We start from the raw sequence: 57,496 nt of genomic DNA on the forward strand, positions 1-57,496 counted from the left end.
CTCGATGTTTTCCTGAATTTACCGATGGTGAGTGTCGCCAGCCGGTCGCTGAAAATGGCGGACCTGGATCTGGAAACCATTACGTAAGCCTACATAGAGGCTTTCCCCGGGAACGAGTCCCGCAGCGGTGGCCCAACGGGCCAAATCGTCCTGTTCAAACCCCAACCACAGATCACCGCAGGCCTCCCTGGCCCAACTCTGGTTGTGGCTACATAACTCTGTCACGAGCAGGCTACCGCCCGGTTGCAGCAGGTTGGCCATATGCTTGAGTGCGTCGGCCGGCGCGGCGAAATGGTGCAACACCATGTTCAACACCACGCAATCGGCCGTAAGGCTTGTGCCATTCAATGCATCGGCCAATTGCAGGCTGACGTTAGCCAGCTGTTCACGTTCACATACCTGGCGCGCCAGTTCGAGCATCGCCGGGCTGTTGTCCAGCGCGGTTACGGTGCCGAAGCGACGGGCCAGTTCCGGCAAAAAAGCACCATCGCCGGGGCCGACTTCAATGGCCGTGGCTGCACCATCGAAGTTCAGTTTGTCGAGCAGGGCCAGCACGCTGTCACGGTACTGCGGCAGGCCTGCGATCAAGTCTTGCTGGGCACGGAATTTTTCCGCCACCCGGGTGAAAAAGTCCTGACTGGCGGCGGCACGTTGGCCGTGAACCTGTTCGATGCGCGCTTGCACGTCGTCAGGCAGTGCCAGGTTGTCGACTTCTTCTAACAATGCAGCGTGCAGCTTGCCGCCGAGCAATTCGGTGTGGGGCAGGGCGCGGCGATAAAAGATCGCGTTGCCTTCGCGGCGCGTCGCCACCAGATCAGCCTGGGCCAGCACCTTGAGGTGGTGACTCATGCCGGACTGACCAATGCCGAAAATCTGCGCCAGCTCCAGCACGCCGAACGAATCGTTGGCCAGCGCGCGCAATACATTCAGGCGCAGCGGATCGCCGCCGGCCTTGCACAGGGCCGCCAGCTCGTCGCAATCGTCATGGCGAATGGAAGGCACGCGTAAGTTCATAGGGCTGGCAGTCTAGAGAGGGGGGCAAATCATCGCAAGGCCAATATCAAAAAGTTTTGATATTGCTCGATAAATGGCACTTCTCCCGAAACGGTTAACTCTACAAACGAACAGCGGAAAGGTTTCACCTACCGAAACCACTGCTATCCATTGGAAAAACGCCTCCGGATGACTATCTGTCATTGCCCCGAGGCGCTCCGGTGAGGGAAAATGCCCTCCTTTTTTCCGTTTCAATCTATTCACACCCAGGAGATCAGCGATGCCTAGCCGTCGTGAGCGTGCCAACGCCATTCGTGCCCTCAGCATGGATGCCGTGCAAAAAGCCAACAGCGGCCATCCCGGTGCCCCTATGGGTATGGCAGATATCGCCGAAGTGCTTTGGCGCGACTACCTCAAGCACAACCCGAGCAATCCATCGTTCGCCGACCGTGACCGCTTCGTGCTGTCCAACGGCCATGGCTCGATGTTGATCTACTCGCTGCTGCACCTGACCGGTTACGACCTGTCGATCGAAGACCTCAAGCAGTTCCGTCAACTGCACAGCCGCACCCCGGGCCACCCTGAATTCGGTTACACCCCGGGCGTTGAAACCACCACCGGCCCGCTGGGTCAGGGCCTGGCCAACGCCGTCGGTTTCGCTCTGGCAGAAAAAGTCCTGGCAGCGCAGTTCAACCGCCCAAACCACAACATCGTTGACCACCACACCTACGTGTTCCTGGGTGATGGCTGCATGATGGAAGGCATTTCCCACGAAGTCGCATCCTTGGCTGGCACTCTGGGTCTGGGCAAGCTGATCGCTTTCTACGATGACAACGGCATCTCCATCGACGGCGAAGTCGAAGGCTGGTTCACCGATGACACGCCGAAGCGTTTCGAAGCCTACAACTGGCAAGTGATCCGCAACGTTGACGGTCACGACCCGGAAGAGATCAAGACCGCCATCGAAACCGCGCGCAAGAGCCCGCTGCCAACGCTGATCTGCTGCAAGACCACCATCGGTTTCGGCTCGCCGAACAAGCAGGGCAAAGAAGACTGCCACGGCGCCCCACTGGGTGATGCGGAAATCGCGCTGACCCGTCAGGCGCTGAACTGGAACCACGGCCCGTTCGAAATCCCGGCCGACATCTATGCCGAGTGGGATGCCAAGGAAAAAGGTCGCGCGGCCGAAGCCGAGTGGGATCAGCGTTTCGCTGCCTACTCCGCTGCATTCCCGACCGAAGCCAACGAGTTGGTACGTCGTCTGAGCGGTGAGCTGCCAGCTGACTTCTCCGAAAAAGCTTCGGCTTACATCGCTGAAGTGGCGGCCAAAGGCGAAACCATCGCCAGCCGTAAAGCCAGCCAGAACACCCTGAACGCGTTCGGTCCATTGCTGCCGGAACTGCTCGGCGGCTCCGCTGACCTGGCCGGTTCCAACCTGACCCTGTGGAAAGGTTGCAAAGGCGTCAGCGCTGAAGATGCCAGCGGCAACTACATGTACTACGGCGTGCGCGAATTCGGCATGACCGCAATCATGAACGGCGTGACCCTGCACGGCGGCCTGGTGCCTTACGGCGCGACCTTCCTGATGTTCATGGAATACGCCCGCAACGCCGTGCGCATGTCCGCGCTGATGAAGAAGCAAGTGATCCACGTCTACACCCACGACTCCATCGGTCTGGGCGAAGACGGCCCGACGCACCAGCCGATCGAACAACTGACCAGCCTGCGTACCACACCGAACCTCGACACCTGGCGTCCAGCCGATGCCGTTGAATCGGCCGTGGCCTGGAAAAACGCTCTGGAGCGTAAGGACGGCCCATCGGCGCTGATCTTCTCGCGTCAGAACCTGCAACACCAGGAACGCGATGCCGGCCAGATTGCCGACATCAGCCGTGGCGGTTACGTGCTGAAGGACTGCGCAGGCGAGCCTGAGCTGATCCTGATCGCCACCGGTTCGGAAGTCGGTCTGGCTGTTCAGGCGTTCGACAAGCTGACCGAACAAGGTCGCAAGGTGCGTGTGGTTTCCATGCCGTGCACCAGCGTTTTCGATGCTCAGGACGCTGGCTACAAACAAGCCGTGCTGCCGTTGCAGGTCAGCGCGCGTATCGCGATCGAAGCGGCACACGCCGACTTCTGGTTCAAGTACGTGGGTCTGGAAGGTCGCGTGATTGGCATGACCACTTACGGCGAATCGGCTCCGGCTTCGGCACTGTTCGAAGAGTTCGGTTTTACCCTGGAAAACATCCTGGGTCAGGCTGAAGAACTGCTGGAAGACTGATCCAGAAAAGATGTCGTCTGAGCTGACGCCTTCGCGAACAAGCTCGCTCCCACATTGGAACGCGTTTCCCTGTGGGAGCGAGCCTGCTCGCGAAAGCGTTGGTGCGGGCAACATCGCACTGCCCGATTCACCACGGTAATCGAGAACCCCATGCCTCAACCGCGTCCCTACAAAGTTGCACTCAACGGCTACGGCCGCATTGGTCGTTGCGTCTTGCGTGCGTTGTTTGAGCGAGGCGAGAAAGCCGGGTTTGAAATTGTCGCGATCAACGATCTGGCGGACATGGCCAGCATCGAATACCTGACACGCTTCGACTCCACTCACGGCCGTTTTCCGGGCGAGGTGCGAGTAGAAGGCGATTGTCTGCATATTAATGGCGACTGCGTGAAGGTCCTGCGCAGTGCCACCCCCGAAGGCATCGATTGGGCGTCGCTGGGCGTCGATCTGGTGCTTGAATGTTCCGGTGCCTACAACACCCGTGAAGACGGCCAGCGTTTTCTCGACGCTGGCGCGCCGCGCGTGTTGTTCTCGCAGCCAATGGCCAGCGAGGCGGATGTCGACGCCACCATCGTTTACGGCGTCAATCAGGATTGCCTGACCGGCGACGAACTGCTGGTGTCCAACGCCTCCTGCACCACCAACTGCGGCGTGCCGCTGTTGCGCTTGCTCGACAAGGCGATCGGCCTCGATTACGTGTCGATCACTACGATTCACTCGGCGATGAACGATCAGCCGGTGATCGACGCCTATCACCATGAAGACCTGCGCCGCACGCGTTCGGCGTTCCAGTCGGTGATCCCGGTGTCCACTGGTCTGGCGCGCGGTATCGAGCGCCTGCTGCCGGAACTTGCCGGGCGAATTCAGGCCAAAGCCGTACGCGTGCCGACGGTCAACGTGTCCTGCCTCGACATCACGATGCAGACCGCCACCGCGACCGATGCCAATGAGGTCAACCGGATCCTGCGCGAAGCCGCCACCAGCGGCCCGCTCAAAGGTCTGCTCGCCTATACCGAGCTGCCGCACGCCAGTTGTGATTTCAACCATGACCCACATTCGGCCATCGTCGATGCCAGTCAGACCCGTGTTTCCGGCCCTAAGCTGGTGAACATCCTGGCCTGGTTCGACAACGAATGGGGTTTTGCCAACCGAATGCTGGACGTAGCAGAACACTATCTGCAAACAGCAACTTCAAAAAAACCGTAGGAAGTGCGACCCATGACCGTGTTGAAGATGTCCGACCTCGATCTGCAAGGTAAGCGCGTATTGATCCGCGAAGACCTCAACGTCCCAGTCAAGGACGGTGTTGTCACCAGCGATGCGCGTATCCTGGCTTCGCTGCCGACCATCAAGCTGGCCCTGGAAAAAGGCGCGGCCGTGATGGTCTGCTCGCACCTTGGCCGTCCGACCGAAGGCGAATTCTCTGCCGAGAACAGCCTCAAGCCTGTCGCTGACTACCTGAGCAAGGCCCTGGGCCGTGAAGTGCCGCTGGTGGCTGATTACCTGGGCGGTGTTGACGTCAAGGCCGGCGACATCGTGCTGTTCGAAAACGTGCGCTTCAACAAGGGCGAGAAAAAGAACGCTGACGAACTGGCCCAGCAATACGCCGCCCTGTGCGACGTGTTCGTGATGGACGCTTTCGGCACCGCTCACCGTGCCGAGGGTTCGACCCATGGCGTGGCCAAGTTCGCCAAAGTCGCTGCCGCAGGTCCGCTGTTGGCCGCTGAACTGGATGCACTGGGCAAAGCCCTTGGCGCACCGGCTCAGCCAATGGCTGCCATTGTTGCCGGCTCCAAGGTCTCGACCAAACTCGACGTGCTGAACAGCCTGAGCCAGATCTGCGATCAACTGATCGTCGGCGGCGGCATCGCCAACACCTTCCTCGCGGCGGCCGGTCACCCGGTTGGCAAGTCGCTGTACGAACCGGATCTGCTCGACACCGCACGCGCCATCGCTGCCAAAGTCAGCGTGCCACTGCCGGTTGACGTAGTGGTTGCCAAGGAATTCGCCGAAACCGCAGAAGCCACCGTCAAGCTGATCGCTGACGTCGCTGCCGACGACATGATTCTGGACATTGGCCCGCAAACCGCAGCCAACTTCGCCGAACTGCTGAAATCGTCGAAAACCATTCTGTGGAACGGCCCGGTCGGCGTGTTTGAATTCGACCAGTTCGGTAACGGCACCAAAGTGCTGGCTCAGGCCATCGCTGAAAGCTCGGCGTTCTCCATCGCCGGCGGCGGCGACACCCTGGCCGCGATCGATAAATATGGCGTGGCTGAGCAAATCTCCTACATTTCCACCGGTGGTGGCGCGTTCCTCGAATTCGTCGAGGGCAAAGTGCTGCCAGCCGTAGAAGTCCTGGAAAGCCGGGCCAAGGCCTGAGGCCGCCCGTTTGGCCAGGCAAAGGAGTGTTTACATGGTCAAGTCGTTAGCACTGTTGTTGCTGACCGGTACGCTGGCGGCCTGCGGGAGTAACCCGAAGGCCGAAGCCACGCCGGCGCCGAGCGAGTCGCAGAAGGGCTGTTATCAGGCCGACTGGCAGGCCGAAACCAACCCGGTGCTGAACAAGCGTTCGGGGCCGGACGGCCTGGACAAATACGAGACGCAAACCCCGGCCAAGGAACATGGTTGTCCTTGACGGGTCTGACTCTTTAACTCAGGGCTGGCGGCGTGCGCCGTCAGTCGAGGAACACGGATGAAAGGCTTGATCGCCATCGCGGCGTTGGCATTGTTGGGCGGTTGCGCGCAGTTGAACCTGTTTCAGTCGTCTGCTCCGGCGGATCACTGGACCACCTGGACCTGCGACAGCCAGGCCAAAGTGCTGTGGCGTTACGCCGATGCCGGCCAGAAGGAAGTCGACGTGCGACTGGGTGGCGGTGATCAGGTCTATCGCCTGAAAGAAGAACCGGGCGCCTCGGGCACGCTGTACAGCGACGGCATGCTGGCATTTCACGTCAAGGGTGAGGAAGGCTTGGTGTACTGGGTCGCCACCAATGACCTGATCGGCCGCGGCTGCAAAGCGCAGTAATTGCAACACCGCAGGCCCAATGTGGAAATAGATCCAACTGTGGGAGCGAGCTTGCTCGCGAAAGCGGTGGATCAGCTTGCATCAATGCTGAATGCCAAGCCGCATTCGCGAGCAAGCTCGCTCCCACAGGGGTTCTGTGTAGCTCTCAGGATTTTGCTTTATCGAATCACCAGACCGGGCCTCAACCCCCGATCTGCAATCACTTGAATAGCCGCCGCCGCTCCGGCAGGCTGGCACGATTAACGACCCTCAACCGGGAGAGACACACACAATGGCACTTATCAGCATGCGCCAGATGTTGGACCACGCAGCCGAATTCGGCTACGGCGTTCCAGCCTTCAACGTCAACAACCTTGAGCAGATGCGCGCCATCATGGAAGCCGCTGACAAGACTGACTCCCCGGTGATCGTTCAGGCTTCGGCCGGCGCTCGCAAATACGCCGGCGCGCCTTTCCTGCGTCACCTGATCCTCGCCGCGATCGAAGAATTCCCGCACATCCCGGTGTGCATGCACCAGGATCACGGCACCAGCCCTGATGTCTGCCAGCGCTCGATCCAACTGGGCTTCAGCTCGGTGATGATGGACGGCTCGCTGGGCGAAGACGGCAAGACCCCGACCGACTACGACTACAACGTCCGCGTTACCCAACAAACCGTAGCCATGGCTCACGCCTGCGGCGTTTCGGTAGAAGGCGAGCTGGGCTGCCTGGGTTCGCTGGAAACCGGCATGGCCGGTGAAGAAGACGGCATCGGCGCTGAAGGCGTTCTGGATCACAGCCAAATGCTGACCGACCCGGAAGAAGCCGCTGACTTCGTCAAGCGCACACAAGTCGATGCCCTGGCCATCGCCATCGGCACCAGCCACGGCGCCTACAAGTTCACCAAGCCACCTACCGGTGACGTTCTGGCGATCGACCGCATCAAGGAAATCCACAAACGCATCCCGAACACCCACCTGGTGATGCACGGTTCCTCGTCGGTGCCACAAGAATGGCTGGCGATCATCAACCAGTACGGCGGCGACATCAAAGAAACCTACGGCGTACCGGTTGAAGAAATCGTCGAAGGCATCAAGTACGGCGTGCGCAAGGTCAACATCGACACCGACCTGCGTCTGGCATCCACCGGTGCGATGCGTCGCCTGATGGCCACCAACCCGAGCGAATTCGACCCGCGTAAATTCTTCGGCGCGACCGTAACCGCGATGCGTGACGTGTGTATCGCTCGTTATGAAGCGTTTGGCACTGCGGGTAATGCTTCGAAGATCAAACCGATCTCGCTGGAAGCGATGTATCAGCGTTATCTGAAGGGTGAGTTGAACGCTAAGGTTAACTGAGCCTGAGCGTTTAACTGCTTTAAAAGAAACCCGCCGTGAGGCGGGTTTTTTGTGGGCGTGATTAAACAAATATTTCCGCTACCTCTTCAAGCGCGGGCATCACTGCTGGAATGACGGTGAGCTCGCAATCCAGAGCGGCAATAACACGTGCATAGGCGTTCATGCCCACAGAAAGGGCGCCTTTCTCTATAGCGATGACTTTGTATCGCGTCACCCTCGCGAGGTCGGCGAGTTGCGCTTGCGTTAGCCCGCGCGCCCTACGCTTTATGCGTAATTGGGCGGCGAGGCGGCTCATTAATAGAACGTGATCCATGTACTGTCTCTGTAACTTTCAAAGTTAAATGTGACGTAAACGCTACATTTGATCGTTATGAGTCCGCTCGCACGCGCCGCGCCTACTTGATCTTCCAGACCCTTTTTCAAGCTGCTTGCGCCGCCTTCTCCACAGTGGCACTTCACAAGGCACAGCTAGCTGAATGGCACCTGTAAAGGAAGTTTGGAAGATTTTCGACGAAAAGTCCGTTATCAGTGACTACTCCTTCAGTTCAACGTGATCCAGCGCCTGATTCACCGCCAGTTCACAGAGCATGACCACTTGCGCAATGCCCAGCGCGGTCTTGCGGTGTGAGGTGCCGAGCATGGCGGCGAAGTTGTTGAGCATTTCGCTGGCTGAACCCAGGGTCTCGCTGGCGTTGGCCAGCAGGGATTCGGTGTTGTACTTCGGGTTGGCGAGGTACATGGGTTCGGGTTTATGCGTACTTGCCATGATGAAGGCGGACGGTTTGAGGTAATGGTCGAGGGCGCGTTCGGCGGCGTCGTTGAGTTTTCTGGAATCAAGAGATTCGTAGGGCGATGCGGGATCTGTTTCTGGCGGGTGTGGCGTTGATTTGATCATGTTTCGTCTCCGGTAAATGGAGCCGACACCGGATCGCTACTAAACGAAGAGGGTGGCAGCTGAACGCAGGTTAGTAGACCGGGGAGACGCGACCGGCGCACCCGAAGGCGCCCTGCGTACAGCTACCATCAAGTGCAGGCTTAGAAATACCTGACTGAACGGATGCACATACGCTTCGCGTAACCACGGGCTACTAAACCCGATCACTGGAAATCAGTGATGCGAATCAAGTTACCGATGGCCCGCCAGGCGCACAAGCCGGCGGATTCTGGCGTAGTGGTAGGCAACGGCGCAAGCTGTTGTAGGCATCCGGAAGTAACTGCTGACAGATCTAAACAGCGCTGTTTAAAAGGCTGGATTTAAAGCAGGTCAACCGAGCATCCAGCGCTTCAACTGAACGAGCAATCCACTGTAAAGCGGTGTCTCCGCACTTGAATCAGCGCAGTGAGTTGGCTGGGGAAGAGGCATCTCTTTCAAGTGATAGCCGGTCAGGGCATGGCGCCCGCCTCCCGTGGCATGAGCGCGGATGGCGCTGAGTGTCGGGTAACCTCTCAAACAGTCCATTTCTCCTTGCCAGCTATCTTTTGCATCGGCGATGTCGGTCATGAACCAAACGTCGGTGTAGGTACTGTCTCGGTGGTAATAAGACCCGGCAATCGGGTAGCTCTGAGCGTTATCTTTCAGCGTGCCCCACAACTGACCGTTGTTTGCGTTTGCATGGGTAATGTCTATGCAAAAGCTGTTGTCGTCGTTGCAGAAGTTTCCGAGTGGACTTGGCATGGGGTGGCTTCTAGGCAATTAAATTGTCAGCCAACGTTATCGGAGTTGGTCAATAGCGCCAACTGTCAGGTCTGTCAGGTTTTTATGCGATTTTTTTATTTCTTTGCATTTTTAAAGTCGGTTTTGACTGCAGCGAGTATGTACCAGCGTGGATTGGCGGGAGGAATGTACAAGAGGTATTGAAAGCCGCAAATTTTTGTTTTTTATCAGGAAAAGTCTAAAGATTGCGGCCTTCGGCGGCTCCCCCATAGTTGAATTATGTAAGTCTCGAAAGAAGCAGCAGTCTTTTTCATTTGCGCTGTTTTTCATGAGCGGATCAAATCTTTACCGTTTGTCGGGACTGTCATTTCTATCAGGTGCGCGGAAGATATTGAATATTCTAAGCTCACCTCGCTACCAATATCGGTAGAGACAAGGAAGAGGATTTAATCATGGCTAACGCACCGACATTACAAGGCGCTGAATTTCGAGCTTCGGAAGGTGGAATTCGAGTCTGGGGAGTGGGCGCTGTTCCGGGTTGGAGAGTTGATTTGCATAAGGCTGGCAGCGGCGAGCTATTGGGCGCAGGTCCCGTAGATGCTAACGGGTACTTTAATTTTGTTGCCAATTACGCCCAGATGCCTAAAGGCAGTTACCCCGTTCAAGTCCGACAAACAAACAATTCTGAAACATCTTATTGGAGTCAAACAGTTCAAGTGTCTGTTTCTTGAGTAAATGCGGTAATGTTTCTAGATAGTTGAAGTCTGCCAGTATTTTTAATTGCATTCTAGACTGCTATCTCAACCCCTCGGGCTAGATGCCGTATGTATTGCTAGTCGATGAGGAGACTACATTCATGCTTTATCGTGTCACGAAGAACCCGTCGAACGGCGGGTTCTTCGCGAGCTGGTTGTATGCGCAGTAGGCGTCTTACAACTATTAGGGGGGGATCTTGCCGACCAGAGTAGCTCCGCTACTGCGGTAAGTGATCGCCGGTCCAAAAAAGCGCTTCTGTACTCATCGCAGGCCTCAGCGAGCGTGTCGACCAGCGATATTGCGGCGTATTTCGATGTTCCACAGCGGTATGCGCCTCAGGTGGTTCCGCAGATCATCGTGCTTGCTCAACTGGCGGTTAATCGGGTGGCTACCTAGAGTTCAAGTGACGAGTTTCGGTGCTACGCGACTGAATTCTCGTGGGAATGGGGCGGTTTTCAGGCAGCGATCACTGGTAGGCCGGATCTGGAAGAGGCCGTATTTGATTTTTGAGTATTGGTAAGACTATTTGTCGTGATCAATATCCAGTTTGGAAAACGTCACTTGGCCCCCTTCACTGGTGTACCCGGTATTGTCCTGCACATATACCCCAGCCTTGAAGTACAACGGCTTGTTTCGCCACGTCGCACTGATCTGTGAATCCCACTGATAACCCGCCGCACTCACACCCAACGCACCGCCGGGGCTCAGGTGTATGAGGTAGTTGAATTCGCGATCCAGTTTGATCCCGGTCGCCAGCGTGATAACGCGACTCTCATCCTCGTCCGGGTGCATTCGCACCTTGATCACCAGGTTGCCGGTTTCGGTTTTTGTCTTGTACTGATACTCAAGTTTGACCATCGGCTTCTGGCTTTCATAAGCATGAATCTGGCCGATGACGATCTTGCCGGAGCTCGGCACTTTGTTCACCGTGACGGTCGCGCGCAATGAATTGTCGGCATCCGGGTAATACCAGTTGCGCAGGGTGCCGTTGCTGTAGGTTTCGCGCAGTTCGGTGCGCGGATAAATGGCGTTTTCGGTTTTTGACCCGGTAACCGGTGACCAGAAGAACAAGGTGCCGGTGTCGGAATGGAAGTACTGATCTTTGAAGCCGTTCACCAGTTTTGAGGTTTCGACGGTGTATGGCGGGCTGCCAACGGGAACGCTGAGGTTCCAGGTTGCGAGGTCGATCATGTCGGTTCTTCCACTCAGTTCATCCTGAACGCGGGTGCCAGAAGCTCTAGCCCGCGCCTTTTCGGGCGGCCTTTATAAGCGTAGAGGGATTTTTTGTTAATGCCCGTTTGGCAGATGATTGACGTCAACATCCTGTCGAAATGCCATCTCTGCCGGTTTCCGGGGGCTTCAGCGGTGACCGTTAGTCGGCAAACTCACGCTTTGGTTAAATGATGGCCTGATGACAGCTTCTGCTTTCCTGGATCCAGTACTAGAGTGAAGGCTCAGTATGTGTGCGGTTTTTATCGGAAACCGACCGAAAGTCCCGACAAGAGAAGCAGCATGGAATGCGCGCAACCCCCGCCAGGTGAAGGCAGCTCTGTCCTTTTGATCGTTGATGATTACCCTGAAAATCTGATCAGCATGCGCGCGTTGCTGCAGCGCCAGGATTGGCACGTCCTCACCGCAGCCTCCGGTTTCGAAGCGCTCAATATTCTGCTCTCCCACGACGTCGATCTGGTGCTGCTGGATGTGCAGATGCCGGGCATGGATGGCTTTGAAGTTGCGCGATTGATGCGTGGCAGCCAGCGCACGCGCCTGACGCCGATTATCTTTCTGACTGCCAACGAGCAATCCCAGGACGCCGTGATCAAAGGCTATGCCAGTGGCGCGGTGGATTACCTGTTCAAGCCGTTCGACCCGCAGATCCTCAAGCCCAAAGTTCAGGCGTTGCTGGAACATCAGCGCAATCGCCGCGCGTTGCAGCGCTTGAGTCATGATCTGGAGTTGGCGCGCGCCTTCAATGCTTCGGTGCTGGATAACGCTGCCGAAGGGATATTGGTGGTGGGCGAGGACGGTTTGATCCGCTTTGCCAACCCGGCGATTTCACGACTGCTCAATGCCCCGGTGAAGGAACTGGAAGGTAAGGAGTTTCTCGACTACCTGCAGAAACCGCACATTCCGCTGTGGGCCGATTCCGAGTTTTATGCCAGCTACAGGCGTGGCGAGACGCTAAGACTCCACGACGCCTTGTTGCGCACCGCGCCCGGCCAGCAAGTGCCGGTGGCGCTGTCCTGCGCCGCGCTGCCCAGCGAGCAACATGCGATGGTGGTGACCGTGCTGGACATGTCGGTGGTTCGACACTTGCACCAGCAACTGGAATTTCAAGCGGTGACCGATCCATTGACCGGGTTGCTCAACCGACGCGGGTTTTACCAGACCGTTGAAAACCTGCTGCTGCGTGGCGAGCGCAGCGACAGCAGTTGGGTGTTGCTGTATCTGGACCTCGATGGCTTCAAACGGGTCAACGATTCGCTAGGCCACGATGCCGGCGATCGGGTGTTGCGCTGGGTTTCCGAGCAATTGAAGGCATGTCTGCGGCCGTTCGACATTCTTGCGCGCATGGGCGGCGATGAATTTACCGCGCTGCTGGATCTGGAGTTTCCCGAGCAAGCGGCGAAGATTGCCGAAAAACTCATCGAACGGGTGTCGATCTGTCAGCAGATTGAAGGGTTGGACATCGCTCTAGGCGCCAGCATCGGCATCGCCACTTACCCGGACTGCGGCTCGGACCTTGACGGGTTGCTGCGTGCCTCCGACATCGCCATGTACGAAGCCAAGCGCGCCGGGCGCCAACAATATCGTTTCTACGATCATGAAATGAACGGCCGGGCGCGTTCGCGATTGATGCTTGAAGAAAGTGTGCGTGCCGCCATCGAGAACCGCGATTTCAACTTGGTGTATCAGCCGCAGGTGGCCATCGACACGGGCCAGATTCGTGGCTTCGAAGCCTTGTTGCGCTGGCAGCACCCGAGCGTTGGCGATGTGCCGCCGGGGTTGTTCTTGCCGTTGCTGGAAGAGGCGCGGCTGATCAGCCGCCTCGGCAGCTGGATTTATCATCGTGGTGCCGGTCAGCGCAAAGCCTGGGAAACCCTGTTTGCCGAAGATCTGGTGCTCGGTGTGAGTTTGAGCAACACCCAGTTCAGCCTGCCGAATCTGGTCACCGAGTTGCGTCAGGTGATGGAACGACATGCCTTGCAGCCTCGGCAACTGGAGGTCGAGGTCACCGAAGAAGCGCTGATGCAGAATCCCGACGAAACCCGCAAACAACTGCGGTTGCTGCGCAATCTGGGCGTGCGGGTGGCGCTGGATGACTTCGGTTCCGGGCCGTGTTCGCTGGCGCATTTGCGTGATCTGGAGCTGGATACCCTCAAGCTTGATCGCCATCTTATTGCGCGGTTGCCGGACTCCAAACGCGACGCCTCGCTGGTCAGTACGGTGATCAGTCTGTGCAAACAATACGGTTTGCTGGTGATTGCCGAGGGGGTGGAAACCATCGAGCAATACCAATGGCTGCAAGCCCATGGCTGCGAATACGTGCAGGGTTTCCTCGTCGCGCGGCCGCTGATGGCCGAGGATGCGGTCAGCTTCGCCGAACCGTTTGACTGGAGCGCGCTGCCCGGTTGAATTCGCTACACTGGCGCACCTTTTCGAACCGTGTCGCCCGTCCATGACTGTGTTGAAGTACCTCCAGGCCTATCCCGCGCAATTGCAGGACCAGGTGCGCCAGCTGATTGCCGAAGGGCGTCTGGGTGAATACTTGAATCAACGCTATTCAGGGCGACACGACGTGCAGAGCGACAAGGCTTTGTACAGCTACGCGCTGGACCTGAAGCAGGAGTACCTGCGCAACGCCCCGGCCATCGACAAGGTGCTGTTCGACAACCGCCTCGACCTGACCCACCGCGCTCTGGGTCTGCACACCACGGTTTCACGGGTGCAGGGCGGCAAGCTCAAGGCCAAGAAAGAGATTCGTATCGCCTCGTTGTTCAAAGACGCCGCGCCGGACTTTCTGAAAATGATCGTGGTGCATGAACTGGCGCACTTCAAAGAGTCGGATCACAACAAGGCGTTCTATAAATTGTGCGAGCACATGCTGCCGGGGTATCACCAGGTCGAGTTTGATCTGCGTGTGTACCTGACGTGGCGCGATATGCAGGCTTAACAGTACGCAACCAGGAAGGTGTGGATGGACGTCAGCAAGACCAAAAGCAGTTTCTACCGCCGCTTGTATGTGGCGTACCTGATCGACAGCGGTCTGGCGCCGAGTGTGCCGACGCTGACCGAAGTGACCGGCATGCCCCGGCGCACGGCGCAGGACACGATTGCCGCGTTGGCGGATCTGGATATCGTCTGTGAATTTGAGCAGGAAGAGGGCGCGCGTAATCACGCCGGGCGCTATCGGATTCGTGAGTGGGGGGCGATTGATCGTGGGTGGATCGAGCGTAATTTGCGGCAGATCAAGGCAGTTCTGGGATATCCCTGAAAAGCCCCTCACCCCAGCCCTCTCCCAGAGGGAGAGGGAGCCGATTGGGGGATATTGGAGAAGTACGCCGACTTGAGCGAATTTCTCTGAATCCATAATCGACTCGGCTTTTCAGGTCGATGTCTGCCGCAAGACAATAAGGTCAGTCCCCTCTCCCTCCGGGAGAGGGCTAGGGTGAGGGGCTGTTCAGGCACGACGCATCCCAATGTGTGGAATGTCATCCTCCAGATACTCTTCACCCGCCACAACAAACCCGTACCGACCGTAATACCCCTGCAAATGCGCCTGCGCCGACAGATAGATCGGCACCTGCGGCCAATGCTTCTCGGCCTGTTTCAGTGCTTGCTCCATCATTTCGTGCCCTAGCCCTTTGCCGCGCCCTTGCGGTGCGGTAATCACGCGGCCGATCACCACGTCACCCCCCTGGGATTCCGGATCCAGCAGGCGCAGGTACGCCATTAACTGGTCATCCTCCCACCCCATCAGATGGTAGGTGTCGCCTTCCAGATCCTGGCCATCGAGGTCCGGATAGGCGCATTTCTGCTCGACGACGAACACGTCCGAGCGCAGCTTCAACAGCGCGTACAGTTGTTCCTTGCCCAGATCACTGTGATGTTTGCAGACCCATTCGATTGTCATTTGCCGATTCCTTGAACGTGTCGCCCGATACTAAGCGCCTGTGGCAAAGATGTCTGTATGGCGTAAGAGTCTGTGACAAAGGTCAAAATGCCATCATTCCTTTCTCGCAGCCTCGGTGACTTTGTGTAATCTGCTGGAGAGCCCTGTGCATTGGCTGCAATGAGCTAATGTTAGGGCCTGGGTTTTGCCGGTAAGGGGCCTTGGGGTTTTGGCTGAAAACATGCTGGGCAACTTGCCCGCTAAGGATTTTCAAGCATGCCGCGTTTGCATCGAGCCTTTGCTTTGATCGGATTGCTCTTGCTGGCTCAGACCGCTGCAGCGGATAAGCTGCGGCTGGTGTTTGATATCTGGCCACCCTTTACCGACGACACGCTGGTCAACGGCGGCCTGGCCACCGACATTGTCAGCACCGCGCTGTCCAGAGCCGGTTACGCCAGCGGTTACGAACAGGTGCCGTGGGCACGGGCGCTGCTTGGCGTGGGTGAGGGCCGTTACGATGTGCTGGTCAACGCCTGGTACAACGACGAGCGGACCAGGCTCGGGCAATTTTCCGGGGAATACCTGCTCAACCGCATCCGCTTTCTCAAGCGCAAAGACACGCCACTCGACTATTCCAATCTGCAGCAACTGCACACCTATCCGATTGCGGTGGTGCGCGGCTACGCCTATTCGGCGCCGTTCGATGCCGACACGGCGTTGCAGAAAGTCCCTGTGCATAACTTCGCCATGGCCGTGCGCATGCTCGCGGCGGATCGGGTCAAGCTGACGCTGGAAGATGAGTATGTGGCGAAGTATTACCTGGCGCGGGAATCCGCCAAGGTGCGCAATTCGGTGGAGTTTTTACCCAAGCCGTTGAGTGAGAACAGCCTGCATATATTGGTGAGCCTGAAGAATCCGCAGCATGAGCAGATTGTCGCGGGGTTTGATAAGGCGATTGCGGCGATGAAGGCGGATGGGAGTTATGACAAGTTGCTTCGCCAGCATGGCATGTGAGGGCTGATCCAGAATTTTTTGTGTGGCTGATGGCCTCTTCGCGAGCAAGCTCGCTCCCACATTGGATTTGTGAACGACACAGAACACATGTGGGAGCGAGCTTGCTCGCGAAGGCGTCCTGTCAGCCAGCGCTGATCTCACTGGTGTCCTTGATAAGGTGCGCCGCCAACGTCCGCAACGGCCCCAACTGCCGACAGATCAACGCCAGTTGCGTCTGCACCAACCGCTGCCCCTCATCGATCTCATCGGCCATCTGCTCCAGCTCATTGGCCAGCGCTTCTTCTTCATCACTCTGAATCGCCACCGGCTGCTTGTTGGCCAGCCCTTGGGCAATTTCATCAATACTCGTTGCCAGTTTCACCCCGGCGCCATCAATCAAATGCTCGCGCACATCCGCCGGCAACTGCGTCTCGCGGTGTGCACCCAGCCCTGACAGATAACTCAACAACGTGTGCGACAGCACCAGAAAGCGGAATCCGACATCGGCTTCCTTACGGAAATGCCCCGGCTCCATGAGCATGTTCGCCAGCGTTGTCGACAGCGCCGCATCGGCGTTGTGCGCGTTGCGGCGGGCCAGCCGATAGGCGAGATCGTCGCTCTTGCCGGCGGCGTATTGCTGCATGATCTGGCGCAGGTAGATGCTGTTGCAGGTCAGAGTGTTGGCCAGCACTTTGTTCAGGCGTCGGCCCTGCCAGTCCGGCAGGAACAGGAACACCGTCAGGCCGGCAATCAGGCTGCCGAGCAAGGTATCGAACAACCGTGGCAGGAACAGTCCGTAACCGTCGCCGACCTGATTGAAGCAGAACAGCACCATGATGGTGATCGCCGCTGTCGCCAGGGTGTAGCGGGTGGTGCGGTTGGTAAAGAACACCACGCCGGCAGCGATGGCGAAACACGACTGCACCAACGGACTCGGGAACAGATCGAACAGCGCCCACGCCACGGTCAGGCCGATGGCGGTGCCGAAAATCCGCTGACCGAGTTTGCGCCGCGTCGCGCCGTAGTTCGGCTGGCAGACGAACAGCGTGGTGAGGATGATCCAGTAACCCTGCGACGGGTGAATCAAATGCACCATGCCGTAACCGATACTCAGCGCCAATGGCAGGCGCAGGGCATGACGGAACAGCAGAGACGTTGGCGTCAGTTGCGTGCGCAGGCGCACCCAGACATCTTTGAGGTTGCGCGGCGAACGGTCGAGCAGGCTGCTGTCGGTCGCGTCGGCCAAGGCGTCGGGGTTGCTCGCGTCGCTGAGCAAACGGTCGAGGGTGCCGAGGTTGGCCGCCAGTGCGCGCAGCGAACGCAACAGTCCGCGCCACGCCGGGTTGCTCTGGATGCGCAGGTGTTCAAGGGAGGCGTCGAGGTCGCTCAGGGCTTCGGCGAAACTCGCGTCATAAATAAATGGCTGGCGCATCTGGATCGATTCGGCCAGAGCGCGGCAGGCCTTGCCTTGCTGGCGCAACAGGCGTTGGCAGCGGAACAGCACGTCGCTGTGGAAGAACGCTTCGGCCAGTGCGTTGTACGGATAGTGCGAAGAACTCGCGCGTTCGTGGATGTCCTGAGCGAGGAAGTACAGCTTCAGGTAACGGCTGACTTTCGAGCCGGGGCGGCCGTTGCCGACGCGGTGCAGGATGATTTCCTTGGCACTGTTCAGCGCCGCCACCACGCGACCGTTTTGCTGGGCCAGTTCCAGCCGCCGGGCTTCGACGTCCATCTGCCGGATCGGCTCGAACAGCGACGATTTCAGCTTCAGGTAAAATCCCAGTTCGCGGAACAGCCGCGCCAGACTCTGCTGCACTGGCTGGTTGGAAAACAGCGCCTGCCACACCACCGAGAGCAAGCCGTACCATGCGGCACCGGCGACTAGCAGCATCGGTTCGTGCCAGAAATCGGTGACCGCACCGCCGCGCTGATCAACGCCGATCATCGTGTAGACCGACAGAATCAACGTCGCCGAGGCAATCGCGCCATAGCGCTCGCCGAGCGCACCGAGCATGGTCAGGCCGAAACTGGCCAGCGCCAAAGCAATGGCAAACACGATGGGGTAGGGGAAGAGTAATTCGACCGACAGCGCGGCGATGCTGAAACACACCAGTGTCACGGCGAGGGCATTGAGGCGGCCCTGCCAACTGTCGTCGGTTTCGGCCAGGGCGCTGGCGATAATCCCCAGGAACAATGGGATCAGCAGGCCCATTTCATCCTGATACCAACACAGCGCCATGCTGCCGGTCAGGGCGATGAACACCCGCACGCTGTAGCTGAATTTATCCAGCGCCCACAGGCGCCGCAAAGACTGACGAAACGAGGTCGAGGACATGAAGTGCGAAGGCCTTCCGAGGCGATGCCGCTAAATTGAGCCAGTAATGACGCCGACGCAATGGCGCCGATCACATCTGACAGCAAAAAGTGTTCCTTTTACATACTCCACAAACCACTGTGGGAGCGAGCTTGCTCGCGAATGCGATGTGTCAGTCACCACAATGTTGACTGAAAGACCGCTTTCGCGAGCAAGCTCGCTCCCACAGGGTTTTGTATTTGGCCTTGAGTTAAGCGTACTGCGCGGCGGCGTAGCCCGAGGCCCAGGCCCACTGGAAGTTGAAACCGCCCAAGTGGCCAGTGACGTCGAGCACTTCACCGATGAAATACAGGCCGGGGCTTTTCAGCGATTCCATGGTCTTGGAGGAGACTTCGCGAGTGTCGACACCGCCGAGGGTCACTTCGGCCGTGCGATAACCCTCAGTCCCCGCGGGCACGACTTTCCAGCTGCCGAGCTTCTCGGCAATTTCCGCCAGTTCCGCGTGGGTGTATTGCTTCATCGGTTTGGACACGAACCAGTTGTCCGCCAGCAGATTGGCCATCTTCTTGGTGAAGATTTCACCGAGCAGGGTTTTCAATTCACTGTTCGGACGCTCGGCCACTTGCTGCTGCAGCCAGTTCGCCGCATCGTGATCCGGCAGCAGGTTGATCTCCACCGTGTCGCCGGATTCCCAGAACGAGGAAATCTGCAAAATCGCCGGGCCACTGAGGCCTCGGTGAGTGAAGAGGATGTTCTCGCGAAAGCTCTGATCGTTGCAGCTGACCAGACAATCCACCGACGTCCCGGACAGCTCGGTGCACAGTTCCTTGAGCTGATCGGTGATGGTGAACGGCACCAGACCGGCGCGAGTCGGCAGCAGTTCATGGCCAAACTGTTTGGCGACCTGATAACCGAAACCGGTAGCGCCCAGCGTCGGGATCGACAAGCCGCCGGTGGCGATCACCAGCGACTGGCATTGAACCTGACCGAGGGTGGTGTCGAGCAAGTAACCGCTTTCGACCTTCTCGATGGTCTGGATCGAGGTGTCCAGATGCAACTCGACGCCGACCTGATCGCACTCGGTCAGGAGCATTTCGAGGATGTCGCTGGATTTGTTATCGCAGAACAACTGGCCGAGTTTCTTCTCGTGGTACGGCACGGCGTGTTTGCCGACCATGCCGATGAAATCCCACTGGGTATAGCGCGCCAGCGCGGATTTGCAGAAGTGTGGGTTCTGCGAGAGGAAATTGCTCGGCTCGGTGTACATGTTGGTGAAATTGCAGCGGCCACCGCCCGACATCAGGATTTTCTTGCCGGCCTTGTTCGCGTGGTCGAGCAGCAACACCTGACGCCCACGCCCGGCGGCGGTCAGTGCACACATCAACCCAGCGGCGCCTGCGCCAATGATCACGACTTCGGTAGAGCGCAAAACGGTGTCCTCACATAATGATCGTTCCCACGCTCTGCGTGGGAACGCCGCCATGGACGCTCTGCGTCCGTTGTTATGTGACGCGGAGCGTCACGGGATGCATTCCCACGCAGAGCGTGGGAACGATCAGGTCAGAGGATGCGTACGCGCAGCGAACGGCCTTTGATCTTGCCGTCGTTCAGACGCTGCAAGGCCTGCATGGCCACGGTGCGGTCAACGGCTACATAAGCCTGGAAGTCAAAAATCGCGATCTTGCCAACCTGTGCACCCGGAATGCCGGCATCGCCAGTCAGTGCACCCAGAATGTCGCCCGGACGAACCTTGTCTTTACGGCCAGCACCGATGCACAGGGTGGTCATCGGCGGTTGCAGCGGGGCGAGGCCCTGGGACTTGAGGTTATCGACCTGATCCCAGTTCAGCGGCGATTTCTGCAGTTGTTCGATGGCTTGCGCGCGGTGCGCTTCGCCCGGTGCAACCAGGCTGATCGCGATGCCTTTCTCGCCAGCGCGACCGGTACGGCCAACGCGGTGAATGTGGATTTCCGAATCGCGGGCGAGTTCGACGTTGATCACCATGTCCAGTGCATCGATGTCCAGACCACGGGCGGCGACGTCGGTGGCAACCAGTACCGACGTACTGCGGTTGGCGAACATCGCCAGCACCTGATCGCGGTCACGCTGTTCCAGATCGCCATGCAGGCCGACGGCGGAAATGCCTTTGGCGGTCAGGTGATCGACGGTTTCCTGCACTTGCTGCTTGGTGAAGCAGAACGCCACGCAGGACGCCGGACGGAAGTGGTGCAGGACTTTGGTCACCACGCTCATACGATCTTCCGGGGAAATCTCGTAGAAACGTTGCTCGATCTGCGTGTCATCGTGGAACGCTTCGGCTTTCACCGTTTGCGGATCACGCATGAACTTCGACGCCAGTTGCTTGATGCCCACCGGGTAAGTGGCAGAGAACAGCAGGGTCTGACGGCGCTCCGGGGTTTTGACGATGATGTCTTCGATGGCGTCGTAGAAGCCCATGTCGAGCATGCGGTCGGCTTCGTCGAGGATCAAAGTGTTCAGGCCGTCGAGGACCAGCGAACCCTTGCGCAGGTGCTGCTGAATACGCCCCGGGGTGCCGACGATGATGTGCGCGCCGTGCTCCAGCGAAGCGATTTGCGGGCCGAACGACACGCCGCCGCACAGGGTCAGGACTTTGATGTTGTCTTCGGCACGGGCCAGACGACGGACTTCCTTGGCAACCTGGTCGGCCAGCTCGCGCGTCGGGCAGATCACCAGTGCCTGGCAACCGAAGTAGCGCGGGTTGATCGGGTTGAGCAGGCCGATGCCGAACGCGGCGGTCTTGCCGCTGCCGGTCTTGGCCTGAGCGATCAGGTCCATCCCCTTGAGGATCACCGGCAAGCTCTGCGCCTGGATCGGCGTCATCTGGGCATAACCGAGGGATTCGAGGTTAGCCAGCATGGCGGCGGACAGCGGCAGAGTATTAAAAGCGGTGGCGATGGTGGTCACGGGACTGGCCTGCAAAACAAAATGTCGCGCAGTGTAGCAGCCCCGTGCCACTTTCTTCGAAAGTTCTGGACGAACAGTGGTTAATGTTCGATGTGTTCTTCCGGGCGTTTGGCGCGGCGGCCGTCTTCCTTCGACAGTTGCGAGAAGATCGTCGCAGCGAGCATGGCCATGATGCCGACGGTGACGAAGGTCAGCTGGAACGCGCCGAGCACGGTCTCCACGCCATCGTTACCGATCTCTGCGGTAAACCCGCCGAGCAACGCGCCGGCGCAGGCAACGCCCAGACTCAATGACAACTGCGCCACCACCGAGAGCAAGCTGTTGCCGCTGCTGGCGCTCGCATCGTCGAGATCGATCAGCGTCACCGTGTTCATCGCGGTGAATTGCAGCGAGTTGATCGCGCCGAGAATCGCCAGCAGACACAGCAACAACCAGTATGGCGTCTGCTCGCTGACCAGGCCCATGCTTGCCAGCATGATCCCCAGTGCCAGGGTGTTGCCGGTGAGCACGATGCGATAACCGAGCCGCTCAATCAGCGGCCGTGCCATCCACTTGGCAAACATCGCCGCCGCCGCCAGTGGCAGCATGCTCATCCCCGCTTGCGACGGTGAATAGCCCAGCGCCACTTGCAGTAGCAACGGCACCAGAAATGGCAATGCGCCGCTGCCCAGGCGGGCGAACAGGTTGCCGAGAATGCCGACGGCAAACGTGCGGGTCTTGAACAGCGATGGCGCGAACAGCGGGTTTTCGATGTGCCCGGCGCGCAACCAGTACGCCGCCAGACACGCCAGACCGGCGAACAGCAGCAACATCACCCGCAGATGCGGCAAGTGCAGTTCGCCAAGGCCTTCCATGGCGATGGTGATCAGGATCATCGCCGCGCCGAACAGCAGGAAACCCAGGCTATCGAAACGCGTGCGCTCGGTGCCGCGCAGGTCGGGAATGAATTTCCACACGGCGTAGCAACCGATCACGCCGACCGGCAGGTTGATCAGGAAGATCCAGTGCCACGTCAGGTACTCGACCATCCAGCCGCCCATGGTCGGGCCGATCAGCGGACCGAGCAGGCCGGGGATGGTGATGAAGCCCATGATCCGCACCAGTTCGGATCGCGGATAGGCGCGCAGTACGACGAGTCGCCCGACCGGTAGCATCAGCGCACCGCCCAGGCCCTGAATCACCCGGGCGCCGACCAGCATGCTCAGACTGCTCGACAAGGCGCAGAGCAGCGAGCCGAAGCTGAACAACAAGATCGCGCCGAAGAAGATTTTCTTGGTGCCGAAACGGTCGGCGATCCAGCCTGAGGCCGGTATCAGCAAGGCCACGGTGAGCATGTAGGCGATGATCACGCCTTGCATGCGCAACGGGTCTTCGGCCAGATCCCGAGCCATGGCCGGCAGGGCGGTGTTGAGGATGGTCCCGTCGAGGGACTGCATGAAGAACGCAATGGCGACGACCCACGGCAACCAGCGTGCGGTGATGGCGTCGAGAGGCGGGCGGTTGGGCATGGAACCTCTTGTCGTTGAAGTTAATGCATATCCATTGTCGAGCGCGGTCAGTGTGGGAGCGAGCTTGCTCGCGAAGAGGCCATTTCATTCAACATCGATGTCGATTGATCTACCGCTTTCGCGAGCAGGCTCGCTCCCACAGGTTTTGCGTTTACAGGGTCAAGGTCAAACGGCTCACCAACGCCCCCGGCAGCAACGCCGACGAGGTATTGCGCTGGCTGTACGTACTCGCAGACAGCAACAACTCACGCTCGGCGGTCAACGCTTCCAGCTGTGAACCGAGCAGGCTGTAGGCGCTGTCGTCGAAGCGCATGGTGCTGACCGGCGCCTGGATCTCGCCGTTCTCGACCCAGAAAGTCGCGAAACGGGTCATGCCGGTCATGCGCGCCGCCGGTTGATCCGAGAAGTTCAGGTACCACAGGTTGCTGATGTACAGCCCGGTACCCAATTGCTTGAGGATCTCTGCTTGCGCCAGATCGCCCGCCGCCATGTTCAACGCACTCGGCATTTCCCCGCCGCCGGCGCCGTTGGCGGTCAGGCCATATTCCGCTGCACTGCGCGAGCCGACCAGTTGATCACCAGCCTTGCCTTCGACGATCAGGCGCAAATCACTGCGCGGATAACCCTCGCCGGAAAACGCCGGGCTCAGCGATTCGCTGACTTTCTCATCCAGCGACAGCAGTGGACTGAACGCCTGATCGCCGACATACAGCTTTTGCAACGGGCTGCTCTTACTGGCGATCGACTGCGCCGAGAAACCGCCCCAGCTCAGCATGCCCATGATTTCTTCCAGCGCCGCCGGTGCCAGATACGCGCGGTACTGCCCCGGCGCCAAGGTGCGCAGCGGTCGGCCGAGAAATTCCAGTTGCTCGCGGGCCTGGCCGAAGCGCTTGGCGAAGCCTTCGCTGCTCCAGTCATGCCCGGCGTAGCTGGCTTTCACTGCTTCACCGTTCTGGTGGAACAGGCTGAAATCGAAGTTGAAGCTGTTGGCCTGATGCCAGCCAAATGCGCCTGAAGAACTGGCGAAACCACGGCTGATCGGGCCGGCGGCATAGAAACCCACCAGATCCAGACCTTCAGCGGCAGCGCAGATTTCATCGACAACCTGTTCGGTGTCCGGCAGCGGATGCTCCTGCACATTTTTGCTCTGCCAGCCGTTGTGGTTGAGCAACAGGTACGGATCCTGCGGCAGCAGCGGCAGGGTTTCGCGCAGTTGTTGCAGGCCTTCGGCGAGGCGTTGCAGATCGCCTTCCTGATCACCGGACAGGGTGACTTGCAGGTCGGCGTGGCGACCGTCGTTGATCAGTTTCAGGACGATATTGGCCTGCTGCACTTGCCCGGCCTGACGCACCTTGGCGTGATTGAAACGCACGAACGCCGAGGATTCGGCGGCATAGCTGAGGGTGAACTGTTCCGGCTCGCGCACGCTGTCGCGCAGCCAATTGACCATGACCTTGAAGGCGTCGGACTGACTCTTCGAAATGCTCATCAGGCGTCTCCCCCAAACACATCAACGTTGCTGAATACGCAGGCCGGCGAAGCGTGGCCGACGCGGATCACCTGGTTCGGTTCGCCCTTGCCGCAGTTCGGCGTGCCCAGCACCTTGACGGTGTTGGCGTCGCCGACGGCGCGCAGGCTTTTCCAGAAGTGCGCGGAAATCGCCCGGTAGTTCGGGTTTTTCACCACACCTTTCAGTTCACCGTTTTCGATCAACTGGCCCCATTCACAGCCGAACTGGAATTTGTTGCGCGCATCGTCGATCGACCATGAGCGGTTGGTGCTCATCAGGATGCCGTGCTCGATGCCTTCGATCAGTTTGTTCAGAGGCTGATCGCCCGGTTCGATATTGAGGTTGGCCATGCGGTCTATCGGCGGGCGGTTCCAGCCGCAGGCGCGGCTGTTGGCAACGCCATCGAGACCGGCGCGGAACTGCGACAGCGCACCGCCCAGCGGGCGCAACAACAGGCCATCGCGGATCAGGAATTGTTTGCTGGCCTTGCTGCCATCGTCATCGTGGCCATAGCTGGCGAGTTCTTCGGGAATGCCCGGGTCGAACGTCACGTTGAGCAGTTTCGAGCCGTATTGCAGGCTGCCGAAGTCGCTGGCTTTGACGAAACTGGTGCCTGCGTAATTGCGTTCATCACCGAGGATGCGGTCGAGTTCCAGCGGGTGGCCGATGGATTCGTGGATTTGCAGCATCATTTGATCAGGCATCAACAGCAGGTCGCGCGGGCCTTGCGGGGTGTTCGGCGCAAGCAGCAGTTGCAGGGCCTGATCGGCGACTTGCGGGCCGGCGCCGATCAAACCGCAGCGGCTGATCACATCAGCGCCGCCCTGTTGGCCGAAATTCTCGCGGCCGAGGCTACGGGTCTGGCTGTCGTTGCCATCGTAAGCGGTGACGTCGAGGCCCGGATAGACGAAGCGCTGCGCTTGGCGCAATTCAGCCCCGGCGCTGCTCAGGTAGATCTGTTCGACGTGGGTAATGCCAATGCTCACTTCCCAATTCACCAGGCGCTCATCCTTTGGCACCGAGGCGGATTCCGCGCCGAGCAGCTCAAAACATTCGCTCAGGGACGGGAAGGCTTGGTCGAGATTGGGTGAAAAGTAATCAGCACGATCGCTGGACACCGGCTGATCGCGCAGGTCGAGCAAGGCGTGCGGTTTGAGGCGGCGGGCTTGCTGCTCGGCGCGTTCGAGGGCGGCTTGCAGACCTTGTTGCGAGAGGTCGTTGGTCGCCGCGTAGGCCTCAACGCCATTGACGCGCACGGTGAGCATCGCGCCTTCGTCGCGTCTCAGGCTCGGCGGCTCGGCGACATTCTTGCGCACCGACAGATATTGCCCGGACTCGCGTACATACCGCAGGGAAAAAAACTCAGCGCCCGTGCGCAAGGCAGCGAAGCGCTGCTTGAGCTGGGGGTGGAAATCGAACATTCGGGAACCTCCTTGTCAGGGGGAAGCGGTAGAGCAGCGGCGGGGAGGGGGTGAAACGGTTGCGCGAGGTCTAGAGTAGGCCTGCGTGGGGGGTAGGATCAAGTGAAGAGGGGGTGTAGGGGGATTTACTGTGTAGCGGGGGAATTTTTGCTGAATGTGAGGGCCCCTTCGCGAGCAAGCTCGCTCCCACATTGGATTCCGGGTGTTCACAAATTTTGTGTTCACTGGAGATCTATTGTGGGAGCGAGCCTGCTCGCGAAGGCCGCGCCTCGGTATTACGTCTTACTGAGCAGCCGGGGTGATATCACGCATCGGCTTGCCCTTCACCGGCGCATCGCCCGCGACGTAGTACGGCGCGGTGCTACGCGGCAGCGGCTGGCGGCCACGGATCTTGTCGGCGATTTTCTCGGCGATCATGATCGTTGGCGCGTTGAGGTTGCCGGTGGTGATGATCGGCATGATCGAGGCATCGACCACACGCAGGCTCTGCATGCCGTGCACGCGACCTTCGCCATCCACTACAGCCATCTCGTCGGAGCCCATCTTGCACGAGCAGGACGGGTGGAACGCGGTTTCGGCGTGCTCGCGGATGAACTTGTCCAGTTGCTCATCGGTTTGCACTTCGATGCCCGGGCTGATTTCGCGGCCACGGAAAGCGTCCAGCGCCGGCTGTTGCATGATTTCACGGGTCAGGCGGATGCCGTCGCGGAATTCCTGCCAGTCTTGCTCGGTGGCCATGTAGTTGAACAGGATGCTCGGGTGCTGGCGCGGGTCTTTCGACTTGGCCTGGATGCGACCACGGCTTGGCGAACGCATGGAACCCATGTGTGCCTGAAAGCCGTGCTCTTTCACACCGTTGCTGCCGTTGTAGTTAATCGCTACCGGCAGGAAGTGGTACTGGATGTTCGGCCATTCGAATTCCGGACGCGAACGGATGAAACCGCCGGCTTCGAACTGGTTGCTGGCGCCGATGCCGGTGCCGTTGAACAGCCACTCGGCACCGATGGCTGGCTGGTTGTACCAGAGCAGCGACGGGTACAGCGAAACCGGCTGAGTGCAAGCGTATTGCAGGTACAGCTCAAGGTGATCCTGCAGGTTTTCACCGACGCCCGGCAGGTCGTGAACGACCGGGATGTCTAGGGATTTCAGCAGTTCGGCAGGGCCGACACCGGAGCGCTGCAGAATCTGCGGCGAAGCGATGGCGCCGGAGCACAGCAGCACTTCTTTGCGCGCTTTGGCTTCAACGCGTTCTTCCGCATCGCCGACCAGGTAACGCACGCCGACCGCACGTTTGCCTTCAAACAGAATCTTGTCGGTCAGGGCGTGGGTGACGATGGTCAGGGTAGAACGCTTTTTAGCGGTGTCGAGATAACCACGGGCGGTGGATGCACGACGGCCGTTCGGCGTCACGGTGCGGTCCATCGGGCCGAAGCCTTCCTGCTGGTAACCGTTGAGGTCTTCGGTGCGCGGGTAACCGGCCTGCACACCGGCTTCGACCATGGCGTGGAACAGCGGGTTGTTGCCCGCCTTCGGCGTGGTCACGCTGACCGGGCCTTCGCCACCGTGGTAGTCGTTCGGGCCGATGTCGCGGGTTTCCGCTTTGCGGAAGTACGGCAGGCAGTCGAGGTACGACCAGTTTTCCAGGCCTGGCAGTTTTGCCCAGCCGTCGTAGTCCATCGCGTTACCACGGATGTAGCACATGCCGTTGATCAGCGAGGAACCGCCGAGGCCTTTGCCGCGACCGCATTCCATGCGGCGACCGTCCATGTGTGGCTCTGGATCGGTTTCGTAGGCCCAGTTGTAGCGACGACCTTGCAGCGGGAATGCCAAGGCAGCGGGCATTTGCGTGCGGAAGTCGAAACGGTAGTCCGGACCGCCAGCTTCAAGCAGCAGAACGGTGACGCCTTCGTCTTCAGTCAGACGGGTCGCCAGGGTGTTACCGGCCGAGCCGGCACCGATGATGATGTAATCGAATTCTTGGGACATTGAATGCACCCTCTTTAGATGTGGTCAGGTCGGGCCTGACGAGTGCTTTGCACTCGAATCGCGAGCGGGCTCACTCCCATAGGAGACACTGTTCCAATGTGGGAGCGAGCCTGCTCGCGAAGACGGCCTCACGAGCAATACAAGACTCGGGTCTTAGAACACCGAGACGTAATCGCCCAGCTCGACCTGTACCGATTTGATGCGGGTGAAGTTGTTCAGCGAGCTGATGCCGTTCTCACGGCCAACACCCGACTGCTTGTAACCGCCGACCGGCATTTTTGCGTCGGACTCGCCCCAGGCGTTGATCCAGCAGATACCGGCTTCCAGTTGATGAATCACGCGGTGTGCGCGGTTCAGGTCTTTGGTGACGATACCGGCGGCCAAACCGAAGTCGGTGTCGTTGGCGCGGCGGATCACTTCTTCTTCGGTCTCGTAGGAGAGGATTGCCATCACTGGGCCAAAGATTTCTTCGCGAACGATGGTCATGTCGTCGGTGCAATCGGTGAACACGGTAGGTGCCACGAATGCGCCTTTGGCGAATTCGCCGTCGGTCAGACGGTCGCCGCCGCACAGGACGCGGGCGCCTTGTTCTTTACCCTTGGCGATGTAGCCGAGCACGCTTTCCATGTGCGCGAAGCTGACCAGCGGGCCGAAGTTGGTGTTTTCGTCTTCCGGGTTGCCGACGCGGATGCGTGCAACGCGCTCAACGATCTTGGCTTCGAAAGCGGCTTTCAGGTGCGCCGGAACGAACACGCGAGTGCCGTTGGTGCAGACCTGACCGGAGCTGTAGAAGTTGGCCATCATCGCGGTGTCGGCAGCGCGATCGAGATCGGCGTCGTCGCAGATGATCAGCGGAGACTTGCCGCCCAGTTCCATGGTCACGTCTTTCAGCGACGAAGCCGAAGCGCTGGCCATCACCTTCTTGCCGGTGTCGGTGCCGCCGGTGAAGGAGATTTTTTCGATGCGCGGGTGCTCGGTCAGCCAGGTGCCGACTTCACGGCCGCTGCCGGTCAGGACGTTGAACACACCGTTTGGAACGCCGGCTTCGGTGTAGATCTCGGCCAGTTTCAGGGTGGTCAGCGAGGTCACTTCGCTTGGCTTGAAGATCATCGCGTTACCGGCAGCCAAGGCTGGCGCGGATTTCCACAGCGCGATCTGGATCGGGTAGTTCCACGCGCCGATACCGGCGACAACGCCCAGCGGCTCGCGACGGGTGTAGACGAAAGAAGTGTCGCGCAGCGGGATCTGCTCGCCTTCGATCGCTGGCACCAGGCCTGCGTAGTATTCCAGCACGTCAGCACCGGTAACGATGTCGACGTATTTGGTTTCGGAGAAGGATTTGCCGGTGTCCAGGGTTTCCAGCGCGGCCAGTTCATCGTTGCGCTCGCGCAGGATGTCGACGGCGCGACGCAGAATGCGCGAACGCTCCATGGCGGTCATCGCAGCCCAGATTTTCTGGCCCTTTTCAGCGCTGACCACGGCGCGCTCGACGTCTTCCTTGGTCGCACGTTGCACCTGTGCGAGGACTTCACCGTTAGCCGGGTTGATGGCTTCGAAGGTGGCATCGCTGCCGGCGTCGGAGTACGCGCCATCGATGTAAAGTTTTTGCAGTTCGAAACGGGCCATAGTGTCCTCGCAAGTGCATTGGTGGTTGGCGTTGACCACCGCGGTGAGGCTGCGGTGGCGGTTCAGGGGCCGAGCGTTTTCTGTGTGCTCTAGCTCACCTTCTTGGCCAATTGGAAATCCATGTATTCGTAAGCGATCTGTTGCGCCTGCGCCGTGTCGAAAGCGTCTCCCGACAGCGCGCCGCGCAACCACAAGCCGTCAATCAACGCTGCCAGCCCCCGCGCTGCGCTGCGCGCATCTTCGAGCGGCAGCACACGGCGGAACTGACAGCACAGGTTGGAATACAGACGGTGATCGTTGATCCGCTGCAACCTGTGCAAAGACGGCTGGTGCATGCTGGTGGCCCAGAAGGCCAGCCAGGTTTTCATTGCCGGGCCATTGACCTGGCTGGCGTCGAAGTTGCCTTCGATGATCACCTGCAGATGTGCCCGTGGGCTGTCATCTGCCAGCGCCTGACGGCGCGCGGTGACGCTCTCGCTGAGGGCGGTCATCAGATACCGCATCGTGGCGGCAATCAGGCCGTTCTTGTCCTGAAAGTAATGACTGATGATGCCATTCGAGACACCGGCCAAACGGGCGATCAGCGCAATGCTGGCGTCCCCCATTCCGACCTGATCGACCGCCTGCAATGTGGCTTCGATCAGTTGTTGGCGGCGGATGGGTTGCATACCGACCTTGGGCATCTTGCACATCTCCTTAGGCCTTCCGAGCGGCGAATCACGCCGATCGGATTGAGGGCCAGTCTATTTTGTTTTGATTGAACGTTCAATCAACAAAGAATAAGATCTGCGACAAATCGTCGCTGCCTACAGCTTTTTCCTACGTGTAAGTGGCGATAAAACCGACATCCGAAAAAGCTCGAAACCTGCGTGGGGCATGGCGCGGTTCGCGATTCGATGGACGTGTTGAAAGGGCAAGACGCTCAGGGCCAGGTTTCGGATGACCGTCCGTCCACCTTCGGCCACGAAAGCGATTCGCAGCGCCATTTCGGCAGGTTCGGGCTTTTTTCGGGGTGTCTTTATATCACCCGCCGGTCGGCTGCCAACTAACCGATTGGTCGGGTTCCGTGTTGCCTTGTGTTCTTCTCTCGCACTGCCTGGAGCATTTGTGCCATGAGTTCTGCCTCGCTTATAAAGACCCCGCCCGAGAAGGTGACGGTCAACGGTTGGGTGTTTTACACCTCTACCGCGCTGATTCTGTTGTTGACCGCCATTCTGATTATCGCCCCGCAAGAGGCCGGCAGACTGTTGGGTATCGCTCAGGCCTGGTTGTCGCGCAGCTTCGGCTGGTACTACATGGTGGTCATCGCCGCCTACCTGGTGTTTGTGGTGGGCCTGGCGTTTTCTTCGTACGGCAAACTCAAACTGGGCAGCAAGGACGACACCCCGGATTTCAGTTACGGCGCCTGGGCGGGGATGCTGTTCTCGTCGGGTATCGGTATTTCGCTGTTGTACTTCGGCGCATCCGAGCCACTGGATCACTATTTCAATCCGCCGGAAGGCGCTTCGGCCAGCAACTTGGCCGCGCGTCAGGCAGTACAGCTGACGTTCCTGCATTGGGGTCTGCACGGCTGGGCGATCTACGCACTGGTCGGTCTGGCCGTGGCGTACTTTGCTTACCGGCATAACCAGCCGCTGGCCCTGCGTTCGGCGCTGTATCCGCTGGTCGGCGAGCGTTGGGTCAAGGGCGCGGCCGGTCACGCGGTGGACGGCTTCGGCATGTTCGTGACCCTGCTGGGTCTGGTGACCAACCTGGGGATTGGTTCGCTGCAAGTGTCCTCGGGCCTGGAAAACCTGTTCGGCATGGAACACAGCAACACCAACCTGCTGATCGTGATCATCGTGATGAGCACCGTGGCGACCATCGCTGCCGTGTCCGGCGTGGAAAACGGCATCCGTCGTCTGTCCAACCTGAACATCGTGCTGTTCAGTGGTCTGCTGATTTTCGTATTGCTGTTCGGCCCGACCCTGCACCTGCTCAACGGCTTCGTGCAGAACATCGGTGACTACCTCAATGGCATCGTGCTGAAAACCTTCGACCTTTATGTGTACGAAGGCGACAACGCCAAGTCCGAGCGCTGGATGGGCCTGTGGACCCTGTTCTACTGGGCGTGGTGGATTTCCTGGGCGCCATTCGTGGGCATGTTCATCGCGCGTATTTCCCGTGGTCGTACCGTGCGTGAACTGGTGGCCGGTGTGCTGCTGATTCCGCTGGGCTTCACCCTGGCCTGGCTGTCGATCTTCGGTAACTCGGCACTGGACCTGGTGATGAACCATGGCGCGGTGGAGCTCGGCAAGACGGCGCTGGAACAGCCGTCGATGGCGATTTATCAGTTGCTTGAACACTACCCGGCGTCGAAAGTCGTTATCGGTGTGTCGATCTTTGTTGGCTTCGTGCTGTTCCTGACCCCGGCCGACTCCGGTGCGGTGATGATGGCGAATCTGTCCTGCAAGGGTGGCAACGTCGATGAAGATGCGCCGCACTGGCTGCGGATCTTCTGGTCGGTGGTGATCACCCTGGTGACCATCGGTCTGCTGTTTGCCGGTAACTTCGAAGCCATGCAAACCATGGTGGTGCTGGCCGGTCTGCCGTTCTCGGTGGTGCTGGTGTTCTTCATGTTCGGCTTGCACAAGGCCATGCGTCAGGACGTGCAGATCGAACAGGAGCAGGCGCAACTGGCGGAGCGCGGTCGTCGTGGTTTCAGCGAGCGTCTGACGCAACTGGATCTGCAACCGAGCCAATCGGTGGTGCAGCGCTTCATGGACAAGCAGGTCAGCCCGGCGCTGGAAGATGCTGCCGCGCAGATGCGTGCACAGGGTCTGGAAGTGCAGACGCTGCTGGGTAAATCCAAGCGCTGCATGGGTGTGCGTATCGAGATGGAAGAGGGCAACCCTTTCGTCTACGAAGTCAGCCTGGACGGCTATCTGGCGACCCCGACCGAATCGGCGCAATCCGATGAAGCGCGCCAGCGTTACTACCGCGCCGAGGTGTACCTGCACAACGGCAGCCAGGATTACGACCTGATGGGCTTCACGCAGGATCAGATCACACGCGATGTGCTCGATCAGTTTGAAAGCCATCGGCAGCTCCTTGGCCGGGTGTATAGCTAAGTCAAAAGCCCCCTCACCCCAACCCTCTCCCGGAGGGAGAGGGAGCTGACCGAAGTGTCTTGCGCTATACGCCGACTTGAAAGATCGAGTCGATTATGGATTGGCTGCAGCAGGTTGCGAGCTTCTCCAAATCTGAGTTCCACTCGGTCATTCAGGTCGGCGTAGTTCGAAAATACAACTCGGTCAGTCCCCTCTCCCTCTGGGAGAGGGCTAGGCGGGCGGCGTTCCGATGAGGGGCTTTTTTCCTGACCCAATAAAAAAGGGATCGCTCACCGCGATCCCTTTTTTTATCCCGCCTTAACCGAGATTCTTGCCCAGCAACGCGTGATACAACTCGCTGTCGCCCAAGATCCCCACCACATGATTGTCATCGTGCAGCACCAGCTTGTTGCCGGTCTGATAACGAATCTGCAACGCATCGCGCATACCGATATTAGAGTCCACCAGCGTCGGCTTGCGCTCCAGGCCTTCCACCGCTTGCCCCGGCGCCCAGTTCTGCAGGTTCAGCACCGAACCATTCTGCCGCGCACCTTTGATGGTGTTGCCTTCGGCGAGGTCCAGCCACGAATCGCCGCCCGGATCGAGGCACACCGAACCATTGATGCGTTTGCACTTGTCCAGGGTGCGCATCAGGCTGCGACCGCAAAGTACGTTGAGCGGATTGGTGTGCGCAACGAAGGTGCGCACATAGTCGTCCGCCGGGTTCAGCACGATCTCTTCCGGCACGCTGTACTGGATGATCCGGCCGTCTTTCATGATCGCGATGCGGCTACCCAATTTGAGCGCCTCGTCGAGGTCGTGGCTCACGAACACGATGGTCTTGCTCAGCTTGCGTTGCAGTTCCAGCAGTTCATCCTGCAGGCCCTGACGGATCAGCGGGTCGAGGGCCGAGAACGGTTCGTCCATCAATAGAATGTCGGCGTCCATCGCCAGTGCCCGGGCCAGACCAACACGCTGTTGCATGCCACCGGAGAGTTCGTCGGGCTTCTTGTTGCGCCACTGGGTCAGGCCGACCAGTTCGAGTTTCTCGTCGACGAGCTTCTTGCGTTCCTTCTCCGGGCGACCCTGCATTTCCAGACCGAAACTGATGTTCTCGCGCACCGTTAGCCAAGGCATCAGGGCGAACTTCTGAAAGACCATGGCGATGCGTTTGGTGCGCATCATTTTCAGTTCGGCCGGGGTGCAGGAAGCGATGTCGATCTGACGGTTTTCATGCTCGACGAACAGCTTGCCGCGGCTCACCGTGTTGAGGCCGTTGATGCAGCGCAGCAGGCTCGACTTGCCCGAGCCGGACAAGCCCATCAGCACGCAGATCTCGCCTTTATTGATGTCCAGCGTGGCTTTTTCCACGCCGACGATCTGTCCGGTCTTCTTCAGGATCTCGTTGCGGGTCATGCCCTGATCCAGCAGCTTGAGCGCCTCGCGCGGGTCTTTGGAGAAGATTACGTCGACGTCTTCGAAGCGAATTATGCTCATGCGTCACCCCCTGCTTTAGCGTCGGGTTGTTTGCAGATACGGTCGAGCATGATCGCCAGCAGTACGATCGCCAGGCCCGCTTCGAAGCCCAGGGCGATATCAGCAGTGTTCAGTGCGTTGACCACCGGTTTGCCGAGTCCGTCGGCGCCTACCAGTGCCGCGATCACCACCATCGACAACGACAGCATGATGCACTGGGTGATGCCGGCCGCGATGCTCGGCATGGCGTGCGGCAGTTCGATCCGTGAGAGCAATTGGCGACGCGAGCAGCCGAAGGCCTTGCCGGCGTCCATCAGTTCTTGCGGGACATCGCGGATGCCCAGGTAGGTCAGGCGGATCGGCGCAGCGATGGCGAACACCACTGTGGAGATCAGGCCTGGCACCACACCCAGCCCGAAGAGGGTCAGGGTAGGAATGAGGTAAACGAAGGTCGGTACGGTCTGCATCAGATCGAGTACCGGACGCATGACCGTGTAGAACATCGGTTTGTGCGCGGCGACGATGCCCAACGGCACGCCGATGACCACGCAGACCAGGGTTGCGAACATGACCTGGGCGAGGGTTTCCATGGTCTCCTGCCAGTACCCCAGATTGAGGATCAGCAGGAAGGAGGCAATGACGAACGCAGTCAGGCCCCATTTACGCTGAATGAAGTGAGCGAGTAGTGCGATCAGGCCAATCAAGACCAGTGGGTTGAACCAGGTCAGCGCAAACGTCACGCCGTGGATCATCGTTTCCAGTGTCACGGCGATTGCGTCGAAGGTGTTGGCGCCGTGTTGCGTCAACCATTCAACGAAGCCCGCGATGTACTGGCCTAAAGGTATTTTCTGATCAATCAGCATGGTAGTGAACGTCCGCATGCAAGGAAATAAACAGCCCGGGCGGGCGAACCCACCCGGCATAAGCGATTACTGAAGCTTGGCTTTCACGGCCTCCAGGCCAGGTTTACCGTCAATGGTGGTCACGCCAGCGAGCCAGGTATCGAGCACTTGTGGATTCTTTTTCAGCCAGGCCTTGGCGGCCGCGTCAGGCTTCATCTTGTCGTCGAGGATGTTGCCCATCAGTTCGCTTTCCATGTCGACGGTGAACTCCAGGTTCTTCAGCAACTGACCGACGTTGCTGCATTCCTCGGCGTAACCCTTGCGGGTGTTGGTCGCTACGGTCGCAGCACCGAAATCGGGGCCGAAGAAATCATCGCCACCGGTCAGGTATTGAATCTTGAAGCGCTTGTTCATCGGGTGCGGCGCCCAGCCGAGGAAGACCACGGCGGTGTCGCGTTTTTGCGCGCGATCCACCTGCGAGAGCATGCCCGCTTCCGACGATTCGACGACTTTGAAACCGGCGGTTTTCAGGCCGAAAGCGTCCTTGTCGATCATGCTCTGGATCAGACGGTTGCCGTCATTGCCAGGCTCGATGCCGTAGATCTTGCCGTCGAGTTCTTTCTTGAATTTGGCGATGTCGGCGAAGTCATGCAGACCTTTGTCATACAGGGCTTGCGGCACGGCGAGGGTGTACTTGGCGCCCTTGAGGTTGGTGCGCACGGTTTCCACGGTGCCGGCGTCGCGGTAAGCCTTGATGTCGTTTTCCATGGTCGGCATCCAGTTGCCGAGGAAAACGTCCATGTTCTTGCCGTCGGCCAGCGACTTGTAGGTCACGGGCACGGAGATCATGGTGGTCTTGGTCTTGTAGCCGAGGGCGTTGAGGACAACGGAGGTGGTAGCGGTGGTAGCGGTGATGTCGGTCCAGCCGACATCGGAGAAGTTAACGGTACTGCACTGTGCCGGTTCTGCAGCTTGCGCCAGTAACGGCAGACTCAGCATGGCGGCCAACAACAACGACGGGGAACCTTTCATGGATGGACTCCTTGGTGTTTTTTTTGGCAGTGTTCCGACTGTGGACCACCGCACTTATAGGTTGCGGTTGGATGGCGTTCTGGAGACAGCTCTACCACGGCGCCTTGCAATCGAGTCATAACGATCATGTACCAGTGAAAATCTGACGCCTACAGGGGGGGTCGTATCCAGTACAGGGATGGTCGCATCCAGTGTCAGTGACGTCGTTTACAGCTTTTTTCAGCCCCGAATGGCCATCTGAACCGCACAAAAACGGCGAAAAACCGGGGCGAAAACGGCGCGGCGCTGGTGGACATGAGTGCGTCGGTGTCAGACGCCGTGCGCTCCGACAAAAGCCTGATGATGCGGGCATTCCGGCGGATCGCAGCTTGAGCGTAGCAGCTCCGCCAGCGGGCGCTTCACGCCCCGGACCGGCATCCTCAGGAGCTCTGCAGCAATGGCTATCAGCGTTTTCGACCTGTTCAAAATCGGCATCGGCCCTTCCAGTTCCCACACCGTCGGGCCCATGCGCGCCGCGGCGTTGTTCGTCGAGTCGCTTCGGGACAAGCACCAGTTGGAACAGGTGCGTCGTATAGAAGTGCAATTGTTCGGATCGCTGTCGGCCACGGGCATTGGCCACGGCAGCGACAACGCGGTGATCATGGGTTTGATGGGCGAGTGGCCGGACGCAATCGACCCGTCGCAGATCGGCCCACGTATCCAGGCGCTGCGCGAAACGCACACCCTGCTATTGGATGGTCGCTTGTCGGTGCCGTTTGTCTGGGCACGGGACATGCGCCTGATCGACGAGAACCTGCCATTCCACCCCAATGCCATGACTATCGTTGCCGAGGGTGATCACGGCGAACTGTATCGCGACACCTACTATTCGGTGGGCGGCGGTTTTGTCGTGGATCAAGCGCAGGCGTCCAGCGGAGTGGTCGATCTGGATCGCACTGAGTTGCCCTACGACTTTTCCAGCGCGGTTGAGCTGTTGGAGTTGTGCAAGAAAAACAACCTGCGCGTTGCCGAATTGATGATGGCCAACGAAAAGGTCTGGCGCAGTGAAGAAGAGATCCGCGCCGGGCTGATGAAACTGTGGCGGGCGATGCAGGATTGCGTCGAGCAGGGCCTGAAACACGAAGGCATTCTGCCCGGCGGACTGAATGTGCGTCGGCGCGCGGCGAAGTTGCATCGCAGCCTGCAGGAACTGGGTAAGCCCAATGTGATCGGCTCGACGCTGAGCGCGATGGAGTGGGTCAACCTGTTCGCTCTGGCGGTTAATGAAGAAAACGCGGCGGGCGGGCGCATGGTCACGGCGCCGACCAATGGCGCGGCGGGCATCATTCCGGCGGTGTTGCACTACTTTATGAAGTTCAGTGAAGCGGTGACTGACGCCAACGTGGTCGATTACTTCCTCGGTGCAGCGGCGGTGGGGATTCTGTGCAAGAAGAATGCTTCGATCTCGGGCGCCGAAGTGGGTTGCCAGGGCGAAGTCGGTTCGGCGTGTGCGATGGCGGCGGCGGGGCTGGCGGAGATTCTTGGTGCCACGCCGGAGCAGTTGTGCAACGCAGCGGAGATTGGTCTTGAACACAACCTTGGGCTGACTTGCGATCCGGTCGGTGGCCTGGTGCAGGTGCCGTGCATCGAGCGTAATGCGATTGCCGCGGTCAAGGCGATCAACGCGGCGCAAATGGCATTGCGTGGCGATGGTCAGCACTTTATCTCGCTGGATCGGGTGATCCGCACCATGCGTGATACCGGCGCTGATATGCATGACAAATATAAAGAGACATCGCGTGGTGGATTGGCGGTCAGTGCGGTTGAGTGCTGAGACCGAGTCGCCTCCATCGCGAGCAGGCTCGCTCCCACAGTAGATCTCCAGTGAACACAAAATGTGTGAACGCCAGGGTCCAATGTGGGAGCGAGCCTGCTCGCGAAGGGGCCAGACCAGTCAAAATTGCTCATCAAGTGAACACAGACAATAAATCACGCCACCTTTTAGCGCGTCGCAAACAGATAAGAGTCTTTCCCAGCTGTTACATGCATTCAGCACCCCCTACCGTCCGTCACCCGTGCTTGCGGTGACACTCCCCACAAACTGCGCGCAGGCCAGTTCCCACAAGTGCTACCGATTTGCTCACACCCTTGGGGGCAGGGCGCTCAGCAACGCTGATGGCACTTCGAAACACCTTTCGTCGGACGGCTCGTATAGACACGTCGCGACGTCGTTTTCAGGAGTTATTGAACAGCCATTCAATTTTAGGCATGGCAATTGCTCTGTCATAACAAAGCCCGTCTCCCACGCGAGAACGCTGGCAATAACAAGAGCCTCCGCCTGAGGCCATCACCCGCTTTGTGTGAGGAGATACCGCGATGACGTCGTTCAACTCCGGGGCCCAACCCCAGAACCGTGCGCCTCAATCCATCGGCTTTCTGCTGCTGGACAATTTCACGCTGATTTCTCTGGCGTCCGCAGTAGAACCCCTGCGCATGGCCAACCAATTGTCCGGTCGCGAGCTGTATCGCTGGAGTACCCTCACCGTCGATGGCGGCCAGGTGTGGGCCAGTGACGGTCTGCAAATCACGCCAGACGCCTCCATGCACAAAGCCCCGCCACTGGACACTGTGATTGTCTGCGGCGGCATCGGCATTCAACGCACTGTTACCCGTGAACACGTTTCCTGGCTGCAAAGCCAGGCGCGTCAGTCCAAGCGTCTCGGCGCGGTGTGCACCGGCAGTTGGGCTTTGGCCTGCGCCGGGTTGCTCGATGGTTTCGATTGCAGCGTGCACTGGGAATGTCTGGCGGCGATGCAGGAAGCTTTCCCGCGCGTGGCCATGAGCACCCGTTTGTTCACCCTCGACCGTAACCGTTTCACCAGCTCCGGCGGTACCGCGCCGCTGGACATGATGCTGCACCTGATCAGTCGCGATCACGGCCGTGAACTGTCCGCCGCGATCTCGGAGATGTTCGTCTACGAACGTATCCGCAACGAACAGGATCACCAGCGTGTGCCGCTCAAGCACATGCTCGGCACCAACCAGCCGAAGCTGCAGGAAATCGTCGCGCTGATGGAAGCCAACCTCGAAGAGCCGATCGACCTCGATGAACTGGCGGTGTACGTCGCCGTGTCGCGTCGACAGCTGGAGCGCCTGTTTCAGAAATACCTGCACTGCTCGCCGTCCCGTTACTACTTGAAGCTGCGCCTGATCCGCGCCCGGCAGTTGCTCAAGCAAACGCCGATGTCGATCATCGAAGTGGCGTCCGTGTGTGGTTTCGTCTCGACGCCGCACTTCTCCAAGTGCTATCGCGAATACTTCGGCATTCCGCCGCGTGACGAGCGCGTAGGGTCCAACACCACCCAGCAAGTGGCGATGCTGCCGCTGCCGCAGGCCATCGTGATGTCGCCGCTGTCGGGGCCGATGTCGGCGTTGAGTCAGGCGCGCAATGAATCGACGTTTGCCAGCGTAAGGCTGTAGACCGAGTCATCGTTCTTCGCGAGCAGGCTCGCTCCCACAGTAGGAATGCATTCCAATGTGGGAGCGAGCCTGCTCGCGAATGGATTTATCAGGCGCTATGGCTTTGCTGATAGTCCGCCAATGCCGGCAACAACTGCTTGTCGATCGCCTGACGTACGCACGGCAGAATCGTCGCGCTGCTGGTGTACATCTCCTTGACCATTCTGCGCAGTTCATTTGCCCGAGCCTTATCCAAGCCACGCACCGCGCATTCGCAAGCCTGCTCGGCCGTTGAACCGCTCGGCACCTGGAAACCCAACGCCTTGAGCTGGCCCAGCAAATCTTCCTGATCGATCAAATCGGCATACATCATGACGCGCATCCTTCTTCGGTAACGGAGGTCGTGGCTCGATTCTGGTAGCCATGCGGGAGCACGGCAAGGGCGATTTGTCGCAGTGGCTGCGACGGCTATGAACAGGTCGTTTTCGGCTAACTCGCCGCTCAAGGGAGTGGGCACACTGAACTCAGCTTGCAACACGAAGGTTTGGTCACCCTCGCTTGGCAGCTCCTCAACAGTAGCTTGAGCCCCGATCCAGTCACGGCTGGTATCGGGGCTTTTTTTGCCTGTGAATCAGTCAGAGATTTGTTGTTCCCGCTGACGCTATCGCGAGCAGGCTCGCTCCCACAGGTGACCGCGTTCATTCAGGGGAATGCGATTAAATGTGGGAGCGAGCTTGCTCGCGAAAAACGATGACGCGGTCTACCGCTGCAACACCAGAATCCGCGACAACAACTCATCCCGGTCGACGTAGCAGCCCTGAAAATGCCGCGCCCCGGTCGCCGGATCGAAGGCATTACGCGCGTGCAACGTACGGCGATTATCGAAGCACCACAGCTCACCGGAATTAAGCCGCTGCATCAGCCGAAACCGTGGCTCACGGGTCATCGCAATAAACCGCCGATAAGCCCGATACAACCGTGGCATCTGCTCTACCGAGGTATCGAACGCTCCGCGCAGAAAGTTTGCCATGCGGATTTCCGCCACGCGTCCCAAGGCGTCCAAAGCGATGATCGGCGCCAGGCAGCGATAGTCGCTATGGCGATCCTTGTTGCGAAACTCCACCGGTATTTCACACAGTGCCTGAAACGATGCAGGGTCTTCACTGCGCAACGCATCGGCAATCGCAAAACCGTCGACAAAAATACTTTCGCCACCCTCGGCGTCATTCACCAGGCAATGCAGAAATTGCAGCCCCGGTTGCAGCTCGCGTGTCGGTAGATCGGTGTGCAACGGCAGGTTGAAAGCGGTGTACGCATTGCTGTCAGCATCGGCTTTGGATTGCACGTTGAACAGCACACCGAAGTTGCTCTCGCGAATGAAGGAAATGCGTTGCGCGATGAGCTTCAGTGAACCGGACTCGGTGGGCACGCCGCGTACTTGCGTCAGGCCGATGTCGCGTACGGCGAGCAGCCATTGCAGCAGGGCGGCGTTGTCGTTCATCAATGCCGCGTATTCGAACACTGGCAACTGCAGATCGCTGCGCCACAGATGAGACTTAGGTTTGCCGGCCAAGCGTTCGGCGCGGGATTCATCGTCATAGGCATGAGCGCGCAGCCAGCCGGGATCAAAACGGCTGAGGTGACCGTCCCGCCAGTCGATGCGCAGGCAGCCGCCGGTATCGATATCGGCGGCGGCAGGCCTGAGGTCTTCAGCGGCATCGACAATCTCGAACACCTGCTCGCGGGTGACGTTGTAGACGCACTGTGGACACGGGCAGTTGTCCCGCAACCAGACATGGTGGAACGGGCTGACGCGACCGTCAGCCCATTCAATGGCAACGCGATCCGCCAGGGTCTGCACGCCACCGAGCGCGCTGATCAACGGATAAGTACGGAAATCGGCAACAGCGGCAGCGGTGTGCATGGCGGCTCCTTGAGATCGATGGATTACCTGGCGGGTGGCAGTGCGATAACGCGGCCGATGTAAGCGGGAGCGGGCAAGTCTTGCTGATCGGCGACGATGCTTTGCAGGCGGCTCAGGGTGTCCGTGCTGAACGGTGCCGAACGCGGGCCGGCGAGATCGACGTGCAACAGCATCTGTTCGTTGCCGGCCAGTTCCTGTTCCTCACCGACCTTGTACAGGCTGTGATAGAGGTGCAGGCGTTTGCTGTCGTGACCGATGATTTGCGTGTGCACCTCGACTTCGCTGTCGAGCTTCACTTCGTGCAGATAGTTGAGGTGCAGTTCAAGGGTGAACAGCGAGTGGCCGCTGGCTTCGCGGTTGTTGCTGTCCATGCCGAGGCGATCCATCAGGGCGTCGGTGGCGTAGCTGAAAATCAGCAGGTAGAAGGCATCGCGCAGGTGGCCGTTGTAGTCGACCCAGTCGGGGATGATTCGGGTTTGGTACGTGGTGAGCTGGGGCATGGTTTGGGTTCCGGCAGTTAGGTGGTCTTCAAGATCAAAAGCTACCCCCTCACCCCAGCCCTCTCCCCCAGGGGGAGAGGGGGAAGGGAGTGGATCGGGGGCCTTTCAAAACTTGAGTTCGGCTCGATAGATCAAGTCGGCGTAGCTCGAAAAAAACACCGCGGTCAGTCCCCTTTCCCCAATGGAGGAGAGGAGAAAGGGTGCTGATCTTCAAGCGTTTCAAGTCCTGAGTTCGGCTCGGCGGTGCAGGTCGGCGTAGCTCGAACATTCAACTCGGTCAGTCCCCTCTACCCCTGGGAGAGGGCTAGGGTGAGGGCAGCGGTTTGACGCGAACGCATTACTCGCTGAACGCCATCCCATGCTTTTCCTTTGTGGTCTTCACCGCCTCAAGCACCGCCAGCAAGCAATCATCACGATAGCGCTCCAGTGCCGAAATGCTGTGACGACCAAGCTGATCACTGGTGCCATCAACCACATCATCAATCAACTTGTCAGTCAGTTCCGGCGCCGGCAGATAGGTCCACGGCAACTGCAACGCCGGGCCGAATTGCGACATGAAGTGGCGCATCCCCGCATCACCCCCGGCCAAGGTATAAGTCAGGAACGTACCCATGAACGACCAGCGCAGGCCGGCGCCAAAGCGGATCGCATCGTCGATCTCGCCAGTGGTCGCGACACCATCGTTGACCAGGTGCAGCGCCTCACGCCACAGCGCTTCAAGCAAGCGGTCGGCGATAAACCCCGGCACTTCTTTGCGCACGTGCAGCGGACGCATGCCGAGGGATTCGTAGACTTTCATCGCTGCCTGAACGGCCTCGGGCGCGGTGTTCTTGCCACCCACGACTTCGACCAACGGCAGCAGATAAACCGGGTTGAACGGGTGGCCGACCACGCAGCGTTCAGGGTGCGTTGAGCTCTCGTAGAACTCACTTGGCAGCAGGCCCGAGGTACTCGAACCGATCAACGCATTGGGCTTGGCCGCGGCGCTGATTTTGCTGTGCAGATCGAGTTTCAGTTCCAGGCGTTCCGGGGCGCTTTCCTGAATGAAATCGGCATCGCGCACGCACTCCTCGATGGTCGCGACAAAGCGCAGACGATCCTGCGAAGCGCCCGGTGCCAGACCGTTTTTTTCCAGCGCGCCCCAGGCGTTGGCCACGCGTTTACGCAGCGCCGCTTCGGCGCCGGGCGCCGGGTCCCAGGCGATCACATCCAGGCCATGGGCGAGGGCGCGGGATACCCAGCCACTGCCGATGACACCGCTGCCCAGCGCGGCGAAGGTTTTGATTTCGGTGATAAAGCTCATGGTGATTTCCTGAATAGTTCGGCGATCAACTGTGGGAGCGAGCTTGCTCGCGAAGGGGGCGGTACATCCGCAGTATCTTCATCAGCAGATCCATCGCATTCGCGAGCAAGCTCGCTCCCACAGGGTTTTGAGGTGAGTTCGTTAGCCGCGCTGGGTCAGGCCCATTTTCTTGCGGCCCTCGGCCGGGGTCAGCACCCGGGCGCCGAGGCGGCTGAGGATTTCGGTGGCGCGTTCGACCAGTTGGCCGTTGGTCGCCAGCACGCCTTTGTCCAGCCACAGGTTGTCTTCCAGCCCCACCCGCACGTTGCCGCCGAGCAGCACTGCTTGCGCGGCCATTGGCATCTGCATGCGGCCAATGCCAAACCCGGCCCACACCGCATCGGCGGGCAGGTTGTCGACCATGGCTTTCATCGTGGTGGTATCCGCCGGCGCGCCCCACGGGATGCCCAGGCACAGCTGGAACAACGGGTTATCGAGCAGACCTTCCTTGATCATCTGCTTGGCGAACCACAGGTGACCGGTGTCGAAAATCTCCAGCTCGGCCTTCACGCCCAGCTCGGTAATGCGCTTGGCGCCGGCACGCAGTTGCGCCGGTGTGGAGACGTAAATGGTGTCGCCATCGCCGAAGTTCAGCGTGCCGCAATCGAGGGTGCAGATTTCCGGTAACAGCGCTTCAACGTGAGCCAGACGAGTCAACGGGCCGACCAGATCGGTATTCGGGCCAAACTCCATCGGGTTCTCGCCAGCGCCGATTTCCAGGTCGCCGCCCATGCCGGCGGTGAGGTTGACGATGATGTCGACGTCGGCCTCGCGGATGCGCTCCATCACTTCGCGGTACAGCGCCACGTCACGGCTGAACTTGCCGGTCTGCGGATCGCGCACATGGCAGTGCACAACCGTGGCGCCGGCCTTGGCCGCTTCCACCGCAGCAGCAGCAATTTGTTTCGGGGTGACCGGCACGTGCGGGCTCTTGGCGGTCGTGTCGCCAGCACCGGTGAGTGCGCAGGTGATGATGACGTCGTGATTCATGGTGCGGTTTCCTTCAGGCGTGATGGGTCTGTCCGCAGCCCTTTTCGGGGCTGCGAGCTTCGTCCGGTTCCCTCTCCCCTTGGGAGAGGGCTAGGGTGAGGGGCTTTTAAATGAGAGGGTTATTTGCTGGTCAGTTGCAGGTTTTCAGCCGCCGGTTTGCCATCGAACGTCGTCACACCTTCCAGCCAGCGCTGCTTGTCTTCGGGGTGATCCTTGAGCCATTGCTTGGCCGATTCGAAAGCGTCCTTGTGGTCGAGCAGCGGCTGCATCATCCGGCTCTCGTCCTCGGCGGTGAACGTCAGATTGGTTAGCAGGCGACCAACGTTCGGGCACTGCTCGGCGTATTTCGGCGCGGTGACGGTCCAAACCGTGGCCATACCTTCGTTAGGGCCGAGGGCGTCGTCGCTGCCGGTCAGATAAGTCATCTTGACGTTGACGTTCATCGGGTGCGGCGCCCAGCCAAAGAAGACCACGGCCTCTTTGCGGCGCACAGCACGGTCGACGGCGGCGAGCATGCCGGCCTCGCTCGACTCGACCAACTGGAACTTGCCGAGGCCGAACTGGTTCTTGGCGATCATCGCCTTGATCTGCGTGTTGGCGCCCGAGCCTGGCTCGATGCCGTAGATCTTGCCGCCCAGTTCTTTTTCAAACTTGGCGATGTCGGCGAAGGTTTTCAGGCCCTTGTCGGCCAGATAGGTCGGTACGGCGAGGGTCGCGCGAGCGTCTTTCAGGCTTGGTGCTTCAAGAACTTTGACCTGATTGGCATCGACGAACGGGGTGATGGTCTGGGTCATCAGCGGGTTCCAGTAACCGAGGAACAGGTCCAGGCGCTGATCGCGGATCCCAGCGAAGATGATTTGCTGGGACGCGCTGGTTTGTTTGGTGTTGTAGCCGAGGCCGTCGAGCAGGACCTGGGTCATGGCACTGGTGGCGATCACGTCGGTCCAGTTGACCACGCCCATGCGTACGTTCTGGCATGACGCAGGTTCGGCCGCCATGACGCTGGCGCTCAAGAAAGCGGTACCGCTGAGTGCAAGAACACAGCTGCTGATCAGTCGTTTCATGTCGGGTTCCTCGGCAGGTGGTTTATTGTGGTTTCCGGCGTCTGATGCGCCGGTGATGCCAAGTTACGCAGCTATACGCCCATGAAAGCGCACTGCGGCGACTGGCATTTGCACTGTAGCGACCTGTGCGCTTGAACGCTGACGACAATCGGCGTATCAACGAGCCACGCTCCCCTCCCTCTCGTTACCCGCGAATCGAGTGCGCCCATGTCCCAGGATTTCTACTTTCTGCTGATGCCGGGGTTCTCCGCCATCGGCTTTATTTCGGCGATCGAACCGCTGCGCGTGGCCAACCGCTTTCGTGGCGAGCTGTACCGCTGGCATGTGCTCAGCGCCGACGGCGGGGCGGTGCTGGCAAGCAATGGCATGTCGGTCAACGCCGATGCGGCGCTGGAGCCGCTGAAGAAAGGCGCGACGCTGCTGGTGGTGGCCGGGTTTGAACCGCTGAAGTTCGCCACGCCAACCCTTGAACACTGGTTGCGGCGACTGGATAACGAAGGCGTGACCCTCGGTGCTATCGACACCGGCAGCTTTGTCCTCGCTGAAGCAGGTCTGCTCGACGGTCATCGCCTGACCCTGCACTGGGAAGCCATCGACGCGTTCAAGGAATCTTATCCAACGCTCAGCGTGACCCAGGAACTGTTCGAGATCGACCGCCGGCGCATCACCTCGGCGGGTGGCACGGCTTCCATCGATTTAATGCTCGATCTGATCGCCCAGGCTCATGGGCCGCAACTGGCGATTCAGGTCAGCGAGCAGTTTGTGCTGGGGCGCATCCGTCCGCGCAAAGATCACCAGCGCATGGAAGTCGCCACGCGTTATGGCATCAATAACAAGAAGCTGGTTCAGGTGATCGGCGAGATGGAGCAGCACAGCGAACCGCCGCTGACTACTTTGCAATTGGCAGAATCGATCAAGGTCACGCGGCGGCAATTGGAGCGCTTGTTTCGGCTGCACCTGAACGATACACCGAGCAATTTCTATCTCAGGTTACGGCTGGAAAAAGCCCGGCAGTTATTGCGCCAAACCGACATGAGCGTGCTCGAAGTCAGCATCGCCTGCGGCTTCGAATCACCGTCCTACTTCACCCGCAGCTACCGGGCACGCTTCGCCCGCTGCCCGCGTGAAGACCGCCGTACCGCCCAGGCCTGATCTTGAGACCAGCAAATAAACCTGTGGGAGCGAGCTTGCTCGCGAATGCGGTAGAGCATTCAAAAAAACTGTCGACTGACACTCCCTCTTCGCGAGCAAGCTCGCTCCCACATGGATTTACTGTGATTTCGGAAATCGGGTTACTTCTTCATTAACGCCGAACACGCCGCTTTATAAGCCTCATGCTGATACTTGTTCAACGTCCCCGGCAGCTCGAAATTATGCTTCTTCGCCTGCGCATTGATCGTCTGCGGCGACAACAACGTCACCTCGCAACCATCCAGCAACTGCAAAATCCCCTCAATCTTGAACGTCGTCGGGCCACCGGCAAACTCGCCCTTCTTGCTGCGCTTCTTGATCGCAATCCGGTCAACCGAATTCTCCCGCACAAACGACGCCACCTGCGCCGCGAACAGCTTCACGTTGGCCGCGTCGTCATCGTCTTCGAGGGCAATCTTCTTGGTGGCGAGGGGAACGTGGCTCAGGTTCGAACCGTCGAGAGCGGCCACGGCGATGATCGCTTCGCTGCCTTTGATTTCGATGCCGCAGATGTTCATGGGGAATTCCTTGAAGTGAAGAGGGCAGCTTACAGCTCTAGCTGATTGGCGGTGATGCCGAACGCCGACGCAATTTTCTCACGCGTAACCTTGCGAGGCTTGGCGACTGTTTCCTGCTGGGCAAACGCCGGTTGCGAAATACCCATGCGTTTGGCGACTTCTTCTTGAGTCAGGTTGAGGTGTTCGCGCCAGGCACGGATCGGTGTTGCCCCATCGACCATCCGACTGACGACCTCATGGGGAATCAGGTCGGGCTGCATTTTTTGCGCAACGTACTGCGCGTAAGGGATGACGACGAAGGCGGGGTTGCCCTCGGCGTCGTTGATGATTTGGATATCTGTGGGTAACTTCATATTAGGAGAAATATAAGTCTTTTATAAGATTTCAGAATCTTTGCTTATATTTTTCCCAAAGCCAATCAACAAGTTTGACCGCATGTTGCGAGAAGTCAGGATCACTCCTGCCCAATCGACTCCAAAAACTCCGACCGTTCATCACTCATCCGCGCCACGCAGTCATTCTGCGCAATCGTAAAGGCCTTGCTGCCAGCGGTCGCCGGAAACGCTTCCACCGCACAATCCGCGTCCCGCGTCTTCAACCACTGCTGCTGAGCCGTCTTGATCTTGGCGGTAATGTCCGCCAATTGCGTCGGGTTCTTGCCATACACAGTCTGCATGCGCTCGTTGAGGCTGGCGTAGTTGTCCTTGAGCAGGTCTTCGGCGGTGGTGCGGCTATAGGTCGAGCATTCCAGGGTCTGGACGTCGTTTTCGACGGCGTCGCACGGGTTGTTGTCGGACTCTTCAGCGGCGTGTACGCCGGTCGCAAGCAAAGCCAAAGCCAGGAAGATCGATTTCATTGTTGTCGCCGCTCTAATCCAGTGGTGTTTCCAAGATGCTGGAGATTCTGGCTCAAGCTTGCGGGCTTGAACAGGTAGCTGATCGGAGCGTCTGGCGACCCTTTGTCGCGGATTGACGCTTTCGGCAATTCCCCTGTCGTTTTTGCACCCGGTCGCCCCGGCACCGAGGCATATGCTGGCCCCAAAGCGCCGGCAGACGATTCGGCGCATGAATTGCCAATAAGGGGACGCCTGATGAGCCCAGCCGAATTACACGCCGACAGCATCGTTATCGACGGTCTGATCATTGCCAAATGGAACCGCGAGCTGTTCGAAGACATGCGCAAGGGCGGTCTGACGGCAGCCAACTGCACTGTGTCGGTGTGGGAAGGCTTTCAGGCGACCGTGAACAATATTGCCGCCAGCCAGAAGCTGATCCGCGAAAACGGCGACCTGGTGATGCCGGTGCGCACCACCGCCGACATCCGTCGCGCCAAGGAGCAAGGCAAGACCGGCATCCTCTTCGGCTTCCAGAATGCTCACGCGTTTGAAGACCAGATCGGCTATGTCGAAGTGTTCAAGCAGCTCGGCGTCGGCATCGTGCAGATGTGCTACAACACCCAGAACCTGGTCGGCACCGGTTGCTATGAGCGTGACGGCGGCCTGTCGGGTTTCGGTCGCGAGATCGTCGCCGAGATGAACCGCGTCGGCGTCATGTGCGACCTGTCCCACGTCGGCTCGAAGACTTCCGAAGAAGTCATCCTCGAATCGAAAAAACCGGTCTGCTATTCCCACTGCCTGCCGTCGGGTCTCAAAGAGCACCCGCGCAACAAGTCCGATGCAGAACTGAAGTTCATTGCCGACCACGGCGGTTTTGTCGGCGTAACCATGTTCGCGCCGTTCCTCGCCAAGGGCATCGATTCGACCATCGATGACTACGCCGAAGCGATCGAATACACCATGAACATCGTCGGCGAAGACGCCATCGGCATCGGCACCGACTTCACCCAGGGTCACGGCCAGGACTTCTTCGAATACCTGACCCACGACAAGGGCTACGCCCGCCGTCTGACCAGCTTCGGCAAGATCATCAACCCGCTGGGCATCCGCACCGTCGGCGAGTTCCCGAACCTGACCGAAACCCTGCTCAAGCGCGGCCATTCCGAGCGCGTCGTGCGCAAGATCATGGGCGAAAACTGGGTCAACGTCCTGAAAGACGTCTGGGGCGAGTAACGCTGACTCAAGACCGCCGCCGATCTGCCCCCTCTCCTGTGGGAGAGGGCTGGGGTGAGGGCAGCGGTCACCACTGAATCCACTATTTTTCTGGAGTTAAGTTTCCATGGCCAAGATCGCCCCGCAATTGCCAATCGAAGTCGACAGCGAAACCGGTGTCTGGACCTCCGACGCCCTGCCGATGCTCTACGTACCGCGTCACTTCTTCGTCAATAACCACATGGGCATCGAAGAAGTTTTGGGCGCCGACGCCTACGCCGAAATCCTCTATAAGGCCGGCTACAAATCCGCCTGGCACTGGTGCGAGAAAGAAGCTGAATGCCACGGCCTGGAAGGCGTCGCGGTGTTCGAGCACTACATGAAGCGCTTGTCGCAACGCGGCTGGGGTCTGTTCAAGATCCAAGACATCGACCTCGACAAAGGCACCGCCAGCGTCAAGCTCGAACACTCGGCATTCGTCTATGTGTACGGCAAGGTCGGGCGCAAAGTCGATTACATGTTCACCGGTTGGTTTGCCGGGGCCATGGATCAGATTCTTGAGGCTCGCGGCAGCAAGATTCGCACCGTCGCCGAGCAAGTCTACGGTGGCTCCGAAGAAGGCCACGACGACGGCCTGTTCACCGTCAAGCCGTTGTAAGTCGAGGAACCCGCCATGGCTTTCGAAGCAATGTTCCAGCCGATCCAGATCGGCAAACTGACCATCCGCAACCGCGTGCTCAGCACCGCGCACGCTGAGGTCTACGCAACGGACGGCGGCATGACCACCGACCGCTACGTCAAATACTACGAAGAGAAAGCCAAGGGCGGCATCGGCCTGGCGATTTGCGGCGGCTCCTCTGTGGTCGCCATCGACAGCCCGCAGGAATGGTGGAGCTCGGTGAATTTGTCCACCGACCGCATCATTCCGCATTTCCAGAACCTGGCCGACGCCATGCACAAGCATGGCGCCAAGATCATGATTCAGATTACCCACATGGGCCGGCGCTCGCGCTGGGACGGCTTCAACTGGCCGACGCTGATGTCGCCCTCGGGCATCCGTGAACCGGTACACCGCGCCACCTGCAAAACCATCGAGCCGGAAGAAATCTGGCGAGTGATTGGCAACTATGCCCAGGCGGCGCGCCGGGCCAAGGCCGGTGGTCTCGACGGCGTTGAACTGTCGGCGGTGCACCAGCACATGATCGACCAGTTCTGGAGCCCGCGCGTCAACAAGCGTACCGACGAATGGGGCGGCACCTTCGAAGGCCGGATGAAGTTCGGTCTGGAAGTGCTGAAGGCTGTGCGCGCCGAGGTCGGTGACGACTTCTGCGTGGGCATGCGTCTGTGCGGTGACGAGTTCCACCCGGACGGCTTGTCCCACGAGGACATGAAGCAGATCGCCAAGTATTACGACGACACCGGCATGCTCGATTTCATCGGCGTCGTCGGCTCGGGTTGTGACACCCACAACACCCTGGCCAACGTGATTCCGAACATGAGTTATCCACCGGAGCCGTTCCTGCATCTGGCCGCCGGAATCAAGGAAGTGGTCAAGGTGCCGGTGCTGCACGCACAGAACATCAAGGACCCGAACCAGGCCACACGGATTCTTGAGGGCGGTTACGTCGACATGGTCGGCATGACCCGTGCGCACATCGCTGATCCGCACCTGATCGCCAAGATCAAGATGGGCCAGATCGATCAGATCAAACAGTGCGTCGGCGCCAACTACTGCATCGACCGTCAGTATCAAGGCCTCGACGTGTTGTGCATCCAGAATGCCGCGACCTCCCGCGAATACATGGGCGTGCCGCACATCATCGAGAAATCCACCGGGCCGAAACGCAAGGTTGTGATTGTCGGTGCCGGCCCGGCCGGGATGGAAGCGGCACGCGTTGCTGCCGAACGTGGCCACGACGTGACCCTGTTCGAGAAGAAGGAATTCATCGGCGGGCAGATCACTACCGCATCGAAAGCGCCGCAGCGTGACCAGATCGCCGGTATTACCCGCTGGTTCCAGCTGGAACTGGCGCGGCTGAAAGTCGATCTGCGTCTGGGCACGGCGGCTGATGCCGAGACCATCATGGACTTGCGTCCGGACGTGGTGGTGCTGGCGGTCGGCGGGCATCCGTACCTGGAACAGAACGAACACTGGGGCGCCGCCGAAGGGCTGGTGGTCAGCAGTTGGGACGTGCTCGACGGCAAGGTCGCGCCGGGCAAGAACGTGCTGGTCTACGACACCATTTGCGAGTTCACCGGGATGTCGGTTGCCGACTTCCTCGCCGACAAGGGCAGCCAGGTCGAGATCGTCACCGACGACATCAAACCGGGCGTGGCCATCGGCGGTACGTCGTTCCCGACCTACTACCGCAGCATGTACCCGAAAGAAGTGATCATGACCGGCGACATGATGCTGGAGAAGGTCTACCGCGAAGGCGACAAACTGGTCGCGGTGCTGGAAAACGAATACACCGGCGCCAAAGAGGAGCGGGTGGTCGATCAGGTGGTGGTGGAGAACGGCGTGCGTCCGGATGAAGAAATCTACTACGCGCTCAAAGAGGGTTCGCGCAACAAGGGCCAGATCGACGTTGAAGCGTTGTTCGCGATCCAGCCGCAACCTTCGCTGAGCACCACCGGCGACGGCTACTTGCTGTTCCGCATCGGCGACTGCGTGGCGCAGCGCAACACCCACGCCGCGATCTATGACGCGCTCAGACTGTGTAAAGACTTCTAAAGGCTTGCACACAACCCTGTGGGAGCGAGCTTGCTCGCGAAAGCGGTGGATCAGTCGACATCGATGTTGAATGTCAGTCCGCCTTCGCGAGCAAGCTCGCTCCCACAGTGACCGAGTAAGGCAACTCGACCTGCAAGACCCTGCGGTCTTTGGGAGCTTCACCTATGTTGAACACCCTTCTTCCAATCCTGTTGTTCGCCGCCCTGGGCCTTGGTGTCCTTGGCGCGTTGCGACGGGTAGCGATGTGGCGCCGGGGCCGGGCCTCGAAGGTCGATCTGATCGGCGGCCTGTTCGCCATGCCCAAGCGCTACATGGTCGACTTGCACCATGTCGTGGCGCGGGACAAATACATCGCCAACACCCACGTGGCCACGGCCGGCGGTGCGGTGGCGTCGATTGTGCTGGCGCTGCTGGTGCATGGTTTTGGCCTGCACAATCGCATCCTCGGTTATGCCTTGCTGCTGATGACGGCGGTGATGTTCGTCGGTGCGATCTTCGTTTATCTGCGTCGGCGCAACCCGCCGGCGCGGCTGTCGAAAGGCCCGTGGATGCGCCTGCCGAAAAGCCTGCTGGCGTTCTCGGCGTCGTTCTTTCTGCTGACCTTGCCAGTGGCCGGAATTCTTCCGGTGAACTTTGGCGGCTGGATACTCGCGGTCATCCTCGGGATCGGCGTGTTGTGGGGCGTGTCGGAACTGTTCTTCGGCATGACCTGGGGCGGGCCGATGAAACACGCCTTTGCCGGTGCCTTGCACCTGGCCTGGCACCGTCGCGCCGAACGTTTTGGCGGCGGCCGTTCCACGGGTTTGAAGCCGTTGGATCTCAGTGATCCGTCAGCGCCGTTGGGTGTTGAGAAACCCAAGGATTTCACCTGGAACCAGTTGCTCGGTTTCGACGCCTGTGTGCAGTGCGGCAAGTGCGAAGCGGCGTGCCCGGCCTTCGCCGCCGGCCAGCCACTGAACCCGAAAAAACTGATTCAGGACATGGTCGTCGGCCTCGCTGGCGGCACCGATGCCAAGTTCGCCGGCAGTCCGTACCCCGGCAAACCAATTGGCGAGCACAGCGGCGATCCCCATCAACCCATCGTCAACGGTCTGGTTGACGCCGAAACCCTGTGGTCATGCACAACCTGCCGTGCCTGCGTCGAGGAGTGCCCGATGATGATCGAGCACGTCGATGCCATCGTCGACATGCGCCGTCACCTGACCCTGGAAAAAGGCGCAACCCCGAACAAGGGCGCCGAAGTCCTCGAAAATCTGATCGCCACCGACAACCCTGGCGGTTTTGCACCGGGCGGTCGGATGAACTGGGCGGCGGATCTGAACCTCAATCTGCTCAGTGAAAAGAAATCCACCGACGTGCTGTTCTGGGTCGGCGACGGTGCCTTCGACATGCGTAACCAGCGCACCCTGCGCGCGTTCGTCAAAGTACTGAAAGCGGCAAAAATCGACTTCGCCGTGTTGGGGCTGGAAGAACGTGACAGCGGTGACGTGGCCCGTCGTCTGGGCGATGAAGCGACCTTCCAGTTGCTCGCCAAACGCAATATCCAGACCTTGGCCAAATACAGCTTCAACCGCATCGTCACCTGCGATCCGCACAGTTTCCATGTGCTGAAAAACGAATATGGCGCCTTCGACGGCAACTACCTGGTGCAGCACCACAGTACCTACATGGCGGAAATCATTCAGGCCGGTGCGCTGAACCTCGGTCAGCACAAAGGCAACAGCGTGACCTATCACGACCCGTGCTACCTCGGTCGTTACAACGGCGAGTACGAAGCGCCGCGCGAGGTGCTGCGTGCCCTCGGCATCGAGGTCAAAGAGATGCAACGTTCCGGCTTCCGCTCGCGTTGCTGCGGCGGCGGTGGCGGGGCGCCGATCACCGACATTCCGGGTAAGCAACGGATTCCTGATATGCGCATGGAAGACATCCGCGAGACCGGCGCCGAACTGGTGGCCGTGGGTTGTCCACAGTGCACGGCGATGCTCGAAGGCGTGGTCGAACCGCGTCCGCTGATCAAGGACATCGCCGAACTGGTGGCCGACGCGCTGCTCGAAGACGCCGCGCCGAACAAGCCTGCCACCCCGGCCAAACGTGAACCTGCGGAGGCCCATTGATGAGCGACATTATCCGCCGCGACCCACGCGCCGAATGGATTGCGCGTAACCGCCTGCATCCGCTGCACGCGGCGATGCAACCGGCGCAACACAGCTGGATGGGCCCCAACGGCATCATCCGCAAGAATCTGCATGGCATCGGTTTTATTGGCCCCAACGGCATCAAACGGATCGATCGCAGCGGCGCGCAACAGGGCGGGGCGGTCAAACGTTCGGCCACGGTTGAAGTGCAATTGCCGCTGCATCAGGTGCCGGCCCCGGCGTTCTATATCAGTGTGGTGCCGGACATGGTCGGCGGCCGCCTGAGCAGCCACGATCGCGACTTGCTCGGCCTCGCTCACCAGCTCGCCGGCAATGACGGCGCGGTGCTGGCGGTGGTCTTTGGCGAGCACAAGGAAAACGCCTTCGCCACGGCAGGCGTCGATCGCTTGCTGGTGCTCGAAGGCGAAGCCTTTAGTGGTTATGCACCGGAGCAACGCGTGCAAGGTTTGCGCGCTGTGGATAACCAGTTCAACCCGCGTCACTGGCTATTGCCTGACAGTCGCAGCGGTGGCGGCGAACTCGGCCGGCGTTTTGCCGCTGCACTGGGCGAGCGCCCGGCCACGCGGGTCTGGCAGGTCAAGGATCAGGAGTGCATCGGTCGTGCCGGTGCGGGTCTGCAAGACCTCGCCCGTCCGTTCGCACGGTTGATTCTGGCCGCCGCTGAATGCGCCGAACCGGTCAGCGAAACCCGTCATGAAGCGTTGCCGGTGGAGTTATCCACAAGTGTCGCTCGTAGCCTGTCGCGGATTGAAGATCTCGGCGCCGTGGCGGTCGACCCGGCAGCAATTCCTATGGCCGAAGCGGAGTTCATTTTCTCCGGCGGCAACGGCGTCAAGGACTGGGCGCTGTTCCACGAAACGGCGGCGGCACTCGGCGCTACCGAAGGCGCGTCGCGGGTGGCGGTGGACGATGGCTTCATGGCCCGTGATCGTCAGGTTGGCGCGTCCGGCACCTGGGTTACCGCGCGGGTGTATGTCGCGGTGGGGATTTCCGGGGCGATCCAGCACCTGCAAGGCATTGGTGCCTGTGACAAGGTGGTGGCGATCAACCTCGATCCGGGTTGCGACATGATCAAGCGTGCCGACCTCTCTGTGATCGGCGAGAGCGCAGAGATTCTTCAGGCGTTGATCGAGGCGGTGGCGGCTTACCGCAACGAAGCCAAGCGCGATGCGGCTTAAGGAAACGCTATGAACACGAAAGTAATCAGTCTGGTTTCAATCGGCGCTCACCCTACTTCCGGGCGGCCACGCCGCGCTGATCAGGACGCGCGCGCCGTGGAACTGGGTTTGCAACTGGCAGGGGATAACTTGCAAGTGCTGCATGCCGGCGACGTTGCGGAGCCGGCCTTGCGCGCCTATCTGGGCATGGGGCTTGAGCAGATGCATGTGCTGGAGCAACCGGCTGGTGCCGATGCGCTGCCGGCGCTGACCGCGTATCTGCGTGATGCCGGTGCGCAGGTGGTGCTGACCGGCAGCCAGGCGGAAACCGGCGAAGGTTCGGGGATGTTGCCGTTCTTGCTGGCGGAAGGTCTGGGCTGGCCGCTGGTGGTGGGACTGGCGCAGGTCGAGTCGATCAACGACGGCTCGGCGCTGGTGCTGCAAGCGTTGCCGCGCGGGCAGCGGCGCCGGTTGAAAGTGAAACTGCCGTTTCTGGCGACTGTGGATAACGCCGCGCCGAAACCTCGGCAGAGTGCTTATGGACCGGCGCGACGCGGGGTTTTGCAGGCTGAAGATGTGGAAGTTGTGGACGATGAGTTGTTGTCGGTTGCCACCCTGCAACCCGCCAAGCCACGGCCGAAACGCTTGAAGGTGATCAAGGCCAAGAGCGGGGCGGACCGGATGAAAGCCGCGACGGCCAAGGCCAGTGGGGGCGGGGGGCAAGTGCTCAAGGGTGTTACCCCTCAGGCCGGTGCTGAAGCGATCCTCAAGTTGCTGATTGAAGAAGGCGTTGTCCGCTGAAAAGCCCCTCACCCTAGCCCTCTCCCAGAGGGAGAGGGGACCGACCGAGTGGTATTGGCTAATTACATCGACCTGCGATTGCGCGGTGACCTTGGCTTGGCCAAGCCTGAGATCGCAATGTTCGTTCAGGTCGATGGAGTTCAAATAGGCGATTCGGTCGGCTCCCTCTCCCTCCGGGAGAGGGCTGGGCGGGCGGCGTTCCGATGAGGGTAGGCGGTTTACCCACAATCCCTGTTGGCGGATCTGTGGATAACGTGTTCGCCCATCCCTGCACCCCGCGCCAATCAAGCCCTACAGCCCTCCGATCAAAAAACAACCAGCCTAAGTCACGGATTTTCAGGGCTTTTTCGGCAGGATAACTCAGCAAGTTGCCCCCAATCTCTGTTGGCGCTTCTGTGGATAAGATGTTCGCTATCCGCTGCGACCCATACAGACCGTGGCTTTCAAAGATTTGATCAAAAAATAGTCAATTCATCTGTTTCCAAGGAAAACTCCCGCGCAAACCTCGATTTCACACAGCCTTCGGCGCTTTTCCACAGCACAGGCAAAGTTACCCCCGATCTCTGTTGGTGCTTCTGTGGATAACGTGTTTGCCATCCTCTGAAAGCCATGAAAGGCGTGGCTTTCAAGCTTGTGATCAAAAAACAACCAATGCGTCTCTCAAACCGTGCTTCTGGATAAGTCACGATTTTTCTTCACAAATCAGTGAGTTATTTTCCCGTTCATCCATAGTTACCCCCATTTGCTGTGGGTGGCTATGTGGATAACTTGTTCGTCAAACCCCGCAAGCCCCGTCCGGCATAGTCCAAACGGCAATTGATCACATTTCATACAGTTCTAAGACGCTGCCTTGACTTCGATTCCTGCGCTGTCTTCACTGCAATGGCACAAGGACAGCCGTCACTTATCCACATCAGGTTCTGGGAGAACGCATGATGGATAGTCAGCCGCACCGCCCCCCGCCCTCGCCACGCAAGCGCACGCTACGGCGCGCCGCCAATCAGCACGCTCGCCTGTAGCGCGCCCCACCCGCCAGACCGCTGTGCTGTCGCCGGACTTGATCCGGTGGCCAGGTGCCCGTCCGCCCATCGATTGCAGGCAACCGCAGAGTTGCCCCCATCTGCCTGATTAGAGGAACCACCTCATGACACGGATCGCAACGCCCATCAGCGAGATCAAGGAACACTACGATGTGATTGTCATTGGTTCAGGCTACGGCGGCGGCATCGCTGCCTCGCGCCTGTCCCGTGCCGGCAAACGTGTGTGCCTGCTCGAACGCGGTCGGGAAATCCAGCCCGGCGAATACCCCAACACCATGATCGCCGCCACCGAGGAACTGCAGGTGCATGACCCGGATGGCCATATCGGCTCGCGCACCGGGCTGTTCGACTTGCATGTGAATGCCCAGCAGAACGTCGTGGTCGGTTGCGGCCTCGGCGGCACGTCGCTGATCAATGCCAACGTGGCCCTCGAACCGGAGCCGGGCGTATTCGATGATCCGCGCTGGCCGCAAGCAGTGCGTGAACACCGCGATACGCTGCTCAAGGACGGTTATGCCCGCGCCCGGGAAATGCTCAAACCCAATCCTTACCCGAACACTGCGCCGAACCTGCCCAAACTCGACGCCAACAAGAAATCCGCGGATTACCTCAAGCAAGGCGCGCACTTCTACAAGCCGCCGATCAACGTGACCTTCGACAAGCTGCCGAACAACCTCAACCATGTCGGCGTCGAGC

At 59.5% G+C, this 57,496-nt stretch carries 49 protein-coding genes (1 of these 49 running past the window's edge); 22 read left to right on the plus strand and 27 right to left on the minus strand.

Annotation, left to right across the window (positions count from 1 at the left end; all coding sequences use genetic code 11):
• Positions 1–18: 18 nt before the first annotated feature.
• Positions 19–1,014, minus strand: coding sequence for an ArsR/SmtB family transcription factor (locus tag BMY54_RS02965; protein WP_093429866.1), 996 nt, complete (start codon positions 1,012–1,014; stop codon positions 19–21).
• Between the two features lie 259 nt (positions 1,015–1,273).
• On the opposite strand from BMY54_RS02965, the gene tkt reads away from it, so the two are divergent.
• From tkt to fba, 6 genes are all read left to right on the plus strand, one after another.
• On the plus strand, positions 1,274–3,271 hold the full coding sequence (tkt, locus tag BMY54_RS02970; RefSeq protein WP_093429867.1) for a transketolase: 1,998 nt from the start codon (positions 1,274–1,276) through the stop codon (positions 3,269–3,271).
• A gap of 150 nt (positions 3,272–3,421) precedes the next feature.
• Positions 3,422–4,474 (plus strand): erythrose-4-phosphate dehydrogenase, encoded by a 1,053-nt coding sequence (epd, locus tag BMY54_RS02975; protein ID WP_093429868.1) that lies wholly within the window; start codon positions 3,422–3,424, stop codon positions 4,472–4,474.
• A gap of 12 nt (positions 4,475–4,486) precedes the next feature.
• Complete coding sequence (locus BMY54_RS02980; RefSeq protein ID WP_007913753.1) at positions 4,487–5,650, plus strand: phosphoglycerate kinase; 1,164 nt, start codon at positions 4,487–4,489, stop codon at positions 5,648–5,650.
• A gap of 34 nt (positions 5,651–5,684) precedes the next feature.
• A complete protein-coding gene (locus tag BMY54_RS02985; RefSeq protein WP_007913756.1) occupies positions 5,685–5,906 on the plus strand; it encodes a hypothetical protein in 222 nt (73 codons plus the stop codon).
• A gap of 57 nt (positions 5,907–5,963) precedes the next feature.
• Positions 5,964–6,296: an MliC family protein gene (locus tag BMY54_RS02990; protein ID WP_093429869.1), complete on the plus strand. Its 333-nt coding sequence runs from the start codon at positions 5,964–5,966 to the stop codon at positions 6,294–6,296.
• A 271-nt stretch (positions 6,297–6,567) separates the two neighbouring features.
• The gene (fba, locus tag BMY54_RS02995) at positions 6,568–7,632 is read left to right on the plus strand and encodes a class II fructose-bisphosphate aldolase (protein WP_007913760.1); all 1,065 of its coding nucleotides are present in this window, start codon (positions 6,568–6,570) and stop codon (positions 7,630–7,632) included.
• Between the two features lie 61 nt (positions 7,633–7,693).
• Here fba and BMY54_RS03000 read toward each other — a convergent pair whose 3' ends face one another.
• The 3 genes from BMY54_RS03000 to BMY54_RS03010 all read right to left on the minus strand — a co-directional run bounded on the left by BMY54_RS03000 (position 7,694) and on the right by BMY54_RS03010 (position 9,307).
• Complete coding sequence (locus tag BMY54_RS03000) at positions 7,694–7,945, minus strand: helix-turn-helix domain-containing protein (protein WP_093429870.1); 252 nt, start codon at positions 7,943–7,945, stop codon at positions 7,694–7,696.
• A gap of 219 nt (positions 7,946–8,164) precedes the next feature.
• Positions 8,165–8,527: a DUF6124 family protein gene (locus tag BMY54_RS03005; protein ID WP_093429871.1), complete on the minus strand. Its 363-nt coding sequence runs from the start codon at positions 8,525–8,527 to the stop codon at positions 8,165–8,167.
• Positions 8,528–8,896: 369 nt separating this feature from the next.
• The gene (locus BMY54_RS03010) at positions 8,897–9,307 is read right to left on the minus strand and encodes a hypothetical protein (protein WP_093429872.1); all 411 of its coding nucleotides are present in this window, start codon (positions 9,305–9,307) and stop codon (positions 8,897–8,899) included.
• Positions 9,308–9,738: 431 nt separating this feature from the next.
• On the opposite strand from BMY54_RS03010, the gene BMY54_RS29760 reads away from it, so the two are divergent.
• A complete protein-coding gene (locus BMY54_RS29760) occupies positions 9,739–10,017 on the plus strand; it encodes a hypothetical protein (RefSeq protein WP_139213377.1) in 279 nt (92 codons plus the stop codon).
• A 547-nt stretch (positions 10,018–10,564) separates the two neighbouring features.
• Here the strand turns inward: BMY54_RS29760 and BMY54_RS03015 are convergent.
• Positions 10,565–11,233 (minus strand): polysaccharide lyase family 7 protein, encoded by a 669-nt coding sequence (locus tag BMY54_RS03015; RefSeq protein WP_093429873.1) that lies wholly within the window; start codon positions 11,231–11,233, stop codon positions 10,565–10,567.
• 321 nt (positions 11,234–11,554) lie between these two features.
• Between BMY54_RS03015 and BMY54_RS03020 the strand changes: the two genes are divergently transcribed.
• Genes BMY54_RS03020 through BMY54_RS03030 form a run of 3 tightly spaced genes read left to right on the plus strand, consistent with a single transcriptional unit; the run spans position 11,555 to position 14,537 of the window.
• A complete protein-coding gene (locus tag BMY54_RS03020; RefSeq protein ID WP_093429874.1) occupies positions 11,555–13,678 on the plus strand; it encodes a putative bifunctional diguanylate cyclase/phosphodiesterase in 2,124 nt (707 codons plus the stop codon).
• Positions 13,679–13,721: 43 nt separating this feature from the next.
• Entirely contained in the window at positions 13,722–14,216 is a 495-nt protein-coding gene (locus BMY54_RS03025) for a M48 metallopeptidase family protein (RefSeq protein ID WP_034153713.1), read from the plus strand.
• Positions 14,217–14,240: 24 nt separating this feature from the next.
• On the plus strand, positions 14,241–14,537 hold the full coding sequence (locus BMY54_RS03030; RefSeq protein WP_093429875.1) for a winged helix-turn-helix domain-containing protein: 297 nt from the start codon (positions 14,241–14,243) through the stop codon (positions 14,535–14,537).
• Between the two features lie 186 nt (positions 14,538–14,723).
• Here the strand turns inward: BMY54_RS03030 and BMY54_RS03035 are convergent, their stop codons facing one another.
• The gene (locus BMY54_RS03035) at positions 14,724–15,176 is read right to left on the minus strand and encodes a GNAT family N-acetyltransferase (protein WP_034153611.1); all 453 of its coding nucleotides are present in this window, start codon (positions 15,174–15,176) and stop codon (positions 14,724–14,726) included.
• 255 nt (positions 15,177–15,431) lie between these two features.
• Here BMY54_RS03035 and BMY54_RS03040 point away from each other — a divergent pair, with 255 nt between their 5' ends.
• Complete coding sequence (locus tag BMY54_RS03040; protein WP_093429876.1) at positions 15,432–16,169, plus strand: substrate-binding periplasmic protein; 738 nt, start codon at positions 15,432–15,434, stop codon at positions 16,167–16,169.
• Between the two features lie 121 nt (positions 16,170–16,290).
• Here the strand turns inward: BMY54_RS03040 and yccS are convergent, their stop codons facing one another.
• From yccS to betI, 9 genes are all read right to left on the minus strand, one after another.
• Positions 16,291–18,483, minus strand: a complete 2,193-nt coding sequence (yccS, locus tag BMY54_RS03045; protein WP_093429877.1) for a YccS family putative transporter — start codon at positions 18,481–18,483, stop codon at positions 16,291–16,293.
• A 229-nt stretch (positions 18,484–18,712) separates the two neighbouring features.
• On the minus strand, positions 18,713–19,891 hold the full coding sequence (locus tag BMY54_RS03050; protein ID WP_093429878.1) for a BaiN/RdsA family NAD(P)/FAD-dependent oxidoreductase: 1,179 nt from the start codon (positions 19,889–19,891) through the stop codon (positions 18,713–18,715).
• 131 nt (positions 19,892–20,022) lie between these two features.
• Positions 20,023–21,408: an ATP-dependent RNA helicase DbpA gene (dbpA, locus tag BMY54_RS03055; RefSeq protein WP_093429879.1), complete on the minus strand. Its 1,386-nt coding sequence runs from the start codon at positions 21,406–21,408 to the stop codon at positions 20,023–20,025.
• A gap of 80 nt (positions 21,409–21,488) precedes the next feature.
• Positions 21,489–22,916 carry a multidrug transporter subunit MdtD gene (mdtD, locus tag BMY54_RS03060; RefSeq protein ID WP_093429880.1) on the minus strand — a complete coding sequence of 476 codons (1,428 nt, stop codon included), beginning with the start codon at positions 22,914–22,916 and terminating at the stop codon, positions 21,489–21,491.
• A 151-nt stretch (positions 22,917–23,067) separates the two neighbouring features.
• The gene (locus BMY54_RS03065; RefSeq protein ID WP_093429881.1) at positions 23,068–24,405 is read right to left on the minus strand and encodes a TldD/PmbA family protein; all 1,338 of its coding nucleotides are present in this window, start codon (positions 24,403–24,405) and stop codon (positions 23,068–23,070) included.
• The gene (locus BMY54_RS03070) at positions 24,405–25,847 is read right to left on the minus strand and encodes a TldD/PmbA family protein (RefSeq protein ID WP_093429882.1); all 1,443 of its coding nucleotides are present in this window, start codon (positions 25,845–25,847) and stop codon (positions 24,405–24,407) included. Before BMY54_RS03070 ends, BMY54_RS03065 begins: the two co-directional genes overlap by 1 nt.
• A gap of 282 nt (positions 25,848–26,129) precedes the next feature.
• Positions 26,130–27,833 carry a choline dehydrogenase gene (betA, locus tag BMY54_RS03080; RefSeq protein ID WP_093429884.1) on the minus strand — a complete coding sequence of 568 codons (1,704 nt, stop codon included), beginning with the start codon at positions 27,831–27,833 and terminating at the stop codon, positions 26,130–26,132.
• A gap of 153 nt (positions 27,834–27,986) precedes the next feature.
• On the minus strand, positions 27,987–29,459 hold the full coding sequence (betB, locus tag BMY54_RS03085) for a betaine-aldehyde dehydrogenase (protein WP_093429885.1): 1,473 nt from the start codon (positions 29,457–29,459) through the stop codon (positions 27,987–27,989).
• Positions 29,460–29,548: 89 nt separating this feature from the next.
• Positions 29,549–30,142, minus strand: coding sequence for a transcriptional regulator BetI (betI, locus tag BMY54_RS03090; RefSeq protein WP_008085771.1), 594 nt, complete (start codon positions 30,140–30,142; stop codon positions 29,549–29,551).
• Between the two features lie 429 nt (positions 30,143–30,571).
• On the opposite strand from betI, the gene betT reads away from it, so the two are divergent.
• Complete coding sequence (gene betT, locus BMY54_RS03095; protein ID WP_093429886.1) at positions 30,572–32,569, plus strand: choline BCCT transporter BetT; 1,998 nt, start codon at positions 30,572–30,574, stop codon at positions 32,567–32,569.
• Positions 32,570–32,866: 297 nt separating this feature from the next.
• Here betT and choV read toward each other — a convergent pair whose 3' ends face one another.
• From choV to BMY54_RS03110, 3 genes are all read right to left on the minus strand, one after another.
• Positions 32,867–34,045 (minus strand): choline ABC transporter ATP-binding protein, encoded by a 1,179-nt coding sequence (gene choV, locus BMY54_RS03100; RefSeq protein WP_034153601.1) that lies wholly within the window; start codon positions 34,043–34,045, stop codon positions 32,867–32,869.
• Positions 34,042–34,887: a choline ABC transporter permease subunit gene (gene choW / locus BMY54_RS03105; RefSeq protein WP_093429887.1), complete on the minus strand. Its 846-nt coding sequence runs from the start codon at positions 34,885–34,887 to the stop codon at positions 34,042–34,044. The genes choV and choW overlap by 4 nt, the downstream gene beginning before the upstream one ends.
• Positions 34,888–34,953: 66 nt before the next feature.
• On the minus strand, positions 34,954–35,898 hold the full coding sequence (locus BMY54_RS03110) for a choline ABC transporter substrate-binding protein (protein ID WP_007918300.1): 945 nt from the start codon (positions 35,896–35,898) through the stop codon (positions 34,954–34,956).
• Between the two features lie 436 nt (positions 35,899–36,334).
• Here BMY54_RS03110 and BMY54_RS03115 point away from each other — a divergent pair, with 436 nt between their 5' ends.
• Together BMY54_RS03115 and BMY54_RS03120 are read left to right on the plus strand one after the other, a co-directional pair.
• Positions 36,335–37,711 (plus strand): L-serine ammonia-lyase, encoded by a 1,377-nt coding sequence (locus tag BMY54_RS03115; protein ID WP_093429888.1) that lies wholly within the window; start codon positions 36,335–36,337, stop codon positions 37,709–37,711.
• Between the two features lie 542 nt (positions 37,712–38,253).
• Complete coding sequence (locus BMY54_RS03120; RefSeq protein WP_007949927.1) at positions 38,254–39,357, plus strand: choline metabolism transcriptional regulator GbdR; 1,104 nt, start codon at positions 38,254–38,256, stop codon at positions 39,355–39,357.
• Between the two features lie 88 nt (positions 39,358–39,445).
• On the opposite strand, the gene BMY54_RS03125 is transcribed toward BMY54_RS03120, so the two are convergent.
• The 6 genes from BMY54_RS03125 to BMY54_RS03150 form a co-directional block, all read right to left on the minus strand.
• Positions 39,446–39,709: a hypothetical protein gene (locus BMY54_RS03125; protein ID WP_093429889.1), complete on the minus strand. Its 264-nt coding sequence runs from the start codon at positions 39,707–39,709 to the stop codon at positions 39,446–39,448.
• Positions 39,710–40,096: 387 nt separating this feature from the next.
• Positions 40,097–41,260 carry a gamma-butyrobetaine dioxygenase gene (locus BMY54_RS03130; protein ID WP_093429890.1) on the minus strand — a complete coding sequence of 388 codons (1,164 nt, stop codon included), beginning with the start codon at positions 41,258–41,260 and terminating at the stop codon, positions 40,097–40,099.
• Positions 41,261–41,283: 23 nt separating this feature from the next.
• Entirely contained in the window at positions 41,284–41,760 is a 477-nt protein-coding gene (locus BMY54_RS03135; RefSeq protein ID WP_093429891.1) for a thioesterase family protein, read from the minus strand.
• A gap of 337 nt (positions 41,761–42,097) precedes the next feature.
• Positions 42,098–43,063 carry an L-carnitine dehydrogenase gene (locus BMY54_RS03140; RefSeq protein ID WP_093429892.1) on the minus strand — a complete coding sequence of 322 codons (966 nt, stop codon included), beginning with the start codon at positions 43,061–43,063 and terminating at the stop codon, positions 42,098–42,100.
• Between the two features lie 141 nt (positions 43,064–43,204).
• A complete protein-coding gene (locus tag BMY54_RS03145; RefSeq protein WP_093429893.1) occupies positions 43,205–44,092 on the minus strand; it encodes a 3-dehydrocarnitine:acetyl-CoA trimethylamine transferase CdhC in 888 nt (295 codons plus the stop codon).
• 119 nt (positions 44,093–44,211) lie between these two features.
• Positions 44,212–45,156, minus strand: coding sequence for a choline ABC transporter substrate-binding protein (locus tag BMY54_RS03150; RefSeq protein ID WP_093429894.1), 945 nt, complete (start codon positions 45,154–45,156; stop codon positions 44,212–44,214).
• Between the two features lie 207 nt (positions 45,157–45,363).
• Here BMY54_RS03150 and BMY54_RS03155 point away from each other — a divergent pair, with 207 nt between their 5' ends.
• A complete protein-coding gene (locus tag BMY54_RS03155) occupies positions 45,364–46,308 on the plus strand; it encodes a GlxA family transcriptional regulator (protein WP_093429895.1) in 945 nt (314 codons plus the stop codon).
• Positions 46,309–46,448: 140 nt separating this feature from the next.
• On the opposite strand, the gene BMY54_RS03160 is transcribed toward BMY54_RS03155, so the two are convergent.
• The 3 genes from BMY54_RS03160 to BMY54_RS03170 form a co-directional block, all read right to left on the minus strand.
• On the minus strand, positions 46,449–46,865 hold the full coding sequence (locus tag BMY54_RS03160) for a DUF3010 family protein (protein WP_093429896.1): 417 nt from the start codon (positions 46,863–46,865) through the stop codon (positions 46,449–46,451).
• A 29-nt stretch (positions 46,866–46,894) separates the two neighbouring features.
• Entirely contained in the window at positions 46,895–47,218 is a 324-nt protein-coding gene (locus tag BMY54_RS03165) for a helix-turn-helix domain-containing protein (protein ID WP_093429897.1), read from the minus strand.
• 101 nt (positions 47,219–47,319) lie between these two features.
• The gene (locus tag BMY54_RS03170) at positions 47,320–47,721 is read right to left on the minus strand and encodes a lysozyme inhibitor LprI family protein (protein WP_093429978.1); all 402 of its coding nucleotides are present in this window, start codon (positions 47,719–47,721) and stop codon (positions 47,320–47,322) included.
• A 234-nt stretch (positions 47,722–47,955) separates the two neighbouring features.
• Between BMY54_RS03170 and BMY54_RS03175 the strand changes: the two genes are divergently transcribed.
• The 7 genes from BMY54_RS03175 to BMY54_RS03205 all read left to right on the plus strand — a co-directional run.
• Positions 47,956–48,933 (plus strand): dipeptidase, encoded by a 978-nt coding sequence (locus BMY54_RS03175; protein WP_093429898.1) that lies wholly within the window; start codon positions 47,956–47,958, stop codon positions 48,931–48,933.
• 106 nt (positions 48,934–49,039) lie between these two features.
• The gene (locus tag BMY54_RS03180) at positions 49,040–49,570 is read left to right on the plus strand and encodes a DUF5943 domain-containing protein (RefSeq protein ID WP_005792152.1); all 531 of its coding nucleotides are present in this window, start codon (positions 49,040–49,042) and stop codon (positions 49,568–49,570) included.
• A 15-nt stretch (positions 49,571–49,585) separates the two neighbouring features.
• The gene (dgcA, locus tag BMY54_RS03185) at positions 49,586–51,646 is read left to right on the plus strand and encodes a dimethylglycine demethylation protein DgcA (protein ID WP_093429899.1); all 2,061 of its coding nucleotides are present in this window, start codon (positions 49,586–49,588) and stop codon (positions 51,644–51,646) included.
• Between the two features lie 164 nt (positions 51,647–51,810).
• Positions 51,811–53,760: a dimethylglycine demethylation protein DgcB gene (dgcB, locus tag BMY54_RS03190; protein WP_093429900.1), complete on the plus strand. Its 1,950-nt coding sequence runs from the start codon at positions 51,811–51,813 to the stop codon at positions 53,758–53,760.
• On the plus strand, positions 53,760–54,980 hold the full coding sequence (locus BMY54_RS03195) for an electron transfer flavoprotein subunit alpha (RefSeq protein ID WP_093429901.1): 1,221 nt from the start codon (positions 53,760–53,762) through the stop codon (positions 54,978–54,980). Before dgcB ends, BMY54_RS03195 begins: the two co-directional genes overlap by 1 nt.
• A gap of 9 nt (positions 54,981–54,989) precedes the next feature.
• Positions 54,990–55,760 (plus strand): electron transfer flavoprotein subunit beta, encoded by a 771-nt coding sequence (locus tag BMY54_RS03200; protein ID WP_093429902.1) that lies wholly within the window; start codon positions 54,990–54,992, stop codon positions 55,758–55,760.
• Between the two features lie 1,144 nt (positions 55,761–56,904).
• Positions 56,905–57,496, plus strand: partial view of a GMC family oxidoreductase gene (locus BMY54_RS03205; protein ID WP_093429903.1) — the start only. The gene runs 2,861 nt beyond the window's last position; 592 of the gene's 3,453 nt are visible here — the first part of the coding sequence; it begins with the start codon at positions 56,905–56,907; its stop codon lies off the right edge, out of view.

Source organism: Pseudomonas sp. ok266, from assembly GCF_900110195.1.
GTDB lineage: Bacteria > Pseudomonadota > Gammaproteobacteria > Pseudomonadales > Pseudomonadaceae > Aquipseudomonas > Aquipseudomonas neuropathica.

Excerpts from the sequence above, each read along its gene's own strand:
- betT (WP_093429886.1), top strand. The coding sequence starts at position 30,572 with ATGAGTTCTGCCTCGCTTATAAAGACCCCGCCCGAGAAGGTGACGGTC.
- BMY54_RS03175 (WP_093429898.1), top strand. The coding sequence starts at position 47,956 with ATGAGCCCAGCCGAATTACACGCCGACAGCATCGTTATCGACGGTCTG.
- BMY54_RS02985 (WP_007913756.1), top strand. The coding sequence starts at position 5,685 with ATGGTCAAGTCGTTAGCACTGTTGTTGCTGACCGGTACGCTGGCGGCC.
- BMY54_RS03030 (WP_093429875.1), top strand. The coding sequence starts at position 14,241 with ATGGACGTCAGCAAGACCAAAAGCAGTTTCTACCGCCGCTTGTATGTG.
- BMY54_RS03040 (WP_093429876.1), top strand. The coding sequence starts at position 15,432 with ATGCCGCGTTTGCATCGAGCCTTTGCTTTGATCGGATTGCTCTTGCTG.
- BMY54_RS02980 (WP_007913753.1), top strand. The coding sequence starts at position 4,487 with ATGACCGTGTTGAAGATGTCCGACCTCGATCTGCAAGGTAAGCGCGTA.
- choW (WP_093429887.1), bottom strand. The coding sequence starts at position 34,887 with ATGCTGATTGATCAGAAAATACCTTTAGGCCAGTACATCGCGGGCTTC.
- BMY54_RS03020 (WP_093429874.1), top strand. The coding sequence starts at position 11,555 with ATGGAATGCGCGCAACCCCCGCCAGGTGAAGGCAGCTCTGTCCTTTTG.
- BMY54_RS03015 (WP_093429873.1), bottom strand. The coding sequence starts at position 11,233 with ATGATCGACCTCGCAACCTGGAACCTCAGCGTTCCCGTTGGCAGCCCG.
- BMY54_RS03155 (WP_093429895.1), top strand. The coding sequence starts at position 45,364 with ATGTCCCAGGATTTCTACTTTCTGCTGATGCCGGGGTTCTCCGCCATC.
- mdtD (WP_093429880.1), bottom strand. The coding sequence starts at position 22,916 with ATGCCCAACCGCCCGCCTCTCGACGCCATCACCGCACGCTGGTTGCCG.
- BMY54_RS03200 (WP_093429902.1), top strand. The coding sequence starts at position 54,990 with ATGAACACGAAAGTAATCAGTCTGGTTTCAATCGGCGCTCACCCTACT.
- BMY54_RS03000 (WP_093429870.1), bottom strand. The coding sequence starts at position 7,945 with ATGGATCACGTTCTATTAATGAGCCGCCTCGCCGCCCAATTACGCATA.
- BMY54_RS03180 (WP_005792152.1), top strand. The coding sequence starts at position 49,040 with ATGGCCAAGATCGCCCCGCAATTGCCAATCGAAGTCGACAGCGAAACC.
- fba (WP_007913760.1), top strand. The coding sequence starts at position 6,568 with ATGGCACTTATCAGCATGCGCCAGATGTTGGACCACGCAGCCGAATTC.
- yccS (WP_093429877.1), bottom strand. The coding sequence starts at position 18,483 with ATGTCCTCGACCTCGTTTCGTCAGTCTTTGCGGCGCCTGTGGGCGCTG.
- BMY54_RS03010 (WP_093429872.1), bottom strand. The coding sequence starts at position 9,307 with ATGCCAAGTCCACTCGGAAACTTCTGCAACGACGACAACAGCTTTTGC.
- BMY54_RS03160 (WP_093429896.1), bottom strand. The coding sequence starts at position 46,865 with ATGAACATCTGCGGCATCGAAATCAAAGGCAGCGAAGCGATCATCGCC.
- BMY54_RS03035 (WP_034153611.1), bottom strand. The coding sequence starts at position 15,176 with ATGACAATCGAATGGGTCTGCAAACATCACAGTGATCTGGGCAAGGAA.
- BMY54_RS03135 (WP_093429891.1), bottom strand. The coding sequence starts at position 41,760 with ATGCCCCAGCTCACCACGTACCAAACCCGAATCATCCCCGACTGGGTC.
- betI (WP_008085771.1), bottom strand. The coding sequence starts at position 30,142 with ATGCCCAAGGTCGGTATGCAACCCATCCGCCGCCAACAACTGATCGAA.
- BMY54_RS03140 (WP_093429892.1), bottom strand. The coding sequence starts at position 43,063 with ATGAGCTTTATCACCGAAATCAAAACCTTCGCCGCGCTGGGCAGCGGT.
- BMY54_RS03125 (WP_093429889.1), bottom strand. The coding sequence starts at position 39,709 with ATGATGTATGCCGATTTGATCGATCAGGAAGATTTGCTGGGCCAGCTC.
- BMY54_RS03070 (WP_093429882.1), bottom strand. The coding sequence starts at position 25,847 with ATGTTCGATTTCCACCCCCAGCTCAAGCAGCGCTTCGCTGCCTTGCGC.
- choV (WP_034153601.1), bottom strand. The coding sequence starts at position 34,045 with ATGAGCATAATTCGCTTCGAAGACGTCGACGTAATCTTCTCCAAAGAC.
- BMY54_RS03165 (WP_093429897.1), bottom strand. The coding sequence starts at position 47,218 with ATGAAGTTACCCACAGATATCCAAATCATCAACGACGCCGAGGGCAAC.
- BMY54_RS03065 (WP_093429881.1), bottom strand. The coding sequence starts at position 24,405 with ATGAGCATTTCGAAGAGTCAGTCCGACGCCTTCAAGGTCATGGTCAAT.
- BMY54_RS03195 (WP_093429901.1), top strand. The coding sequence starts at position 53,760 with ATGAGCGACATTATCCGCCGCGACCCACGCGCCGAATGGATTGCGCGT.
- dgcB (WP_093429900.1), top strand. The coding sequence starts at position 51,811 with ATGTTGAACACCCTTCTTCCAATCCTGTTGTTCGCCGCCCTGGGCCTT.
- BMY54_RS03130 (WP_093429890.1), bottom strand. The coding sequence starts at position 41,260 with ATGCACACCGCTGCCGCTGTTGCCGATTTCCGTACTTATCCGTTGATC.
- BMY54_RS02990 (WP_093429869.1), top strand. The coding sequence starts at position 5,964 with ATGAAAGGCTTGATCGCCATCGCGGCGTTGGCATTGTTGGGCGGTTGC.
- BMY54_RS03005 (WP_093429871.1), bottom strand. The coding sequence starts at position 8,527 with ATGATCAAATCAACGCCACACCCGCCAGAAACAGATCCCGCATCGCCC.
- BMY54_RS03110 (WP_007918300.1), bottom strand. The coding sequence starts at position 35,898 with ATGAAAGGTTCCCCGTCGTTGTTGTTGGCCGCCATGCTGAGTCTGCCG.
- BMY54_RS03170 (WP_093429978.1), bottom strand. The coding sequence starts at position 47,721 with ATGAAATCGATCTTCCTGGCTTTGGCTTTGCTTGCGACCGGCGTACAC.
- BMY54_RS03145 (WP_093429893.1), bottom strand. The coding sequence starts at position 44,092 with ATGAATCACGACGTCATCATCACCTGCGCACTCACCGGTGCTGGCGAC.
- tkt (WP_093429867.1), top strand. The coding sequence starts at position 1,274 with ATGCCTAGCCGTCGTGAGCGTGCCAACGCCATTCGTGCCCTCAGCATG.
- BMY54_RS03120 (WP_007949927.1), top strand. The coding sequence starts at position 38,254 with ATGACGTCGTTCAACTCCGGGGCCCAACCCCAGAACCGTGCGCCTCAA.
- BMY54_RS03150 (WP_093429894.1), bottom strand. The coding sequence starts at position 45,156 with ATGAAACGACTGATCAGCAGCTGTGTTCTTGCACTCAGCGGTACCGCT.
- epd (WP_093429868.1), top strand. The coding sequence starts at position 3,422 with ATGCCTCAACCGCGTCCCTACAAAGTTGCACTCAACGGCTACGGCCGC.
- BMY54_RS03025 (WP_034153713.1), top strand. The coding sequence starts at position 13,722 with ATGACTGTGTTGAAGTACCTCCAGGCCTATCCCGCGCAATTGCAGGAC.
- betA (WP_093429884.1), bottom strand. The coding sequence starts at position 27,833 with ATGTCCCAAGAATTCGATTACATCATCATCGGTGCCGGCTCGGCCGGT.
- BMY54_RS29760 (WP_139213377.1), top strand. The coding sequence starts at position 9,739 with ATGGCTAACGCACCGACATTACAAGGCGCTGAATTTCGAGCTTCGGAA.
- dgcA (WP_093429899.1), top strand. The coding sequence starts at position 49,586 with ATGGCTTTCGAAGCAATGTTCCAGCCGATCCAGATCGGCAAACTGACC.
- BMY54_RS02965 (WP_093429866.1), bottom strand. The coding sequence starts at position 1,014 with ATGAACTTACGCGTGCCTTCCATTCGCCATGACGATTGCGACGAGCTG.
- betB (WP_093429885.1), bottom strand. The coding sequence starts at position 29,459 with ATGGCCCGTTTCGAACTGCAAAAACTTTACATCGATGGCGCGTACTCC.
- BMY54_RS03115 (WP_093429888.1), top strand. The coding sequence starts at position 36,335 with ATGGCTATCAGCGTTTTCGACCTGTTCAAAATCGGCATCGGCCCTTCC.